The 55175-nt window shown below is 60.3% G+C and carries 59 protein-coding genes and 1 pseudogene (2 of these 60 only partly in view); 31 read left to right on the top strand and 29 right to left on the bottom strand.

The features are described from left to right. Together F8N80_RS01885 and F8N80_RS01880 are read left to right on the top strand one after the other, a co-directional pair. Positions 1-679, top strand: the 3' portion of a protein-coding gene (locus F8N80_RS01885) for an ABC transporter permease (protein WP_150745192.1). Its footprint begins 344 nt before the window's first position; only the last 679 of its 1023 coding nucleotides appear in the window; its start codon lies beyond the left edge, outside the window; it ends in the stop codon at positions 677-679. Positions 680-1005: 326 nt separating this feature from the next. Next, positions 1006-1410, top strand: a complete 405-nt coding sequence (locus F8N80_RS01880) for a TraR/DksA family transcriptional regulator (RefSeq protein ID WP_007907888.1) — start codon at positions 1006-1008, stop codon at positions 1408-1410. 203 nt (positions 1411-1613) lie between these two features. On the opposite strand, the gene F8N80_RS01875 is transcribed toward F8N80_RS01880, so the two are convergent. From F8N80_RS01875 to F8N80_RS01865, 3 genes are all read right to left on the bottom strand, one after another. Then, the gene (locus F8N80_RS01875) at positions 1614-1853 is read right to left on the bottom strand and encodes a DUF2789 domain-containing protein (protein ID WP_150745191.1); all 240 of its coding nucleotides are present in this window, start codon (positions 1851-1853) and stop codon (positions 1614-1616) included. Positions 1854-1983: 130 nt separating this feature from the next. After that, entirely contained in the window at positions 1984-2214 is a 231-nt protein-coding gene (locus tag F8N80_RS01870; RefSeq protein ID WP_150745190.1) for a hypothetical protein, read from the bottom strand. A gap of 158 nt (positions 2215-2372) precedes the next feature. Then, entirely contained in the window at positions 2373-2621 is a 249-nt protein-coding gene (locus F8N80_RS01865; RefSeq protein ID WP_150745189.1) for a hypothetical protein, read from the bottom strand. A gap of 411 nt (positions 2622-3032) precedes the next feature. On the opposite strand from F8N80_RS01865, the gene F8N80_RS01860 reads away from it, so the two are divergent. Both F8N80_RS01860 and F8N80_RS01855 read left to right on the top strand, forming a co-directional pair. Continuing rightward, positions 3033-3503, top strand: coding sequence for a hypothetical protein (locus tag F8N80_RS01860; protein ID WP_150745188.1), 471 nt, complete (start codon positions 3033-3035; stop codon positions 3501-3503). 114 nt (positions 3504-3617) lie between these two features. Continuing rightward, positions 3618-4634 (top strand): ABC transporter substrate-binding protein, encoded by a 1017-nt coding sequence (locus tag F8N80_RS01855; RefSeq protein WP_150783095.1) that lies wholly within the window; start codon positions 3618-3620, stop codon positions 4632-4634. A 62-nt stretch (positions 4635-4696) separates the two neighbouring features. Here F8N80_RS01855 and F8N80_RS01850 read toward each other — a convergent pair whose 3' ends face one another. Next, on the bottom strand, positions 4697-6829 hold the full coding sequence (locus F8N80_RS01850; protein WP_150783094.1) for a TonB-dependent receptor: 2133 nt from the start codon (positions 6827-6829) through the stop codon (positions 4697-4699). An 89-nt stretch (positions 6830-6918) separates the two neighbouring features. After that, positions 6919-7305 (bottom strand): DUF2946 domain-containing protein, encoded by a 387-nt coding sequence (locus F8N80_RS01845; RefSeq protein WP_150745185.1) that lies wholly within the window; start codon positions 7303-7305, stop codon positions 6919-6921. 93 nt (positions 7306-7398) lie between these two features. On the opposite strand from F8N80_RS01845, the gene F8N80_RS01840 reads away from it, so the two are divergent. Then, the gene (locus F8N80_RS01840; protein WP_150745184.1) at positions 7399-7836 is read left to right on the top strand and encodes a DUF3995 domain-containing protein; all 438 of its coding nucleotides are present in this window, start codon (positions 7399-7401) and stop codon (positions 7834-7836) included. Positions 7837-7973: 137 nt separating this feature from the next. Here the strand turns inward: F8N80_RS01840 and F8N80_RS01835 are convergent, their stop codons facing one another. From F8N80_RS01835 to F8N80_RS01805, 7 genes are all read right to left on the bottom strand, one after another. Next, entirely contained in the window at positions 7974-8342 is a 369-nt protein-coding gene (locus tag F8N80_RS01835; protein ID WP_150745183.1) for a Na+/H+ antiporter subunit G, read from the bottom strand. Next, positions 8339-8617 carry a K+/H+ antiporter subunit F gene (locus tag F8N80_RS01830; RefSeq protein ID WP_045060409.1) on the bottom strand — a complete coding sequence of 93 codons (279 nt, stop codon included), beginning with the start codon at positions 8615-8617 and terminating at the stop codon, positions 8339-8341. Before F8N80_RS01830 ends, F8N80_RS01835 begins: the two co-directional genes overlap by 4 nt. After that, positions 8614-9102: a Na+/H+ antiporter subunit E gene (locus F8N80_RS01825; protein WP_150783093.1), complete on the bottom strand. Its 489-nt coding sequence runs from the start codon at positions 9100-9102 to the stop codon at positions 8614-8616. The genes F8N80_RS01830 and F8N80_RS01825 overlap by 4 nt, the downstream gene beginning before the upstream one ends. After that, complete coding sequence (locus F8N80_RS01820) at positions 9099-10784, bottom strand: monovalent cation/H+ antiporter subunit D (protein ID WP_150783092.1); 1686 nt, start codon at positions 10782-10784, stop codon at positions 9099-9101. Before F8N80_RS01820 ends, F8N80_RS01825 begins: the two co-directional genes overlap by 4 nt. Beyond that, positions 10781-11125, bottom strand: a complete 345-nt coding sequence (locus tag F8N80_RS01815; RefSeq protein ID WP_007986256.1) for a Na+/H+ antiporter subunit C — start codon at positions 11123-11125, stop codon at positions 10781-10783. Before F8N80_RS01815 ends, F8N80_RS01820 begins: the two co-directional genes overlap by 4 nt. Further along, positions 11125-14043: a monovalent cation/H+ antiporter subunit A gene (locus F8N80_RS01810; protein ID WP_150745180.1), complete on the bottom strand. Its 2919-nt coding sequence runs from the start codon at positions 14041-14043 to the stop codon at positions 11125-11127. The genes F8N80_RS01815 and F8N80_RS01810 overlap by 1 nt, the downstream gene beginning before the upstream one ends. A 254-nt stretch (positions 14044-14297) precedes the next feature. Then, positions 14298-15323 (bottom strand): DMT family transporter, encoded by a 1026-nt coding sequence (locus F8N80_RS01805; protein ID WP_150783091.1) that lies wholly within the window; start codon positions 15321-15323, stop codon positions 14298-14300. Between F8N80_RS01805 and F8N80_RS01800 the strand changes: the two genes are divergently transcribed. The 3 genes and pseudogenes from F8N80_RS01800 (at position 15318) to F8N80_RS01790 (ending at position 17639) form a co-directional block, all read left to right on the top strand. Further along, a complete protein-coding gene (locus F8N80_RS01800) occupies positions 15318-15881 on the top strand; it encodes a helix-turn-helix domain-containing protein (protein ID WP_150783090.1) in 564 nt (187 codons plus the stop codon). The two genes, F8N80_RS01805 and F8N80_RS01800, sit on opposite strands and share 6 nt — an antisense overlap. Positions 15882-16035: 154 nt before the next feature. Continuing rightward, positions 16036-16191 (top strand): annotated as a pseudogene (locus F8N80_RS32075) (ABC transporter ATP-binding protein); the annotation flags it as partial. Positions 16192-16205: 14 nt separating this feature from the next. Next, positions 16206-17639 (top strand): FAD/NAD(P)-binding protein, encoded by a 1434-nt coding sequence (locus tag F8N80_RS01790; RefSeq protein WP_150783089.1) that lies wholly within the window; start codon positions 16206-16208, stop codon positions 17637-17639. 118 nt (positions 17640-17757) lie between these two features. Here the strand turns inward: F8N80_RS01790 and ppnN are convergent, their stop codons facing one another. Further along, positions 17758-19131 carry a nucleotide 5'-monophosphate nucleosidase PpnN gene (gene ppnN, locus F8N80_RS01785; RefSeq protein WP_150783088.1) on the bottom strand — a complete coding sequence of 458 codons (1374 nt, stop codon included), beginning with the start codon at positions 19129-19131 and terminating at the stop codon, positions 17758-17760. Between the two features lie 215 nt (positions 19132-19346). Here ppnN and F8N80_RS01780 point away from each other — a divergent pair, with 215 nt between their 5' ends. Next, positions 19347-19874 carry a DUF3087 domain-containing protein gene (locus F8N80_RS01780; RefSeq protein WP_150783087.1) on the top strand — a complete coding sequence of 176 codons (528 nt, stop codon included), beginning with the start codon at positions 19347-19349 and terminating at the stop codon, positions 19872-19874. A 150-nt stretch (positions 19875-20024) separates the two neighbouring features. Beyond that, complete coding sequence (locus tag F8N80_RS01775; RefSeq protein WP_150783086.1) at positions 20025-21602, top strand: sensor domain-containing diguanylate cyclase; 1578 nt, start codon at positions 20025-20027, stop codon at positions 21600-21602. Between the two features lie 6 nt (positions 21603-21608). On the opposite strand, the gene F8N80_RS01770 is transcribed toward F8N80_RS01775, so the two are convergent. Then, positions 21609-21980 (bottom strand): DUF2784 domain-containing protein, encoded by a 372-nt coding sequence (locus tag F8N80_RS01770; RefSeq protein WP_150744391.1) that lies wholly within the window; start codon positions 21978-21980, stop codon positions 21609-21611. Between the two features lie 158 nt (positions 21981-22138). Here F8N80_RS01770 and F8N80_RS01765 point away from each other — a divergent pair, with 158 nt between their 5' ends. The 4 genes from F8N80_RS01765 (at position 22139) to F8N80_RS01755 (ending at position 24374) form a co-directional block, all read left to right on the top strand. Next, a complete protein-coding gene (locus tag F8N80_RS01765) occupies positions 22139-22837 on the top strand; it encodes an AzlC family ABC transporter permease (RefSeq protein ID WP_150783085.1) in 699 nt (232 codons plus the stop codon). Beyond that, positions 22834-23148 (top strand): AzlD domain-containing protein, encoded by a 315-nt coding sequence (locus tag F8N80_RS01760; protein ID WP_150744389.1) that lies wholly within the window; start codon positions 22834-22836, stop codon positions 23146-23148. The genes F8N80_RS01765 and F8N80_RS01760 overlap by 4 nt, the downstream gene beginning before the upstream one ends. Positions 23149-23214: 66 nt before the next feature. Beyond that, positions 23215-23376 carry a hypothetical protein gene (locus tag F8N80_RS31090; RefSeq protein ID WP_178084708.1) on the top strand — a complete coding sequence of 54 codons (162 nt, stop codon included), beginning with the start codon at positions 23215-23217 and terminating at the stop codon, positions 23374-23376. Positions 23377-23474: 98 nt separating this feature from the next. Continuing rightward, positions 23475-24374, top strand: coding sequence for a polysaccharide deacetylase family protein (locus F8N80_RS01755; RefSeq protein ID WP_150744388.1), 900 nt, complete (start codon positions 23475-23477; stop codon positions 24372-24374). A gap of 44 nt (positions 24375-24418) precedes the next feature. On the opposite strand, the gene F8N80_RS01750 is transcribed toward F8N80_RS01755, so the two are convergent. After that, a complete protein-coding gene (locus F8N80_RS01750; protein ID WP_150744387.1) occupies positions 24419-25303 on the bottom strand; it encodes a LysR family transcriptional regulator in 885 nt (294 codons plus the stop codon). A 127-nt stretch (positions 25304-25430) separates the two neighbouring features. Here F8N80_RS01750 and F8N80_RS01745 point away from each other — a divergent pair, with 127 nt between their 5' ends. The 8 genes from F8N80_RS01745 to F8N80_RS01695 all read left to right on the top strand — a co-directional run bounded on the left by F8N80_RS01745 (position 25431) and on the right by F8N80_RS01695 (position 34062). Further along, positions 25431-26570 (top strand): muconate cycloisomerase family protein, encoded by a 1140-nt coding sequence (locus F8N80_RS01745; protein ID WP_191632840.1) that lies wholly within the window; start codon positions 25431-25433, stop codon positions 26568-26570. A gap of 10 nt (positions 26571-26580) precedes the next feature. Then, positions 26581-26871, top strand: coding sequence for a muconolactone Delta-isomerase (gene catC, locus F8N80_RS01740; RefSeq protein ID WP_150744386.1), 291 nt, complete (start codon positions 26581-26583; stop codon positions 26869-26871). Positions 26872-26922: 51 nt separating this feature from the next. After that, complete coding sequence (gene catA, locus F8N80_RS01735; protein ID WP_150744385.1) at positions 26923-27852, top strand: catechol 1,2-dioxygenase; 930 nt, start codon at positions 26923-26925, stop codon at positions 27850-27852. A 205-nt stretch (positions 27853-28057) separates the two neighbouring features. After that, entirely contained in the window at positions 28058-29017 is a 960-nt protein-coding gene (locus F8N80_RS01730) for an AraC family transcriptional regulator (protein ID WP_150744384.1), read from the top strand. Positions 29018-29297: 280 nt separating this feature from the next. Further along, on the top strand, positions 29298-30662 hold the full coding sequence (gene benA, locus F8N80_RS01725; protein WP_150783084.1) for a benzoate 1,2-dioxygenase large subunit: 1365 nt from the start codon (positions 29298-29300) through the stop codon (positions 30660-30662). Then, entirely contained in the window at positions 30659-31147 is a 489-nt protein-coding gene (benB, locus tag F8N80_RS01720; protein ID WP_150744382.1) for a benzoate 1,2-dioxygenase small subunit, read from the top strand. Before benA ends, benB begins: the two co-directional genes overlap by 4 nt. A gap of 10 nt (positions 31148-31157) precedes the next feature. After that, complete coding sequence (gene benC, locus F8N80_RS01715) at positions 31158-32171, top strand: benzoate 1,2-dioxygenase electron transfer component BenC (RefSeq protein ID WP_150744381.1); 1014 nt, start codon at positions 31158-31160, stop codon at positions 32169-32171. 1117 nt (positions 32172-33288) lie between these two features. After that, on the top strand, positions 33289-34062 hold the full coding sequence (locus F8N80_RS01695; protein ID WP_150744380.1) for a 1,6-dihydroxycyclohexa-2,4-diene-1-carboxylate dehydrogenase: 774 nt from the start codon (positions 33289-33291) through the stop codon (positions 34060-34062). A gap of 13 nt (positions 34063-34075) precedes the next feature. On the opposite strand, the gene F8N80_RS01690 is transcribed toward F8N80_RS01695, so the two are convergent. Further along, a complete protein-coding gene (locus tag F8N80_RS01690) occupies positions 34076-34438 on the bottom strand; it encodes an NUDIX hydrolase (RefSeq protein ID WP_150783083.1) in 363 nt (120 codons plus the stop codon). 229 nt (positions 34439-34667) lie between these two features. Between F8N80_RS01690 and F8N80_RS01685 the strand changes: the two genes are divergently transcribed. After that, positions 34668-34871, top strand: a complete 204-nt coding sequence (locus F8N80_RS01685) for a DUF2188 domain-containing protein (protein ID WP_150744378.1) — start codon at positions 34668-34670, stop codon at positions 34869-34871. Between the two features lie 5 nt (positions 34872-34876). Here the strand turns inward: F8N80_RS01685 and F8N80_RS01680 are convergent, their stop codons facing one another. Continuing rightward, positions 34877-35152, bottom strand: a complete 276-nt coding sequence (locus tag F8N80_RS01680; protein WP_150744377.1) for a hypothetical protein — start codon at positions 35150-35152, stop codon at positions 34877-34879. A gap of 91 nt (positions 35153-35243) precedes the next feature. On the opposite strand from F8N80_RS01680, the gene F8N80_RS01675 reads away from it, so the two are divergent. From F8N80_RS01675 to F8N80_RS01665, 3 genes are all read left to right on the top strand, one after another. After that, positions 35244-36470 carry an RtcB family protein gene (locus tag F8N80_RS01675; RefSeq protein ID WP_150783082.1) on the top strand — a complete coding sequence of 409 codons (1227 nt, stop codon included), beginning with the start codon at positions 35244-35246 and terminating at the stop codon, positions 36468-36470. A 100-nt stretch (positions 36471-36570) separates the two neighbouring features. Next, on the top strand, positions 36571-36789 hold the full coding sequence (locus F8N80_RS01670) for a hypothetical protein (protein WP_150744375.1): 219 nt from the start codon (positions 36571-36573) through the stop codon (positions 36787-36789). A 71-nt stretch (positions 36790-36860) separates the two neighbouring features. Then, a complete protein-coding gene (locus F8N80_RS01665) occupies positions 36861-37196 on the top strand; it encodes a hypothetical protein (RefSeq protein ID WP_150783081.1) in 336 nt (111 codons plus the stop codon). 3 nt (positions 37197-37199) lie between these two features. Here the strand turns inward: F8N80_RS01665 and F8N80_RS01660 are convergent, their stop codons facing one another. Then, a complete protein-coding gene (locus F8N80_RS01660; protein WP_150744373.1) occupies positions 37200-37769 on the bottom strand; it encodes an RrF2 family transcriptional regulator in 570 nt (189 codons plus the stop codon). A 253-nt stretch (positions 37770-38022) separates the two neighbouring features. On the opposite strand from F8N80_RS01660, the gene F8N80_RS01655 reads away from it, so the two are divergent. The 3 genes from F8N80_RS01655 (at position 38023) to F8N80_RS01645 (ending at position 41357) form a co-directional block, all read left to right on the top strand. Then, positions 38023-39225: an NAD(P)/FAD-dependent oxidoreductase gene (locus F8N80_RS01655; protein WP_150783080.1), complete on the top strand. Its 1203-nt coding sequence runs from the start codon at positions 38023-38025 to the stop codon at positions 39223-39225. Positions 39226-39432: 207 nt separating this feature from the next. Beyond that, positions 39433-39987, top strand: a complete 555-nt coding sequence (locus F8N80_RS01650; RefSeq protein ID WP_150744371.1) for a helix-turn-helix domain-containing protein — start codon at positions 39433-39435, stop codon at positions 39985-39987. Between the two features lie 23 nt (positions 39988-40010). Beyond that, positions 40011-41357 (top strand): glutamine synthetase family protein, encoded by a 1347-nt coding sequence (locus tag F8N80_RS01645; RefSeq protein ID WP_150783079.1) that lies wholly within the window; start codon positions 40011-40013, stop codon positions 41355-41357. A gap of 379 nt (positions 41358-41736) precedes the next feature. Here the strand turns inward: F8N80_RS01645 and F8N80_RS01640 are convergent, their stop codons facing one another. From F8N80_RS01640 to F8N80_RS01615, 6 genes are all read right to left on the bottom strand, one after another. Next, a complete protein-coding gene (locus F8N80_RS01640; protein ID WP_150783078.1) occupies positions 41737-42669 on the bottom strand; it encodes a bifunctional 5,10-methylenetetrahydrofolate dehydrogenase/5,10-methenyltetrahydrofolate cyclohydrolase in 933 nt (310 codons plus the stop codon). 201 nt (positions 42670-42870) lie between these two features. Next, positions 42871-44232: a purine-cytosine permease family protein gene (locus F8N80_RS01635; protein WP_150783077.1), complete on the bottom strand. Its 1362-nt coding sequence runs from the start codon at positions 44230-44232 to the stop codon at positions 42871-42873. 5 nt (positions 44233-44237) lie between these two features. Then, positions 44238-44915, bottom strand: coding sequence for an isochorismatase family cysteine hydrolase (locus F8N80_RS01630; protein WP_150783076.1), 678 nt, complete (start codon positions 44913-44915; stop codon positions 44238-44240). A 90-nt stretch (positions 44916-45005) separates the two neighbouring features. Further along, the gene (locus F8N80_RS01625) at positions 45006-45158 is read right to left on the bottom strand and encodes an unc-93 family MFS transporter (protein ID WP_150783075.1); all 153 of its coding nucleotides are present in this window, start codon (positions 45156-45158) and stop codon (positions 45006-45008) included. 63 nt (positions 45159-45221) lie between these two features. Beyond that, positions 45222-46265, bottom strand: coding sequence for an LLM class flavin-dependent oxidoreductase (locus F8N80_RS01620; protein WP_150783074.1), 1044 nt, complete (start codon positions 46263-46265; stop codon positions 45222-45224). Between the two features lie 229 nt (positions 46266-46494). After that, the gene (locus F8N80_RS01615) at positions 46495-46980 is read right to left on the bottom strand and encodes a flavin reductase family protein (RefSeq protein WP_064677208.1); all 486 of its coding nucleotides are present in this window, start codon (positions 46978-46980) and stop codon (positions 46495-46497) included. 325 nt (positions 46981-47305) lie between these two features. Between F8N80_RS01615 and F8N80_RS01610 the strand changes: the two genes are divergently transcribed. After that, on the top strand, positions 47306-48712 hold the full coding sequence (locus F8N80_RS01610) for a purine-cytosine permease family protein (RefSeq protein WP_150783073.1): 1407 nt from the start codon (positions 47306-47308) through the stop codon (positions 48710-48712). Between the two features lie 257 nt (positions 48713-48969). On the opposite strand, the gene srmL is transcribed toward F8N80_RS01610, so the two are convergent. After that, positions 48970-50118: a PheS-related mystery ligase SrmL gene (srmL, locus tag F8N80_RS01605; protein ID WP_150783072.1), complete on the bottom strand. Its 1149-nt coding sequence runs from the start codon at positions 50116-50118 to the stop codon at positions 48970-48972. Positions 50119-50846: 728 nt separating this feature from the next. On the opposite strand from srmL, the gene F8N80_RS01600 reads away from it, so the two are divergent. Further along, on the top strand, positions 50847-52010 hold the full coding sequence (locus tag F8N80_RS01600; RefSeq protein ID WP_224790621.1) for a hypothetical protein: 1164 nt from the start codon (positions 50847-50849) through the stop codon (positions 52008-52010). 166 nt (positions 52011-52176) lie between these two features. Here F8N80_RS01600 and F8N80_RS01595 read toward each other — a convergent pair whose 3' ends face one another. The 4 genes in view from F8N80_RS01595 to F8N80_RS01580 are tightly spaced (at most 17 nt apart) and all read right to left on the bottom strand, a layout consistent with a single transcriptional unit that may run on beyond the window. Further along, positions 52177-53331 carry an ABC transporter ATP-binding protein gene (locus tag F8N80_RS01595; RefSeq protein ID WP_150744364.1) on the bottom strand — a complete coding sequence of 385 codons (1155 nt, stop codon included), beginning with the start codon at positions 53329-53331 and terminating at the stop codon, positions 52177-52179. Between the two features lie 17 nt (positions 53332-53348). Next, entirely contained in the window at positions 53349-54158 is an 810-nt protein-coding gene (locus tag F8N80_RS01590; RefSeq protein WP_150783070.1) for an ABC transporter permease, read from the bottom strand. 6 nt (positions 54159-54164) lie between these two features. Continuing rightward, positions 54165-55109 (bottom strand): ABC transporter permease, encoded by a 945-nt coding sequence (locus F8N80_RS01585; RefSeq protein ID WP_191632846.1) that lies wholly within the window; start codon positions 55107-55109, stop codon positions 54165-54167. Next, on the bottom strand, positions 55106-55175 hold the 3' portion of the coding sequence (locus F8N80_RS01580; RefSeq protein ID WP_150744361.1) for an ABC transporter substrate-binding protein. The gene runs 956 nt beyond the window's last position; 70 of the gene's 1026 nt are visible here — the last part of the coding sequence; the start codon falls outside the window, past its right edge; it ends in the stop codon at positions 55106-55108. Before F8N80_RS01580 ends, F8N80_RS01585 begins: the two co-directional genes overlap by 4 nt.

The following is a 55175-nucleotide window of genomic DNA, read 5'->3' as shown; positions in this document are numbered from 1 at the left end:
CGACTTGCCGGTGTGGATTCCGGTGATAGCGGGGCTTGGAGTGGGGTTGCTGGCGGGGGCGATCAACGGCAGCATCATTGCCATCACCGGGATTCCACCGTTCATTGCCACCCTCGGCATGATGGTCTCGGCTCGCGGCCTGGCGCGTTACTACACCGAAGGCCAGCCGGTGAGCATGCTGTCGGACTCCTACACCGCCATCGGCCACGGCGCGATGCCGGTGGTGATTTTCCTGGTGGTCGCGGTGATCTTTCACATCGCCCTGCGCTACACCAAGTACGGCAAGTACACCTACGCCATCGGCGGCAACATGCAGGCGGCGCGCACCTCGGGGATCAACGTCAAGCGCCATCTGGTGATTGTCTACAGCATCGCCGGGTTGCTCGCAGGCCTGGCAGGGGTGGTGGCTTCGGCACGCGCCGCGACCGGGCAGGCCGGGATGGGCATGTCCTATGAGCTGGACGCGATTGCCGCGGCCGTGATCGGCGGCACCAGCCTGGCCGGAGGCGTGGGGCGCATCACCGGCACCGTGATCGGCGCCTTGATCCTCGGGGTGATGGCGAGCGGCTTTACCTTTGTCGGGGTGGATGCGTATATTCAAGACATCATCAAGGGATTGATCATTGTGGTGGCGGTGGTGATCGACCAATACCGCAACAAGCGTAAACTCAAGCGCTGAAACCGACGCAAGCCGCAACATGCGCCACGCCTGACCCGCGTGGCGCAGCCGTTTGTCTTCTCTATACAGCCGCTCGATGGAATTTCTTGCTATAAACGCACTCCGATAACCACCGCATAGCCTGCGATAGAACACTTTCGGGGCTTTGTCGGACGAATTCGCTGTCTTTTCAGTTGCTGAGGCCTCAAGTCGGCCTTAGACTGCCGCCCCTCGTAAATTGAGTGCCGGGTGGCGCTTGGAAAAACTGGCGCCTTTGCGATGACCGACCCGGTCCGCCGGAACGCTTCCTAATTTGCCTTAATGCACGTTTTTTTATAGAGATATCAATGACAAAGGACAAGTTGCTGGCCATGCCGGCGGATGACTACATGAATGCCGAGCAACATGCTTTTTTCTCCGAGCTGTTGCAGAACATGAAAGTCGAAACCCATGAGCGCATCGAGCAGAACCGCATCGCCATCGAGAGCCTGGACACCCCGGCCGATCCGGCTGACGCTGCTTCCGTCGAAGAAGAGCGCACCTGGCTGGTGAACGCGATCGATCGCGACCAGCGCATGCTGCCTCAGTTGGAACAGGCGCTGGAACGCATCAAGGAAGACAGCTTCGGCTGGTGCGACGACAGCGGCGAGGCCATTGGCCTCAAGCGCCTGCTGATCAGCCCGACCACCAAGTACTGCATCGAAGCTCAAGAGCGTCACGAACAGATCGACAAGCACCAGCGTCAGGCCTGATTCAGTAGCGCCCCCATCGCGGGCAAGCCCGCTCCCACAGGTTCAACACGAAGCCTGTGGGGGCGGGCTTGCCCGCGATGCTTTTTGTCGTCTGCGAAAACCCCTCGCGGAGCGTGTGATTGTTACGCGTTACGTAAAAAAGATGTACAGGCCTGTGACTGTTTGAATGCCGGAACACCCGACAGCCTGCATTGAATCAGCGGCTAGTGAACCTGGTGCATGCGCAGGTTGAGGTCGTCGACCACCCGCGCCCAATCCGCGTCTTCGCGCAATTGCTCTTTCAGGAAGCCAGCTTGCTGCGGCGTCCAGAACTCGGCATCGATGAGTTTTTTATCATCGGGCAGCGGGGAATGGCTGGCGATGAAATCGTCGATGGCGTTCTCGCTGGAATCCAGACCGAGCTGGTCGAACAAGCCTTTCAAGTCGTGTGTAGGTGATTCCATCTTCATCTCCTTGCGGGTCACGCGGATGCGAGATCTGAGGTGCGGCTTCATTGCATCTGAGGGAGCCGCGCTTCAGGAGTTCGATAGCGATGTTCGAAAGCAGGAGTGAGCATAGACTGCAAACCGCCGATCAGGCGTTCAGTGCCCCTTCATCGACGGCAACCTTCAAGGCTTTGGCGGCTTCCCGGGCTGCGACGGCGGCGACGTCGGAGGTCTTGAACCAGCGATCCTTCTCGACCTGGTGATACGTCACGGTGGTCAGCGGTGGTTTGGCGCGCATGACAATGACTGCCTGGAATTCGCCTCCCACCTCTCTGGCTTCGCCCCGGATAAAAAATTCACCGATATCAAATTCCGTCACGTAGCAGCCTTCCCTTGGAAATATTATGGTGCGTCGAACGCCGCCCGCCCTGGGGATGCGGTTCATTGGCCGGCCAGTATGGCAGTAGTTGCCTGCCGGCGGCTTGGTTAAGTCGCCGGCATGACGAAACGTCTACAGGGAAGAATGTCAGGGAGGTGTCAAATACGCGACTCGAGGGAGCGGGCGAGGGCACAGGCTTCGTTATGGTCGCCGCGGAAACCTCTTACATGGCCCGTGGAGATTTCCTTGATATGGAAGAAGGCATTGCCCGCCAGAACCACCTGGAACCGTGGTGCGACAAGGTCCGGCGGGGGAAAGTCATGGGGCTGGAACACCGGCGGGTGCCGGGGCGCCAGACCGCTGGTGCAGGATGTCTTAGGTTGAGCGAAGTGAGTCAGTGTGCACATGGGAAGTCCTTTTCGTTGTTTTGCCGACGCGTGTACTTCGTTTTGGCTAGTCTCGGTGAGCATCGCTGCTCTAGAATCACCACCACTGGTTGGCGATTGATGTTTATCTAAAGCAATTTTTTGCTGGCGATATGTCAGAAAAGTGCTTTTTTTTTAGCGTTTTTTCCTTAAAGTTGGTAATCCGTTTTTTCTGGCCGTCAGCAGGGCGTTTTCCTTCAACCTCTGACGAACGCCAGGCAAGACGACGCGAGTGACATTCTAGTAGTCTTTTCACGCCTCGCGGCGGATGGGCGCTCTGCCCGTCCTCAGGATTTCAACCGGGTCATTTGGCTAAACCCTCGGCATTGCCGCTTTTTTCCGCTGCGCGCTTTTTCCGCGTGCGGCATCATTTTCAGATGTGGGGATGTTTCCTTGGCAGTAAGTAATCTCGATATGCATGCGCTGTTCGTGTTGGGTGATTTGCGCGCAAAGCTGGTCAAACAGTTTCAGTCACGTTTCGTTTACATCACCGAACAGAATGCTGAAGGCATTTATATTGCCGAAATCGATACCGAGTCAGCGCTGGTGGTGGACGACAAGCCAGGACTCAAGCTCAAGGTCGGCGATCATTTCAGCGCCTCCGTCCTGCCCAGTCGCGAAGGTGGCAAGCTGGACATCAAGTTCCGCGAAATCAAGCTGACGGTTTACGGGCTGGGGGATTACGCGTTCGTGACCACCCCTGACGGCCATGCAATCCTGTTCAAGGAAGGTCATAGCGTGGTGATGGTGTTCGCTGCCCACCAACAGTTGCAGGAGGGCCTGACCAAAACCCTCAAGGCCGTTACCGCCAAGGCTGCCAAGTGGCGCAAGGGTGAACTGGTGACCTTCAAGGCCAGCGAGTAACGCCCCTCGAAAGCAGGAACCTCTACTACAGTCAGTTGACTGAGTATTCAGAGGCTTTGCGGTCTTGCGCCAGGCCATCCTGCCATTGCTGTGAACAGCACGAGGTGTAAAACCATGAACGGATTTCGACGGCTGCTGGCCGCTACCCTGGCCACGTTCGGTTTGTTGGCGTCACCCGTTCCGGTGTTCGCTGCCCAGGCGCCGATCCACTTTGCCGACCTGAACTGGGAAAGCGGCAGCCTGATCACCGACATCCTGCGGATCATCGTCGAGAAGGGCTACGGTTTGCCGACCGATACCTTGCCGGGGACGACCATCACCCTGGAAACCGCCCTGGCCAACAATGATATTCAGGTCATTGGCGAGGAATGGGCCGGTCGCAGTCCGGTGTGGGTCAAGGCCGAGGCCGAAGGCAAAGTGGTGAGCCTGGGCGACACGGTCAAGGGCGCGACCGAAGGCTGGTGGGTGCCGGAGTATGTGATCAAGGGCGACCCGGCCAAGGGCATCAAGCCGCTGGCGCCGGACCTGCGCAGTGTCAGCGACCTGCCCAGATACAAGGGCGTGTTCAGCGACCCGGAAACCCCGGGCAAGGGACGTTTTCTCAACAGCCCGATCGGCTGGACCTCGGAAGTGGTCAACAAGCAGAAGCTCAAGGCGTACGGCCTGGACGACAGCTATGTGAATTTCCGCAGCGGTTCAGGGGCGGCACTGGACGCGGAGATCAGTTCGTCGATACGCCGCGGCAAGCCGGTGCTGTTCTATTACTGGTCGCCGACACCCTTGCTTGGCCGCTTCAAGCTGATTCAGCTGCAAGAACCACCGTTCGATGCGCAAGCCTGGAAAACCCTGACCGACGCCGATCATCCGGATCCGAAACCGACCCGCTCGCTGGCTTCGAAGCTGTCCATCGGTGTGTCCACGCCATTCCAGAAACAGTATCCGCAGATTGCCGAGTTTTTCAGCAAGGTCGATTTTCCGATCGAGCCATTGAACAAGGCGCTGGCCGAGATGAGCGAAAAACACACGCCGCCACGGCAGGCGGCGGAGGCGTTCATGAAGGCGCACCCGGATGTGTGGCGGGCTTGGGTGCCCACGGATGTGGCGGATAAGGTGGCTGCAGAGTTGAAATGATGTGGTGAGGCTGATGCCGTCTTCGTCGGAACGCCGCCCGGAGCAAGCTTTTGCCTTTGCTTTCAGAATCGGGTCTGCACCGCCAACTCAAAGGTCCGCGGTGTCCCCAGGTAATACGCCGGCGACACATGGACAAACTCGGCATACACCTCGTTGGTCAGGTTGCGCACCCGGCCGGTGACGGTGGTGTGCCGGTCGACCTTATAGCTGAGGAAGGTGCCAAACAGCGTGTACGACGGCACAGTCAGGGTATTGGCGCTGTCGGCAAACACCGACGCCACGTACCGCGCATCGACGCCGCTTTGCCATTGCGGCGCGAAGTCATAGGTCAACCACAGATTGCCGACCCGGTCCGGCACATTGGTCGGTGTGTTGCCTGTGCGTGACACCACCACGCCCGCGGCGTTCTTCTCGGTGAATTCGTCGTATTGGGCGTCGACCCAGGTAAAGTTGCCCTCGGCCAGCAGCTTGTCGGTGATCCGCAACGAACTGGCCAACTCGATGCCCCTGGATGTCTGCTGCCCCACTGGAATGCTGAGGGTCGGGTCCAGCGGATCGGTGACCGCGAAGTCCTTGCGTTCGATCCTATACGCCGCCACTGTCGCCGACCCACGCCCGTCCAGGTAATCGAACTTGCTGCCGACTTCCCATTGCTTGCCGGTGGAGACGTCGAAATCCTGCGTGCCATTGGGCTGTTCGGCGGCGGTGCTGTATTGCACATAGACATTGGCGCTGGGAATGAACTGATAGGTCAGACCAACTCGACCAGTTACCGGCTCCCAGCTGCGTTTTACATGCCGGGGGTTGCTGGTGGTCACTTGCCGGTGATTGGTCACGTCCAGGTCGATGTCGTCGTAACGCAGTCCGGTCAGCAACGCCAGCTTGTCAGTCAGCGCAAGGCGGTTTTCGACGAACAAGGCCTTGGTCGTGACTTCGTTGCTCTTGTCGCTGACAAACCCCGGCCGGGTGCCCGGGATGTCATAGAAATGCCCCGGCTCAAAATGGTTCGGATCGACAGTGCTTGCACCTTTGACGTTCAGCGGCGAGTTGGTGGTCTGGTTGACCTTGTACTCGAAACCGCCGGACCAGGTGGTCTCCAGGCCGAACAGGTGGTTGTCGTGGCGCAATTGGAACTGGTTGCCGTTCTGCTCGCCCTGGTGCCGCACCTGATACGCAGTGGAGCGGTTCACCGCGCTGTTGTCGGCGTTGTACTGGTAGGTTTCCAGGTTGCGGTAGTCGCGCTGGCTGTCGAGGTGATAGAGGGTATTGCGCAGGCTGGTGCTGTCGTTGATCCGGTAGTCGATGATCGAGCGGACCCAGATCGTCCGTTGTTCATAGCGGCCATCCTCGACGTTGTAGTTGTTGAAGCGGTTGTGCCTGTCGATTTTCAGTTCGCCGGCCTTGGGATTGAGTACCGGTGTGCCCCAATAAGGACTGTCTTCGTGCTCGTCCTGATATTCCAGGGCCAGGGTGTGGGACAGGTTCGGTGTCAGGTCGCTGAGCAAGGAGAACGCCACGCTCCACGCATCGCGTTCCTGGCGGTCGATGTAACCGTTGCCGGCGTTGTGGCTGACGTCGACGCGGGCATAGTGCTGCACGTCCGAACGGGCATCGCTCAGGGCATGGTTGAGGCCGAACGCGGTCTCGGTGGTGTCATAAGTGCCGTAGCTGACCCGACCTTCGACGGCTTGCTCTTCACGGGTGGCCAGTTTGGTCACGTAATTCAGCGAGCCGCCCACGGAGCCGGCCCCATTGATCAATGACGACGGGCCGCCGACCAGTTCCACCCGGTCATAGATCCAGGCATCCACCGGCCGGGCAAGGCCGCCTGAGACGTTGATGCCATTGAACATCTGGGTGATCTGGCTGCTGGTGAACCCTCGATACGAGACGAATCCACCGAAGCCCGGCGGCGCACTGGCATTGACGCCGGGCAAGGTGTTGGCGGCGTCCTGGAAATTCTGCGCACCGTGACGCTCGATGTCGTTGCGGTTGGCGATCGCCACCGAAGCCGGGGTGTCACGCAGGCTCAGGCCCAGGCGCGAGGCCATGCCGCTGGATTGATCGAGGCTCAGGCCCGGCTCAGGGGTGGTTTCACCCTCAATAGTGACGGGCGCGAGGTCGAGCGTGTGTTGCGCCCAGGCATTGACGGACAGGCAGCCGAACAGGCTTGCCAGCAAAGGGATGGTTTTCATCGATGAATCCTGAATGCTTGGCTAAGAGTCAGCGCACAGGCGAACGCCACGCGTTGGCGCAGTGGGCTGATCGGAAAAGGCAAGGAAACTCAGGCGAAAGGCGGGGCGCGAGGGTTGGCCGAAGGCCAGGTGAAGCGGGCAGGGAGGTCGGCACTGGCGATGACGGCCAATGGCGGGCTGTGTTGCTCGGGGAGAATCGCCAGGGTCAGGCTGGAGTTGAGCGCCGGCCCCATGCCGCCCGTAGAGCACAGCGGACAGCCGAAGGCCTTGGACAGGGTCGGCAGTTTGTCTTCGGAAGGGTTCGACGATGCCGGGGCCTGGGTGGCCGGGTCGACCGTACAGAACTGGCCGCCGATGCCGTTGAGCTGCTCCCCGACCATTTGCCCGTGACCGATGCTGCAGGCGAACACATTGAACAGGACGCAGCAATAGAGCATCCAGGCAATGAGCGAGCGATCGGTGCGGGGGATTTTCATGGAGCGGCACTTTACCACCGTCGATCACCAACGCTTACAAAATCGTTCAGGGAAGTTCATCCTGCTGCGACATTTCACGCCGGACGTCTGAACATGAGCCTGATTATTGCGCAAGGGATGGCTGCCATCTTCCTGTTGATCAGCCTGATCCACCTGTACTGGGCGGCGGGGGGCAAGATCGGTAGCGAGGTCGCAGTACCGCGCGTGCCCGGCGAGAGCGGTGCAGCGTCCAGGCCGGCGTTCAAGCCTTCGGGCTTTGCCACGCTGCTGGTGGCGGTCGGCTTGCTGCTGATCGCGATGCTGGTGTGCCTGCGGGTCGGCCTGTATCTGCCCCTGGTGCATCACGGGTGGCTGCAATGGGTGATCAGCGCCATCGCGATACTGATGTTCGCCCGGGCGATCGGCGATTCGAATCTGGTGGGGTTCTTCAAGCAGGTCAAGGATTCGCGGTTTGCCCGGCTCGATACCTGGGCCTATTCGCCGTTGTGTGTGGTGTTGGGGGCGGGGTTGTTGGCGGTTGCCTGGATCTGAGTTGCCCCGACTGGCGCCTTCGCGAGCAAGCCCGCTCCCACACTTAATCTTCAGTGAACATGGATTTTGTGTACGACGAAGATCAAATGTGGGAGCGGGCTTGCCCGCGAAGAGGCGCTGTCTATCAACACAATTCTTTAAACCTGACTCCCGCTTTCCGTACGCCGACTACTCACCTCCGCCGGCACATCATCCCCCGCCATGCGCTTGCGGAACAACGCCGCCCGCGCCAGCAGCAAGGTGGTCACCGGCACCGTGATCGCCAGCAGAATCGGAATCAGCCAGGCATGCAGCACCGGCCCTGACTTGAGCGCGGAAAAATAAATGATCGAGGCCAATGCCGCGCACCACGCGCCGAGTGTCGAGGCCAGGGCCGGCGGGTGCATGCGCTGGAAATAATCCTTCATCCGCAGCAGCCCGACGGCACCGATCAGCGCAAACAGGCTGCCGAGCACCAGCAGGATCGCCACCGGAATCTCCACCCACAGCGACAGTTGCATAGTCATTCGATCACCTCGCCACGCAGCAGGAATTTGGCCAGGGCAAACGAGCCGACGAAGCCGAACAGGGCGATCAGCAACGCCGCCTCGAAGTAGGTGTCACTGGCATAACGAATGCCCAGGGTCAGCATCATCAGCATGGCGACGATGTATAGGTAATCCAGGGCCAGGACCCGGTCCTGGGCCGACGGGCCCTTGAACAGCCGGATCAGGGTCAGCACCATCGCCAGGGAAAAGATGAACAGGCTCAGCAGGATCGCGTTCGACAGCAACGGGCTCATTCGAAGATCTCCATCAAGGGGCGCTCGTAGGTCGCCTTGAAGTGCTGGATGAACAGCGCTTCGTCATTCAGGTCGAACACGTGCAGCAACAGGATGCTGCGATCCAGCGCCAGCTCCGACCAGACGGTGCCGGGGACCACGGTGCAGATCATCGCCAGCGCCGCCAGGCCGTTGGCATCGCGCAGGTCCAGTGGCACCTTGATGAAGCGTGAGCGCGGTGGGCGGCGCCCGGCGTTGAGCACGCCCCAGGCCACGACGAGGTTGGACACCAGCACATCGCGCCCGAGCAGCAGGAACAAGCGCAGGATGACGCCGGGACGACGAATGCGGATCGGCAGCGGACGCAGTTTGCGCATCATCAACGGCGCACAGAACCCCAGCACCGCGCCCAACAACAGATTGCCGGGACTCATCGACTGGTTCAGCACCAACCACAATAACCCCAGTGCCAGGGACAACCACGGCGCGGGAAACAGACGCTTCATGGTTGCACCTCGGCAAGCGCGGCTTTGGCTTCGGGACCTGGAATCGCGCGGGTACCGAGCACCGCCATCACGTATTGCTGCGGGTTGTTCAGGGCGTCAGCGGCGGCCTGGGTGTAGCGCAGCAGCGGCTCGGCCTTGAACGTGAGCGCGATGCTCAAACCCAGCAGCGCGATGATCGGCACGCATTCGAAACGACGCAGCAAAGGCGATGGCCGTTCTTCAGGGGTCCAGAAACGCTGGATCCCCAGGCGCGAGAAGGCAATCAACGATGCCAGTCCGGAAACGATCAGCAGCGCCAGCAATCCCCACGCCGCGTTCGACACCGGCACATCGCCGGAATGACCCAGGCCCAGCGGGTTGAGCAGGGCACTGAGCAAGCCGAGTTTGCCGATGAAGCCGGAGAGCGGCGGCATGCCGATGATCAGCAGCGAGCAGGCGATGAAACTCAAGCCCAGGAAGGCCATGGTCCAGGGAATCACCTGGCCGACCACGGCTTTCTGTTCGTCGTCGAGGTTGATGCCTTTGGGCGGCTGCAGGGATTCCAGCGGCCTCGGCAGCAGGTCGCCGTCATCGAACAGCGGCATTTCATTGGCTGAACGCGAACGCTCGATCAACTCGGCCAGCAGGAACAGTGCGCTCAAGGCCAGGGTCGAGCTGACCAGGTAGAACAGTGCCGCGCCGATCAGGTTGGGTTGGGCGAAACCGATGGCCGCCAGCAGGATCCCCGCCGACACCAGGATGCTCAGGCTGGCCAGGCGCTCCAGGCGTTGTGCGGCGAGGATCGCTACCGCCGCACAGACGATGGTCGCCATGCCGCCGTAGATCAGCCAGTCGCCGCCAAAATACGCCGACGCGCCGGCCTGGCCGGAGAACAATAGGGTCCACAGGCGCAGCAGGGTGTACACGCCGACCTTGGTCATGATCGCGAACATCGCCGCCACCGGGGCGCTGGCGGCGCAATAGGCCGGGACCAGCCAGAAGTTCAGCGGCCACATCCCGGCCTTGGCCAGGAACGCCACGGCGAGAATCGCCGCGCCGGCGTGCAGCAGGCCGCGATCGGCTTCAGGCACCAGGGGGATTTTCAGCGCCAGGTCGGCCATGTTCAGGGTGCCGGTGACGCCGTAGATCAGCGCCGCGCCAATCAGGAACAGCGACGAGGCCAGCAGGTTGATCGAGATGTAATGCAGCCCCGCCGACACCCGCGAACGGCCCGAACCGTGGAGCATCAGGCCGTAAGAGGCGGCCAGCAGCACTTCGAAGAACACGAACAGGTTGAACAGGTCCGCCGTCAGGAACGCGCCATACAGGCCCATCATCTGGATCTGGAACAGCGCGTGGAAACTCGAACCGGCGCCATCCCAGCGGGCCATGGCGAACAGCAGGGCGCTGACGCCGATGATCCCGGTCAGCACCAGCATCAGCGCCGACAGGCGATCGACCACCAGCACGATGCCGAACGGCGCTTGCCAGTTGCCCGGCAGGTACACGCCGATGGAGCCGGGCACGCCGGTGTCCTGGGTCCATTGCAGCAACAGCACGGCGATGCCCAGACCCACCAGGCTGGAAAGCAGGTTGATTTTGGCCTTCAGCGGCCGGTGTTTCTCGCCCAGCATCAGCATCACGGCGGCGGTCAGCAGCGGCAGCAGAATCGGTGCGGCGATCAGGTGCGGCATCAGGTTCATTCTTTAGGCTCCCGGCCATCCACATGGTCGGTGCCGGTCAGGCCTCGGGACGCAAGCAACACCACCAGGAACAGCGCGGTCATGGCGAAACTGATGACGATCGCCGTCAGCACCAGCGCTTGCGGCAGCGGGTCGGTGTAATGCAGCAAATCCTGGGGCACGCCGTCCTTGATGATCGGCTCCTTGCCGATGAACAGGCTGCCCATGCTGAAGATGAACAGGTTGACGCCGTAGGACAGCAGGCACAGGCCCATGACCACCTGGAACGTGCGCGGGCGCAGGATCAGCCAGACGCCGGACGCGGCCAGTACGCCGATGGCGATTGCGATGACTTCTTCCATCAGACGGCCCCTTGGGTGGCGACGGCTCTGGGCAGGGCCGCAGTCTTGTGACCCCGTACCGATTGGTGGGCGAGGGCGGTGAGGATCAACAGGGTCGAACCGACCACCACCGAGTACACGCCGACGTCGAAGAACAGGGCGCTGGCGATGTGAATATCACCCAGCACCGGCAGTTCGAAGTGCCAGGTGTGGGTGGTCAGGAACGGATAACCGACCGCCATCGCACCCAGGCCGGTGAGCGTGGCGAACAGCAGGCCGGTGCCCATCCAGCGCAGCGGACGCAGGCTCATCTGCGCCTCGACCCACTGGGTGCCGGCGACCATGTATTGCAGGATGAACGCCACCGACATCACCAGCCCCGCGACAAACCCGCCACCCGGCTGATTGTGGCCGCGCATGAACAGGTAGACCGACACCACGAAGGCAATCGGCAACAGCAGGCGCACCAGTACTGCCGGCACCATCATGAAGCCGAGCGCGGTGTCGCTGGCGTGACGCGGGTTGACCAGATCGGTGACCACGTCGGGCGCCAGCAGGCGCTGCTGGGCCGGCAATTGCAGGCTTTCCTTCGGCGGGCGGAAGCGTCGCAGCAGGGCGAACACGGTCAGCGCCACGGCCGCCAGCACCGTGATTTCGCCAAGGGTGTCGAAGCCACGGAAGTCCACCAGCATCACGTTGACCACGTTGCTGCCGCCGCCTTCGGGCAGGGCGCGACTGAGGTAGAACGAAGAAATGTCGTTCGGGGTCTGGCGCGTCAGCATGGCGTAGGACAGCAGCGCCATGCCGCCACCGACGGCGATCGACAGCAGCAAGTCGCGCAAACGGCGAATGCGTGCCTTGCGCAGCGTGCTCGGCAGCGGCGAGACCTCTTCGATCCGCCGCGGCAACCAGCGCAGGCCCAGCAGGATCAGCACGGTGGTCACCACTTCGACCACCAGTTGCGTCAGGGCCAGGTCTGGCGCCGAGAACCAGACGAAGGTAATGCACGTCATCAGGCCGCAGACGCTGACCATGGTCAGGGCGGCGAGCCGGTGATACTTGGCCTGCCAGGCCGCGCCGAGGGCGCAGGCAATCGCCAGCAGCCACAAGGTCACGAACACGATCGAACCCGCAATCTTCGGGCGGTCGCCCCAGCTCAAGCTGCTGTGCAACATCGGGATCAACCCGGCCAGTACGGCGGCGAGCACGACCAGGAACAGCTGGGTCTGCAGGCGTTTGGTGCTGATCCGCCGCTCCAGGCGCCGGGCCAGGCGCATCATGACCACCAGGCTGCGCTCGAACAGGCGCTTGCCATTGAACCGGCCGATCAGCGGCGGGTACTTGAAGCGCCCGCGCTTGAGCTGGTTGCGCAGCAGCAGGTAGAGCACGATGCCGCCGGACATGGCGACCAGGCTCATGATCATCGGCGCGTTCCAGCCGTGCCAGATCGCCAGGCTGTATTGCGGCAAGACGCCGCCCACGACGGGCTGCGCCGCGGCGGCCAGCAGCGGGCCGACCACCTGCGCCGGGAAAATCCCCACGATCAGGCAGGCGAACACCAGCAACTCCACCGGCGCGCGCATCCAGCGTGGCGGTTCATGCGGGGTGTGCGGCAGGTCGGTGGCGGTCGGGCCGAAGAACACATCGACCGTGAAGCGCAGGGAGTAGGCGACGCTGAACGTGCCGGCGATGGTTGCGACGATCGGCAGGGTCAACTCGATCCAGGCCGTCGCGTTGATGAACACGGTTTCGGCGAAGAACATCTCTTTGGAGAGGAAGCCGTTGAGCAGCGGCACCCCGGCCATCGAGGCACTGGCGACCATGGCCAGGGTGGCGGTGAACGGAATCAGCTTGATCAGGCCGCTGAGCTTGCGAATGTCGCGGGTGCCGCTTTCGTGGTCGATGATCCCCGCGGCCATGAACAGCGAGGCCTTGAACGTGGCATGGTTGAAAATATGGAACACCGCGGCGACAGCGGCCAGCGGACTGTTCAGCCCCAGCAGCAGGGTAATCAGGCCCAGGTGGCTGATGGTCGAATAGGCCAGCAGGCCCTTGAGGTCATTCTGGAACATCGCGCAGTACGCACCGAGCAACAGGGTGCAGGCGCCGGCGCCGCTGACGATGTAGAACCATTCTTCGCTGCCGGACAGCGACGGCCACAGCCGTGCGAGCAGAAATACCCCGGCCTTGACCATGGTCGCCGAGTGCAGATAGGCCGAGACCGGTGTCGGCGCCGCCATGGCGTGGGGCAGCCAGAAGTGGAAGGGGAATTGCGCGCTTTTGCTCAGGGCGCCGATCAGGATCAGGGGCAGCAGGATAGGGTAGAGGGCATGTGCGCGAATCAGCTCGCCGGCGGCCAGGACCTGGTCCAGGTCATAGCTGCCGACCACATGGCCCAGCAGCATGACCCCCGCCAGCAGGCACAAACCGCCGGCACCGGTGACCATCAGCGCCATGTAGGCGCCGCGCCGTGCATCGGCGCGGTGGTGCCAGTAGCCGATCAACAGGAACGAGAAGAGGCTGGTCAGCTCCCAGAAAAACACGATCTGGATCAGGTTGCCGGAGATTACCAGGCCGAGCATGGCGCCCATGAACGCCAGGAAAAACGCGAAGAAGCGTGGCACCGGATCGTCCGGCGACATGTAATAGCGGGCGTACAGTGAAACCAGGGTGCCGATGCCCAGCACCAGCATCGAGAACAGCCAGGCGAAACCGTCCATGCGCAGCACGAAGTTCAGGCCCAGGCTCGGTAGCCAGAAAAATTCTTCGCGAATCACACCGCCATTGGCGATTTGTGGAAATAGCAGGGCCACCTGAATGGTGCCGATCAGGGCAACCAGGCCAGCCAGCAAGGATTCGGCGTTACGCGCGTTGTGTGGCAACAGGGCTGCCAGACAGCTGCCGACAAAGGGCAGAAGCAGTAGAACTATCAGGGACATAGGCTTCTAATCTGCGGAAGTTTGTGAAGCATCATACGTGCCAGTCCCCGGATCACCAAACGCCAAGCTGTCGCAGAATCCTACAAGGTAGATGGAAAAAGCATGATTCACATTGTTTCGAAGGGCTGTGTTGAGCAGGTCTGGCCCCTTCGCGAGCAAGCCCGCTCCCACATTGGATCTGCTGCGTTCACAAACCCCTGTGGGAGCGGGCTTGCTCGCGAAGGCGATCTGCCAGACGCTTCAAGTCTTGAAGCTTAACCTTGAATTTCCTGTTCCATCTCTTCCTCAACCGCCACAACCTTCCCCCTGGTCTTCAACTCACTGACAATCACCGCCGCCACAATCAACCCCGCCCCCAGCAACGCAATCGCCGGCAACCGCTCCCCGGCGATCCGCCCGACAATCCCGGCCCACACTGGCTCACCGGCATAGATCAAGGTCGCCCGGGTCGGCGAAACGCTCTTCTGCGCCCAGTTCATCGCCACTTGAATCGCGGCACTGGCCGCGCCCAACCCAAGCGCACTGCACAACAGCAACCAGGAAAAGTCCGGAATCACTTCCCGGGTAGGCACCACCAGCAGGAACGACAATACCGACGTCACCGCCAGTTGCACCACCGTCACCCGGCGCACATCGACCCGGCCGGCGTAGGTACTGATCAAGATAATCTCCGCCGCAATCGCCACGGCGCTGATCAGCGTGGCGATTTCACCCGGACTGAAATTGAAAGAAGCTCCGGCAGGCCCGGACAGCAGCATCAACCCGGTAAACGCCAGCATGATCCCGATGCTCGGCATCAGCCCCGGACGCCGCCCCAGCACCAGCCATTGCAGCAAGGGCACGAAGGGCACGTACAGCGCAGTAATGAAAGCCGACTGACTGCTGGGAATGCTCTGCAGGCCCACGGTCTGCAAGCCGTAACCGAGCATGATCGCGACGCCGATAAAGGCCCCGGCCTTGAGTTCGAACAGGGTCAGTTCCCGCAGGTGCCGCCAGGAGAACAACGAGACTATGATCGCCGCCGCGGCAAAGCGCAGGCCGACAAAGAACATCGGCCCGCTGACGGTCATCGCATGCTGCACCAACAAAAAGGTGCCACCCCAGACCATGGTGATCAGCACCAGCACGCACTCGGCCTTGCTGAACCGTGAGAACCAGGGAGAAGTAGAGGAGGAGTTCACCGACGTCATGACCTTGCGCGCTACCTGAGGGCGACGCACAATGCGTCGAATGTTGCGCAGTATACTGCCCAACCCCACCGAGTGAGCAATATAGTGCACAAAGATTCCACGCAGCGGGCTTCCGTCCTGCAGCACGTCAGCCAGAACGTTCGACGCTTGCGCCATGCCGCCGACATGAGCCAGACCGCGCTGGCTGAAAAGTCCGGGGTCAGCAGGCGAATGCTGGTGGCCATCGAGGCCGGTGAGAAGAACGTCAGCCTGACCACGCTCGATCGGGTGGCTGAAGCACTGGACGTTGCCTTCAGCGACCTGATCCAGGCCCCGGACGCCCGCGACCCCAGTCGCATCAACGAAGTGGTCTGGGCCGGTACGATTCCCGGCAGCAAAGCCGTTTTACTGTCCAAAGCCATCGCCACCCGCGAAGTGGAACAATGGGAATGGTGCCTGCAACCGGGCGAAATTTACCCGTCGCAACCGGATGCCGATGGCTGGAGCGAGCAGATCTACGTGTTCGAAGGCTGTCTGACCCTGATGCTCGGCGACACGCCACACGAGATTGCCGCCGGGGAGTTCTATATGTTTGCCAGCAACCAGCCTTATGCCTATCGCAACGATGGGGCAGTGGCGGCGCGATTCGTGAGAAACGTGGTGATCTGACTCGTTGCCGATCCACACCGGATAGACACTTTGCCAACACAACACACATCCCCCTGTGGGAGCGGGCTTGCTCGCGAAGACGGTGTGTCATTCAGCATTTATGTCGACTGATGCAACGCCTTCGCGAGCAAGCCCGCTCCCACAGGTAATGGGCGTCGTACGTCCTACTTTGGTACTGCTTGATGACCCTTCCATGGGTTTGGCGCCTATTATCGTCCAGGAGATTTTCGAGATCGTTGCCCAGTCCGGCAGCACCAAGGCATTGTTGACTCGAGGCGACCTGCACGATTTCCATTCAGGCAAACACTAACCAGCGAGAACGGCATGAGCGAAATCCAAAGCGGACCGGTGACCGACGCCCTGCGCAATGCAGACATCCTGATCGTCGGCGGCGGTCTCAGCGGCACTATGCTGGCGGCGCAGCTGTTGCGCCTGCCCGGCAAACGATCGGTGCTGGTGATCGAACCCCGTGCCGAACTTGGCCGGGGCGAGGCGTATAGCGCGGTTGAGTTGGGTCATACCCTCAATGGCAACGCGGCGCGCATGAGCGTCGACCCGGACAACGCCGACGATCTGACGCAGTGGCTGACCGGGTTCATCGCGGCCGGTGGCTGGCCGGAGTCTGACGAGCAGCATGTGCCGGTCAGCGAATTGTTCCCGCCACGGGGCATTTTCGGATTGTACGTGCAGCAGCGATTGGCCGAGGCGCAAGCCGTTGGCGCGTCGGATGGTTCAACGGTCCAGCATGTGCGGGCTGAAGTGGTCGATCTGCAAACCCTGGATGATTCGGTGCGGCTGACCTTGAGTGACGGGCAACGCTTGCAGGGTACGTATGCGGTGCTGGCGACCGGTATGTTTGCCGCCGCACGTACACCGCAGACCGAATCCAGCGGGTTGAATGCTGCGGCACTCGACCCGTGGGATGTCGCCGCCATGCGCCAGCTCGATCCGCAGTCGACGGTGCTGATCATCGGCTCGGGCCTGACCATGGTCGATGCCGTGGTGTCGCTGGAACAGGCTGGGCATCGCGGGCCGATCGAGGTGTTTTCGCGCCATGGGCTGCTGCCGCATGTGCGTCGACAGCCGCCGGCCTGGGCGGATTTTCTTGCTGAGGACCCGAGCATTCGCACGGTGCGGCAACTGATGCGCGAATTGCGCCGGCATTGCCGGGACGCCATCGCCCAGGGCATCGATTGGCAGGCGCCGCTGGATACGGTGCGGGCGCATATCGGGCGGTTGTGGAATCAGGCGACGGACGTACAGCGTCGGCAGTTTGTGCGGCATGTGCGGCCGTGGTGGGAGAGTCATCATCACCGTTCACCGCCGTTGAGTGCCGAACTGGTGGAGCGGCTGCATGGGGAAGGGCGGTTGCGGATTCAGGCGGCGTCGTTCAAGGGGCTGGAGCCTTCTGCGGGCGGCGAGGTGAGCATTCGCATCCGCCGCCGGGGCGAAGCTGACACTGTGCTCGTCAGTGGGGCGGCGCTGATCAATTCCAGTGGCATTGAATATGACTGGCGGCGGGTGGCGCGGCCATTGCCACAGCAATTGCTGGCTCGCGGGCTGGTGCGGCCGGGGCCGTTGGCGTTGGGCATTGCGGCCGAGGTTGATGGTGCGGTGGTGGGTGTCGATGGGCATGCGGCATTTCGACTGTTTGCCATGGGGCCGCCGTTGCGTGGGATGTGGTGGGAGAGTACGGCGGTGACGGATGTGGCGAGTCAGGCCAAGGCTCTCGCCGCTCGACTGGCTAACGGCGGTTAGCGGACCATCGCCCATGAAGACGCCTTCGCCGGCAAGCCTGGCTCCTACAGGTTATGGCGTTCGGCGTCTCCCACCATCCTGCGGTATGCAGGTGATGACATAAACAACTTCAATATTGTTACGCAACCACCTGATAACACGGCACATATGCCGCGCCACCCGGTAATTTCATCCGGTGCTGGGCGACAAAGGCCTTGAGCAGCTGATCCAGCGGCTGCATCACCGCCGCATCACCGCGAATCTGGTACGGCCCGTGTTCTTCGATCAGGCGGATGCCCTTGTCCTTGACGTTGCCGGCGACGATGCCGGAGAACGCGCGGCGCAGGTTGGCGGCCAGTTCGTGGGCCGGCAGGTTGCGGCTCAGTTGCAGGTTGGCCATGTTTTCGTGGGTCGGATCGAACGGACGCTGGAAGCCTTCGTCGATCTTCAGCAGCCAGTTGAAATGGAACGCGTCGTTGCGTTCGCGGCGGAACTGCTTCACCGCCTTGAGGCCCTGGGTCATCTGCCGCGCCACTTCGGCCGGATCGTCGATGATGATCTCGTAATGTCGCTTGGCGCCTTCACCCAGCGTGGCGCCAACAAACGCATCAAGCTGTTCCAGGTACGGCGCCGCGTGTTTCGGCCCGGTGAGGATGACCGGGAAGGGCAGGCCCGCGTTGTGCGGGTGCATCAGGATGCCCAGCAGGTAAAGGAACTCTTCGGCGGTGCCGGCGCCGCCGGGGAAGATGATGATGCCGTGGCCGACGCGGACGAAGGCTTCCAGGCGCTTTTCGATGTCCGGCAGGATCACCAGTTCGTTGACGATCGGGTTCGGCGCTTCCGCGGCGATGATGCCGGGTTCGGTCAGGCCGAGGTAACGTCCGCCATGGATGCGCTGCTTGGCGTGGGCGATGGTCGCGCCTTTCATCGGGCCTTTCATCACGCCGGGGCCGCAGCCGGTGCAGATGTCCAGGCTGCGCAGGCCCAGTTCGTGGCCGACTTCCTTGGTGTATTTGTATTCTTCGGTGTTGATCGAGTGGCCGCCCCAGCACACCACGATCTTCGGCTCGATGCCGGGGCGCAGGGTGCGGGCGTTGCGCAGCAGGTGGAACACGTAGTCGCTGATGCCCTGTGAATTGCTCAGGTCGATGCGCTGGCTGTCGAGTTCGTTTTCGGTGTAGACGATGTCGCGCAGGGCACTGAACAGCATTTCCCGGGTGCTGGCGATCATTTCGCCGTCGACGAAGGCGTTGGCAGGCGCGTTTAGCAGTTCGAGGCGAACGCCACGGTCCTGTTGGTGAATGCGGATTTCGAAGTCCTTGTAGGCTTCGAGGATGGTCTTGGCGTTATCAACATGGGCGCCGGTATTGAGGATGGCCAGGGCGCACTGGCGGAAGAGGGTGTAGGTGCTGCCGGATCCGGCTTCACTCAGTTGCTGTACTTCACGTTGCGAGAGGGTTTCCAGGCTGCCTTTTGGGCTGACCGAGGCGTTGATTACATGTCGTTGGGTCATTCAATGATCCTTAAAACGATGTCATTCGCCCAGGAAGGGCAACGGGCATCCGAATAGTATGCATCCATGAAAGAAGATGGCACGAACTGCGCTGGATCGCCATTTTCCCGTTTGACGATAAAAGATGAAAAGAAGCCCCAGCATAGCTAAATCCCCCGCAGAGGCGATAATGCCCCCGCAGACTTTTTGCCCATGTCCGAAGGAAACCTGACGCAATGTTCGAAATCCAGCCGAAGAACGCCGAAACCTATCGACGGCAGACGCGCCGCAGCACGGTGATCATCGCCCTGATTTTCCTGGCGCTGGCGATGGTGTTGTCCACTGCGGCGGTGGCGCTGTTCGGCGAGCCCGGCGGGGACAACCTGCGCTTCAATGTCGGTGGCGTGTTTGTGGCGGTGCTGCTGATGGTCGCGTTGATGCGCAGCACCTTCTGGACCCGGGAATGGATGGCACCGGCCGTCTATGGCTGGCAGCTCAAGCGCAGCCTGATGAGCATCACCAACGTCATGCACCAGGTCACGGCAGCCGTGGAGGAGGGCGACCCGAGCGCGATGAAGCTCTTGCGCTTCTACCATCTCGGGCTGAGCCAGATGCATGAGCTGGATGGTAATTCCAGTGATCACAGCCAATTGACGCGTGAGATGGAACAACACAAGGCGCGGATGGAAGCCCTGGGCATTGACACCGAACAAACCCGGTTGAATCCGGCCTGGATCGAGGCGGTGAAGCAGACGTCGCGGTAGACTCCACGGTGTGGGCAGAGCACCATGGGATCCAGGGTTGCGGGCAGGTGAGGACCAGGCTGAACTGATCAGGCATAGTGAACGCAACAATCGGCAGAAAACAACGGCGACCGGGATGGGTCGCCGGTTCATCAGGAATCAGGGAGCGTCATGGGTCATCCGTCCGTTAAAGATCGAATCGAACAATCGCGCCACGGCATACCTCTGGTCGCCGAGCAGTCAGTGGCCCGCATCAAGGTTCGCTCTGTAGTGTTTCTGCTGCTCGCGGTGTGCCTGTCCATGACCGCCATTGTGATCTGGGAAGCCTGGAACTCGCGCCAGTACCATCTGCATGACAAGGAAGTGGCGATGTCCAACCTTGCGCAGACCCTGGCCTCGCAAGCACAGGCGTCAATCAAGCAGGCCGATACCCTATTGTTTACCCTGGTCGACCGCCTTGAAAACGACGGCATCACCCAGGGACAGGTGCCCAGGCTGGAGCGTTTGCTCACGGCCCAGCGCAGTGAGCTGAGCCAGCTTCACGGTTTGTTCGTTTATGACGAAGAAGGGCGCTGGATTGCCAATTCCAACGGCGCCGTCATGCCCGGTGCGAACAATGCCGACCGCGAGTATTTCACCTTCCATCGTGATCATCCCGATCGTGGACCGCACATTGGCCCGTCGATCAAGAGTCGTTCCACCAGTGAATGGATCATGACGGTGTCGCGACGGGTCAATCATCCAGATGGCAGCTTCGCCGGCGTGGCGCTGGCAACCCTCTATCTCAGTCATTACCTTGCGCTCTACGACAGTATCGACATGGGCAATAACGGCGTGATCAACCTGATCGCCGACGACGCCAGCATCGTCGTTCGCCGGCCGTTCAAGGAGGCTGAAGTCGGCACCAGCGTCGCCAAGGGGCCGCTGTTCACGCAATTGTTGCCCAAGGGCGACTCAGGCTTCGCCACGGTCACCTCTTATGTCGATGGAGTCGAGCGGGTGGTCGGATTTCGCAGGGTCGAAGGGTATCCGCTGATCATCTTTGCTGCGCTGGATAAAGAGGAAGTGTTGGCCGGCTGGCGTGAGCAGGTGCTGCTGAGTGCGGCCATCGTTTCGTTATTCCTCGGGTTTCTGGTGGTATTCGGTTATCGCCTCATTCGCCTCATGAAGCAGCAGAATCACGTCCAGAACGTACTGCTCGATGCCCAGGAAAAGCTGATCGAGGTCAACCGCAGCCTTGAGTTGCTGGCGCTGGAGGATGCACTGACCGGGTTGTCCAACCGGCGTCAATTCGATTTGTTCATTCTTGCCGAAATGGGCCGAGCCAGGCGTGGCCAGACCCACCTCGCACTGCTGATAATCGATGTCGATCACTTCAAGCGCTTCAATGACCTTTACGGTCATGTGGCCGGCGATGAGAGTTTGCGCAGCATCAGCACGATCATCAGTGACCACATCAAGCGTCCCGGTGACCTGGCAGCGCGTTATGGCGGTGAAGAGTTTACGGTGGTGTTGCCCGGCACCGACTATGTGGGAGCGTTTCTGGTGGCGGAAAAAATCCGTCGCGCGGTGCAGCAGGCCGGCATCACCCACAGCGAGGGCGTAGAGGGCACGGTCACCGTCAGCCTGGGGGTCTGCGCCTACGACCCGGCCTCTCAGGATCAGCCCAATGATCTGGTCAGCGCTGCGGACAAGGCGCTCTATGTCGCCAAGGCCAGCGGCCGGAACATGAGCGTGATTGCCAACTGAGTGACATCACACCCGACGCAACTTCCACACCCTGATCAGCCGAGCATAGACCAGCACGTTGATCGCCAGCACCACACTGCCCAGCCCCAGCTGAATCGCCGGCGTCAAGCCGGCCGGGTAAATGACCGGCAACAGGTAATGTTCGATGAAACCGCCACCATAGCCAATTTGCCCTGCCCCGTGGCGCATGAGGTTTTCCCATTCAGTCAGCGGGCAGGGCCAGTGGAAGACTTCCACCGAAACGCCCCACACGGCCGCGGGCAGATGCCACCAGATCAAATGGCGCCATTTGAGCACCAGCAGGCCGCCGAACAGCACGAACAGAATGAACAGCAGGTGAAACAGCACCAGCCCGTCGGCGGCGATTCGGTAAAGCATGTCGACACCCTGAAGTGTTATGCCAATGGCTCCATGGTACTCGGGTGGGTGACGGAGGCGAAAATCAGCGACGGTTGCGTGCAAGTGCGCAAGATTGTTCAAGCCATCAGGCGCGGGTGCTGGCACAGTCTGCAGACTTTCCCTGGTTGTAGAGCGTTATGTCCAACTCATTCATGCCGCGCAGCGCCTTTCTGCGCGGCGCCGTGGCGATCATGCCGTTGTCCCTGGCGACGGCGCCGTGGGGGCTGCTGGCCGGCTCCATGGCCATCGAAGCCAATCTCACGCCCCTGCAAGGCCAGGGCTTGTCGAGCATCGTGTTTGCCGGTGCGGCGCAACTGGTGGCCATCGGCATGCTCAAGGGCGGTGCCGGGATCTTTTCGATCCTGCTGACCACCTTGCTGCTGACTTCCCAGCATTTGCTTTACGGCATGAGTATGCGTTCGGTGATTTCCCCGTTGCCGGGTCGCTGGCGGGCGGGGTTGGGCTTTTTGCTCACTGACGAACTGTTCGCCCTGACCAGCCAGCACGACAAGCAACAGTTCGATCGCTGGTACGCCCTGGGTGTCGGCCTGACGTTCTACATCGCCTGGAACCTCTTCACCCTGGCGGGCATCGTGCTGGGCAGCAGCATTCCGGGCCTGGAGCATCTGGGGCTGGACTTCTCCATTGCGGCGACCTTTATCGCCCTGATCACGCCGGTGGTGCGCAATGTGCCGACCGTGGTGTGCGTGGCGGTTTCGTTGTTCTGTTCGGTGCTGTTCAGCTATTGGCAGTGGGGTTCGGCGCTGGTGCTGTCGGGGTTGGCGGGCATGACTGCCGGTTTTATCTGCAACAAATTCCAGGGAGCGCGCACATGATGGTCTGGGCAGTGATTATCGGCATGGGCGTGCTGGTGTTTCTCAACCGCTATGTCTTCCTGGAGCCGCGTCTGCCGGTGCGGTTGAGCAGCAATGCCCGGCAGTTCCTCGGTTTCGCCGTGCCGGGCATGTTGACCGCGATCTGCGGGCCGATCGTGTTCATGCCGGACAAACAGCTGAACCTGCAGTGGGACAATCCCTATCTGATCAGTTCACTGGTGGCGGTGGGCCTGGTGCTCTACACCCGTAACACGCTGCTGAGCATGGTGTTGAGCATGGGCTTTTTCTTTTTGCTGCGCGGGTGGCTCTGAGTCGGGTGCTCGAAACTGTTCTACGCTTAAGGTGGATGACCGATCCCTTCAGGAAGAGAGGTGAGCATGGCAACTGACCAAAAGCGTCCGGATCCGGATGATGAAGACATGGATGAACCGACCGAAGAAGAGCTCGAACGGCAAAAGCGTTCGTCGCCTACCTGGAAGCACCCTGATGACGGCAAAGAGCTTTCAGATCGTGACCAGGAATTCCCGCTGAAGCCCTGATCGATCTGCACATATCGCTGGAACCAAACCCTGTGTACCTTGATCCAACCTGCGCCCGCACGGACGTGTGGGCGCAACAGTCTGGCCCAAGGCAAAACATGAAACAGCTGGTCAAGGTTCTATCGGCGTTCGCCATCGCAGTCGGTTTGCTGGGGTGCATCGCTTCTCCCATCGAAATGACGCCGCAGACCGAGCAACGCCTGCGTGCGCAACCCCCGATCCGTTTTCTGCTGACCTTCGACGACGGTCCCAGTGCATCGAGTTGGTGGAATCCAACCGTGACCGTGCTCGACAGCCTGGCGCGCAATCCCCTGCAAGCGGACATCAAGGCGGTGTTCTTCGTGCAGACCCGCGCCTCACGGGCCGGCGGCAGCGAGTTGGGGCGCGAAATCATGCGTCGCGAACAGGCCGAAGGTCACATTCTGGGCTTGCACACCGCCACGCCCGGGCACAGCAATCATCGCTCGCTGGACGCGCAAGAACTGCAGCAGTCGCTCGGCAACGGCAGCGCCGACATCGCGGCGATCACCGGAGTACCACCGAGCCTGTTGCGCCCGCCATTCTGGAGCTACGACAAACGCACCTTTGCCGCTTATCAACGACACGGTCTGCATCTGCTGCTCACCGACCTGAGCGCCAACGACGGCAAGATCTGGGGTTTCAACGCCAGCCCCCGGCGACGGGCCAGCATGCTGCGGCAACTGTCCGAAGTCCGCGAGCGCATCGCCCGGGGCGAGCTGCCGACGGTGGACGGAGTGATTCCGGTGGTGGTGACCTTTCACGATCTCAATCGCTACACCGCCCGGCATACCCGGGAGTACCTGCAGATCCTCCTCGAGAGCGCCAGCGCGACCGGGGTGAAGGTGGCGCAAAAGCCGTTTTACGACGATACGGCAGCGCTGCAGCGCGCCGCCATTGCACGCACCGTTCGCGACAGTTCACAGGCGGTCAAGCTGCCGGGCATCTGGAACTGGCTCTGGAACGGCAATGACCATTGAAGCCAGCATCTACATAGGGCGCAGGCGCCTGTCGTATCGCGGCTTTATGCCGGTGGCAACAGCTCGTCAATCATCCGCAAGCAATGATTCAACCCCGGCGAGACGTCGCCAACACGCCGGCTGAGGATAATCGGCGAGGTGGCGTTGTCTTCCAGCAGCGGGGTGAAGCCAATGTCGTCGCGGTGCAGCAATTGCACCGAGGCCGGCACCAGCGTGACCCCGATGCCTGCGCCCACCAACCCGATGGCGGTTTGCAGTTCATTGGTCCATTGCGCCACATGGATGCTCACGCCATAGGATTCGAACAAGGCAATCACATGGTCGGCATAGCTCGGCCGCGGGTTGCCGGGGTACAGCACAAAGGGCTCCTTCGCCAGTGCGCGCAGGCTGATCGGCCCGGCCAGTAACGGGTGACCGGCGGGCAGGGCGGCGACCAGCCGGTCTTCGGTCAACACGGTCTGGATGATGGCCGGGTCGTCGATACGGATCCGCCCGAAGCCGATATCGATGCGTCCGGCCTTGAGCGCCTGCACCTGTTGCAGCGTGGTCATTTCCGAGAGCCCGAGCTCAAGTTCCAGCGGGTCGCCGCTGCGCAAGCGGCGAATCAGTTCCGGCAGCACGCCATAAAGGGTCGACGGCGCAAAGCCGATCCCCAACCAGGTCTTTTCGCCCAGGCCGATCCGTCGCGTGTTGTCGCACACCTTGCCCAGCTGATCGAGCAGGGCGCTGGAGTGCTCATGAAAAAAGCGCCCGGCGTCGGTCAGCTTCAACGGCCGCCCGCGTTCCAGCAACAGGACCCCCAGTTCGTCTTCCAGTTGCTGGATCTGTCGACTCAGCGGCGGTTGGGCGATGTGCAGCAGCTCGGCGGCACGGGTGAAGTTGAGGGTTTTGGCCAATACCTGAAAGTAACGCAGGTGACGCAGTTCCATGGTGACTCCCGATATGCAATGGTTGAATACCTTTAAGGTATCAAGCCAGACCAATTCTATATTGGCCGCCCGGAAAAAGCCGTACGAGAATCCAGATCAGAACTTCAAGAACCTGACGGGTATCGACATGCTTGCAACTGCCATTGAATCGATCGAGACGATCATCGTCGATCTGCCGACCATCCGCCCGCACAAGCTGGCGATGCACACCATGCAGAACCAGACGCTGGTGATCATTCGTGTGCGCTGCGCCGACGGCATGGAAGGTATCGGCGAATCCACCACCATCGGCGGCCTGGCTTACGGCAACGAAAGCCCTGAAAGCATCAAGACCAATATCGATAAACACTTCGCGCCGCTATTGCTGGGGCAGGACGCCAGCAATGTGAACGCCGCGATGTTGCGTCTGGAACGCAGCATTCGCGGCAACACGTTCGCCAAGTCCGGTATCGAAACCGCTTTGCTCGACGCCCAGGGCAAGCGCCTTGGCCTGCCGGTCAGCGAGTTGCTCGGCGGCCGCGTGCGTGATGCCCTGCCAGTGGCATGGACCCTGGCCAGTGGCGACACCGCCAAGGACATCGCCGAAGCGGAACAAATGCTCGACCTGCGCCGCCACCGGATCTTCAAGCTGAAAATCGGCGCCGGTGAAGTCAATCGCGACCTGGCCCACGTGATTGCGATCAAGAAAGCCCTGGGTGATCGCGCCAGCGTGCGGGTCGATGTCAATCAGGCCTGGGATGAAGCGGTGGCGTTGCGCGCCTGCCGGATCCTGGGAACCAATGGCATCGACCTGATCGAACAGCCGATCTCGCGCAACAACCGCGCAGGCATGGCACGCCTGAATGCCATGAGCCCGGCGCCGATCATGGCCGACGAATCCATCGAGTGCGTAGAAGACGCATTCAACCTGGCGCGCGAAGGCGCGGCCTCGGTGTTTGCCCTCAAGATCGCCAAGAACGGCGGTCCGCGCGCCGTATTGCGCACCGCCTCCATCGCCGAAGCGGCCGGTATCGCCCTGTACGGCGGCACCATGCTCGAAGGTGGCGTCGGCACCATGGCCTCGGCCCATGCCTTTGTCACCCTGAACAAACTGGCCTGGGACACCGAGCTGTTCGGTCCGCTGCTGCTGACCGAAGACATTCTCAGTGAGCCTCTGGTCTATCGCGATTTCGAACTGCATGTACCGAAAACGCCGGGCCTGGGCCTGAGCCTGGATGAAGAACGCCTGGCGTTTTTCCGCCGCGACAAGACCATTCACCAAGCCTGAGGAGAGCATCATGCTGTTCCACGTAAAAATGACCGTGAACCTGCCGGTCGACATGAATCCCGAAACCGCCGCCAGGCTCAAGGCTGACGAAAAAGCCCTGGCCCAGCGCCTGCAAGAGCAGGGCAAGTGGCGGCACCTGTGGCGCATCGCCGGGCTGTATGCCAATTACAGCGTGTTCGATGTCGACAGCGTCCAGGAACTGCACGACCTGTTGATGCAACTGCCGCTGTATCCGTACATGGCGATCGAGGTCACCGCGATGTGCCGGCATCCGTCGTCGATTCGCGAGGATGACCGCTGAACCCAGCCTGTTCAGTTCGCTACGCTTATAATTACAAGATGAGGAACCACCATGAACGTCAAGATTTCCCACACTGCCAGTGTCCAGAAGTTTCTCGAAGAGGCCAGCGGTCTGTTCAACGAAGCCGGCAACCCACGGGTCAAAGCCCTGGTCTACCGCATCCTGCGTGATTCGGTGAATATCATCGAAGACCTGGCCGTGACCCCGGAAGAGTTCTGGAAAGCCGTCAACTACCTCAACGTGCTGGGTGCGCGCCAGGAGGCAGGATTGCTGGTGGCCGGGATCGGTCTGGAACACTATCTCGACCTGTTGATGGACGCTGAAGACGAACAGGCCGGCAAGGCTGGCGGCACTCCGCGGACCATCGAAGGGCCGCTGTACGTGGCAGGGGCGCCGCTGTCGGAAGGCGAAGCACGTCTGGACGACGGCCTCGATCCGGGTGTGGTGCTGTTCATGCAGGGCCAGGTGCGCAACACCGCCGGCGAACCGCTGCCCGGTGCCGTGGTGGATGTCTGGCACGCCAACACCGGCGGCACCTATTCCTACTTCGATACCACGCAGTCGGAGTTCAACCTGCGTCGGCGCATCGTCACCGATGCCGAGGGTCGCTATCGTTTGCGCAGCATCGTGCCATCGGGCTACGGCTGCTCGCCGGACGGTCCGACCCAGCTGCTGCTCGATCAGTTGGGTCGTCATGGCCAGCGGCCGGCGCATGTACACTTCTTCATTTCCGCGCCGGATCATCGCCACCTGACCACTCAGATCAACCTCGATGGCGATAAATACCTGCACGACGATTTTGCCTATGCCACCCGTGATGAGCTGATCGCCAAAATCACCTTCAGCGACGATCAAGAGCGGGCAGCGGCCCATGGCGTGAGCGGTCGTTTTGCCGAAATCGACTTCGATTTCACCTTGCAGACCTGCGCACAACCCGATGAACAGCAGCGTAACGAGCGGGTTCGCGCGCTCGAGGACTGATATCCTCAAGCAATGGACCCGGGCCATGAAATAACCTGTGGGAGCGGGCTTGCTCGCGAAGAGGTCAGCATATTCAACATTAATGTCGACTGAACTGACGCTTTCGCGAGCAAGCCCGCTCCCACAGGTCGCTCCACTGACGCACCCTTGCAAGCACTGCCCCGCAAGCCACGATGCAACCGATAACAACAACGAGAGTGACCCGATGATGCAAGCGCAATTGTTGAGTCAGCGCAGCACCGTATTCGACCACGCCGATCCTTACGCGGTGTCGGGTTACGTCAACCAGCATGTCGGCAACCATTGCATCCTGATGCCCCGGGCCGGGCGACCGCTGGCCAGCCTCAATCACCGCAAATTTGCCAGCCTCGACCTCTGCCGCATCAGCTATGGCGCTAGCGTGCGGGTGACTTCGGGAGCGCTGGAAAGCATCTATCACCTGCAGGTCCTGCTGCAGGGCAACTGCCTGTGGCGCGGCCACGGCCAGGAACACTACTTCGCTCCCGGCGAATTGTTGCTGATCAATCCCGACGATCCGGTGGACCTGACCTATTCGGACGATTGCGAAAAATTCATCCTGAAAATCCCCACCCCGTTGCTGACGTCGGTGTGCGACGAACAGCGCTGGCACTATCCGGGGCAAGGCGTGCGGTTCCTCGAGAACCGATATCAGCTCGACGAACTGGAAGGGTTTGTCGGTCTGCTGGCGATGATTTGCCAGGAAGCCGAGGCCACCGAGCAGATTCCCAAGGTGCAGGAGCACTACGCGCAGATCATCGTCAGCAAGATGCTCAGCCTGATGAAGACCAATGTCAGCCGTATCAGTCTAGGCTCACAGACAGCCACGTTCGAGGTGATCGCCGATTACATCGATCGTCACCTCAAGCAGGACATCGACAGCGAAGAGCTGGCCCGCCAGGCGCGGATGAGCCTGCGTTCGCTGTATGGCCTGTTCGAACGCAACGCCGGCACCACGCCGAAAAACTACATCCGGCATAAACGCCTCGAGCGCATCAATGCCTGCCTGAGCGACCCGACCTGTAACGTGCGCAATGTCACGGAAGTGGCGATGGATTACGGCTTCCTGCACCTGGGGCGGTTCTCCGACAACTACCGCAAGCAGTTCGGCGAGTTGCCGTCCGATACCCTCAAACGCAGGCATTGACCTTTTATCATCGCGACACAGATCACCTGTAGGAGCAAGCTGGCGCCTACAGATAACCGCCACATGAACCTGCAGGAGCTGGCTTGTCGGATCGCCGCACCGCAGCGAAGGCGGTGTCTCTGATAAACCGCGTCGTGCCGATTCGCCAGCAAGCCGGCTCCTACCCTGTCCCCATTGACCTTTGCACAAAACGGATACAGGTCTGCACCCGGCGGATAGTCCGCACCCTCCCTCCGTCCTAGCATGGCCCTGCCTGACAATAACAATGGAGGCGGTGGCCATGACCCTGCGACCTGAATACCTGCATTCCCTGCTTGAAGACGATCCAGAGCAGGGCATCTATCGCTGCAAACGCGAGATGTTCACCGATCCACGGCTGTTCGACCTGGAGATGAAACATATCTTCGAAGGCAACTGGCTGTACCTCGCCCACGAAAGCCAGATCCCCAACAAAAACGATTTCTACACCACCACCATGGGGCGCCAGTCGATCTTCATCGCGCGCAACAAGGACGGTGTGCTCAATGCGTTCCTCAACGCCTGCAGCCATCGCGGCGCGACGCTGTGCCGGCACAAGTCCGGCAACAAGAGCTCCTACACCTGCCCGTTCCACGGCTGGACCTTCAACAACTCCGGCAAGCTGCTCAAGGTCAAGGATCCGGCCGAAGCGGGCTACCCGGCCAGCTTCAATTGCGAAGGCTCCCACGACCTGACCAAAGTGGCGCGTTTCGAATCCTATCGCGGCTTCCTGTTCGGCAGCCTCAACGCTGATGTGCTGCCGCTGGTCGAGCACCTGGGCGAGTCGGCGAAGATCATCGACATGATCGTCGACCAGTCCGCCGATGGCTCGGAAGTGCTGCGCGGTTCCTCCAGCTACATCTACGAAGGCAACTGGAAACTCGCTGCCGAAAACGGTGCTGACGGCTATCACGTCAGCTCCGTGCACTGGAACTATGCCGCGACCCAGAACCAGCGCAAGCAGCGCGAGGCCGGCGATGACAATCCGACCATGAGCGCCGGCAGCTGGGCCAAGCAGGGCGGGGGGTTCTACTCCTTCGACAAGGGCCACATGCTGCTCTGGACCCGTTGGGCCAACCCTGAGGACCGTCCGCTGTACGAGCGTCGTGACGAGCTGGCCCAGGACTTCGGCAAGGCTCGGGCCGACTGGATGATCGAGAACTCGCGCAACCTGTGCCTGTACCCGAACGTGTACCTGATGGACCAGTTCAGCTCGCAGATCCGCGTCGCCCGGCCGATCTCGGTCAACCGCACGGAAATCACTATTTACTGCATCGCCCCCAAAGGCGAAAGCGACCACGCCCGTTCGAGCCGGATTCGCCAGTACGAGGATTTCTTCAACGTCAGCGGCATGGCCACCCCGGACGACCTGGAAGAGTTTCGCTCCTGCCAGACCAGTTATGAGGGCAGCGTGACCGCCTGGAACGACATGTCCCGTGGTGCCGAGCACTGGGTCGAAGGCGCCGATGAGGCGGCCAGGGAAATCGATCTGCATCCGCTGCTCAGCGGCGTACGCACCGAAGACGAAGGCCTGTTCGTGCTGCAGCACAAGTATTGGCAGCAGACCATGCTCAAGGCCTTGGCCGCAGAGCAGTCCGACCTGATTGCAGTGGAGGCCGTGCAATGACTATCACCTATGAAGCCGTGCGCGACTTTCTTTATCGCGAAGCCCGCTACCTCGATGACCGGCAATGGGATGAGTGGCTGGAGTTGTATGCCCCGGACGCCACGTACTGGATGCCATCCTGGGACGATAACGACGAGCTGACCGAAGACCCGCAGCGGGAAATCTCGCTGATCTGGTACGGCAACCGCACCGGCCTGGAAGACCGCGTGTTCCGGATCAAGACCGAGCGGTCCAGCGCCACCATGCCGGACACTCGCACCTCCCACAACATCAGCAACATCGAGCTGCTCGAACAGGCCGACGGGTTGTGCAAGGTGCGCTTCAACTGGCACACCCTGAGCTTTCGCTACAAGACCGTCGACAGCTATTTCGGCAGCAGCTTCTACACCCTCGATGTGCGCGGGGAAAACCCGTTGATCAAGGCCAAGAAAGTGATCCTGAAGAACGACTACGTTCGCCAGGTCATCGATGTTTACCATTTGTGAGGCGGCCGTCATGACTCATTCCATCGCGTTCAATTTCGAAGACGGTGTCACTCGCTTTATCGACGCCAATGCCGGTGAAACCGTGGCCGATGCCGCGTACCGCCAGGGCATCAACATTCCGCTGGACTGCCGTGACGGCGCCTGCGGCACCTGCAAATGTTTCGCCGAAGCCGGTCGCTATGATCTGGGCGAGGAATACATCGAAGACGCCCTTAGCAGTGATGAGGCCGAACAAGGTTTTGTCCTGACCTGCCAGATGCGCGCCCTGAGCGATTGCGTGGTCCGTGTGCCGACCTCCTCGGAGGTCTGCCGCACCCGTCAGGCCAGCTACGACGCGACCATCAGCGCCGTGCGCCAGTTGTCCGACAGCACCATCGCGTTGTCGATCAAGGGTGAAGCCCTGAGCAAACTGGCGTTCCTGCCGGGGCAGTATGTGAACCTGGGGATTCCCGGCAGCGAACAGACCCGCGCTTACTCTTTCAGCTCGTTGCAGCGTGATGGCGAGGTCAGCTTCCTGATTCGCAACGTGCCTGGCGGCCTGATGAGCAGCTTCCTCACCGGCATTGCGAAGGCGGGCGACAGCATGAGCCTGGCCGGGCCGTTGGGCAGTTTCTATCTGCGCGACATCCGCCGTCCGTTGTTGCTGCTGGCTGGCGGCACTGGCCTGGCACCGTTTGCCGCGATGCTGGAGAAAATCGCCGAGCAGGGCAGTGAACATCCGCTGCATCTGATTTACGGCGTGACCAATGATTTCGACCTGGTGGAAATGGATCGACTCGAAGCCTTCGCCGCCCGCATCCCGAACTTCAGTTTCAGCGCCTGCGTGGCCAGCCCCGACAGCCAGCACCCGCTCAAGGGCTACGTGACCCAGCACATCGAGCCCAAGCATTTGAACGATGGCGACGTCGATGTCTACCTGTGCGGCCCGCCGCCGATGGTAGAGGCAGTCAGTCAATTCATCCGCGACCAAGGCATCGCCCCGGCGAACTTCTATTACGAGAAATTTGCCGCCAGCGCGGCATGAGTTGGGCTTAAGGGAGCGGGGTCGCACACGAATACCGAGCCCGGCAAAGAACCCATGTGGGAGCGGGCTTGCCCGCGAAGAGGCCAGTACATTCAACATCGATGTCGCCTGCCAGGCCGCTTTCGCGAGCAAGCCCGCTCCCACAGTTGATCGGGGTCGCACACGAATACCGAGCCCGGCAAAGAACCCATGTGGGAGCGGGCTTGCCCGCGAAGAGGCCAGTACATTCAACATTGATGTCGCCCGCCAGGCCGCTTTCGCGAGCAAGCCTGCTCCCACAGTTGATCGGGGTCGCACACGAATACCGAGCCCGGCAAAGAACCCATGTGGGAGCGGGCTTGCCCGCGAAGAGGCCAGTACATTCAACATCGATGTCGCCTGCCAGGCCGCTTTCGCGAGCAAGCCCGCTCCCACAGTTGATCGGGGTCGCACACGAATACCGAGCCCGGCAAAGAACCCATGTGGGAGCGGGCTTGCCCGCGAAGAGGCCAGTACATTCAACATTGATGTCGCCCGCCAGGCCGCTTTCGCGAGCAAGCCTGCTCCCACAGTTGATCGGGGTCGCACACGAATACCGAGCCCGGCAAAGAACCCATGTGGGAGCGGGCTTGCCCGCGAAGAGGCCAGTACATTCAACATCGATGTCGCCTGCCAGGCCGCTTTCGCGAGCAAGCCCGCTCCCACAGTTGATCGGGGTCGCACACGAATACCGAGCCCGGCAAAGAACCCATGTGGGAGCGGGCTTGCCCGCGAAGAGGCCAGTACATTCAACATTGATGTCGCCCGCCAGGCCGCTTTCGCGAGCAAGCCTGCTCCCACAGTTGATCGGGGTCGCACACGAATACCGAGCCCGGCAAAGAACCCATGTGGGAGCGGGCTTGCCCGCGAAGAGGCCAGTACATTCAACATCGATGTCGCCTGCCAGGCCGCTTTCGCGAGCAAGCCCGCTCCCACAGTTGATCGGGGTCGCACACGAATACCGAGCCCGGCAAAGAACCCATGTGGGAGCGGGCTTGCCCGCGAAGAGGCCAGTACATTCAACATCGATGTCGCCTGCCAGACCGCTTTCGCGAGCAAGCTCGCTCCCACAGGATGCATCCTTCGTCACGAGGTACACATGAACAGATTTCACGAAAAAGTCGCGCTGATTACCGGGGCCGCCCAAGGTATCGGTCGCCGGGTTGCAGAACGCATGGCGGCGGAAGGGGCGCTGTTGATTCTGGTCGACCGCTCCGAGTTGGTGTTCGAGGTGCAGAAGGAGTTGGGGCAGCACAGCCAGGTGCTGGCCCTGACGGCCGATCTTGAGCAATACGAAGAATGCAGCCGGGTGATGCAAGCCGCCGTCGAGCGTTTCGGGCGCCTGGATGTGTTGGTCAACAACGTCGGCGGTACGATCTGGGCCAAGCCTTTCGAACACTACGAAGCACAGCAGATCGAAGCCGAAGTGCGGCGCTCGCTGTTCCCGACCCTGTGGTGCTGCCATGCCGCACTGCCGTTCATGCTTGACCAGGGCAGTGGCGCGATCGTCAACGTGTCGTCCATTGCCACCCGCAGTATCAATCGCGTGCCATACGGTGCGGCGAAGGGCGGGGTGAATGCGCTGACCGCTTGCCTGGCGTTCGAAACCGCCGGTCGCGGTATTCGGGTCAATGCCACCGCTCCGGGTGGCACCGATGCACCGCCGCGGGCCATCCCGCGCAACGCCGCGGAACAAAGTGCTCAGGAGAAAGTGTGGTATCAGCAGATCGTCGACCAGACCCTCGACAGCAGTTTGATGAAACGCTACGGCACGCTGGATGAGCAGGCCGGCGCTATCTTGTTTCTGGCCAGCGACGACGCGGCCTATATCACCGGCATGACCCTGCCGGTCGGCGGTGGCGACCAGGGCTGACAGGCCCGGGCAGCTAAAAGCGACGCTGAAACGCTTGGACGATTCTGAGCGTGGCGTCGCTTGTGTTCAGGTTATGTATCGCCTCCAGCGGATACCAGATGCAATCGAAGATTTCGTTTTGCGGCCGCGCTTCATCCGGGTTCAGTACCGAGGCCTCGTAGACGTGGTGCCGCGTATTGCCCATTTCCAGTTCCATCAAGTACAGCAATCCGTCGACCCCTAGCCCGGTTTCTTCCCGAAGTTCGCGCATGGCCGCGTCGGCGATGGTTTCACCGCGCTCGACTTTGCCGCCCGGCAGCGTCCAGCGACCCCTTGACTTGCGCACCAGGAGAATATGCCGGTCCTGCTCGCAAATGACGGTTGCGCGTAATTTCATGTGTCAATTGACCACCCACTGTCATAAATCAGACATACCAATGCAATATTTCGGCCAGAACCGGCCAGAACCGGCCAGATCGATGCTCGAGAGGTTGGAGTGGCGTGACGCCGGGAAAGTGCAATCCATCTGCAACCACTGGCGCGACGTCTGGTCTGCATTTAAGTAAGGGGCAGGTGTAAGGTAATCAAGTCAAGGGTGGCTGATCACTGCCGAAAAGGAGGTAACCATGAGTGTCACCATGCTCAACAAGATGCACATGAACGGTTATGACGTACTCAGCGTAAACAACGGCCCGTGGCGAGTCTGCACCGAGGGTGACCGGCTCGGCGCTTTTGCCAGCAGGGAAGAGGCACTGGCGTTCGCGGCAGCTCTGCCCGGTTACAAGCCCCGGGCAAAAAAGCCCGCCAATAGCCAGGAGACGGATAAATAGTGCGCTTAAGCCCCGGTTCGCCGGGGCTTGTCACTTTCAGGCGCAGTGTGCTGTTTTCGACTGATAGCCTTGGCCTTCACCTCTTCGGCATAGCCCACCAATCGCTGTTCATCGCCCTGGAACAGGTCGCACAAGCGAAGGGCTGCCTGTGCATCCACATCATTGCCCGCCTGGCGCAACTGGTCCGCTATGCGCAAAAGCTCGACCGCCGACCATCTCAAGTCCGAGGCAACGCTTTGCAGATCACGTCGAAGTTCGTTTTCCGATTCGTTAAGCCACATAATGACCTCCTGATAAGCTCCGCTACGAAATATTAGTCCCATTTCGGCCGGGGAGCGTTATGTTCGTCCGATCCCGAATAGAACCGCAATCATGCAAGCATCTACCTGGCAACTGTTGGAAGTGCGGAACGGCAAGCCGATCAAGCTCTGGACCGAGGGCGTACCGGTCGAAAGCGAAGCCCGGCAGCAATTGATCAATACCGCGAAAATGCCGTTCATCTTCAAACACCTGGCGGTCATGCCCGATGTGCACCTGGGCAAAGGGTCCACCATTGGCAGCGTGATCCCCACCGTGGGTGCGATCATTCCGGCCGCCGTCGGGGTCGACATCGGTTGCGGCATGATTGCCGCGTGCACCACGCTGACCGCCGCCGACTTGCCGGACAACCTGCACGCGCTGCGCAGCGCCATCGAAAAGGCCGTACCCCACGGCCGTACAGTGAGCCGCGGTCGCCGCGACGAAGGCGCGTGGCAACAGGTTCCAAAGCCCGCCGATCAGGCCTGGGCAGCGCTGGACCCGCGGTTCAAGGCTATTACCGCCAAGTACCCGAAACTGGCCAGCACCAACAACCGGCACCATTTGGGAACGCTGGGCAGCGGCAATCATTTCATCGAGGTCTGCCTGGACGAGACCGACAGGGTCTGGCTCATGCTGCACAGCGGCTCGCGCGGCGTCGGTAACGCCATTGGTAATCTGTTCATCCAATTGGCCCAGGCGGACATGCGTCAACACCTGGCCAATCTGCCGGACCGCGACCTGGCTTACTTCGAAGAAGGCAGTCGGCATTTCGCGGACTACGTCGAAGCGGTGGGCTGGGCCCAGGATTTCGCCCGGCAAAATCGCGCGTTGATGATGCAGGCGGTGATCGGGGCAACGCGGCAAGTCATCCGCAAACCCTTTGAGGTCGCGCTGGAGGCCGTCAACTGTCATCACAACTATGTACAGAAAGAGCGGCATTTTGGGGCGGACGTATGGGTCACCCGCAAGGGCGCGGTGTCGGCGAAAAAAGGCGAACTGGGGATCATTCCTGGCTCCATGGGGGCGAAAAGCTTCATCGTTCGCGGCTTGGGCAATGAACAATCGTTCTGCTCCTGCAGCCACGGCGCCGGTCGCACCATGAGCCGCACCAGAGCGAAAAACACCTTCACCGTCGACGATCAGATCCGCGCCACTGCCCATGTTGAGTGCCGCAAGGATGCTTCAGTGATCGATGAAATTCCGATGGCCTACAAGGATATCGACAAGGTCATGCAGGCTCAGCGCGAGCTGGTGGAAGTGGTGCACACCCTGCGCCAGGTGGTCTGCGTAAAGGGGTAGGGATGGAAGGTGCTTCCTTCTGTCGGGAAAATAATGCGAATTTTCCAGCTTGCTGTCGTATTGAAGCAGCCACTTTTTCGCTGCGACGAGGTCCTTTCAAATGACGACTACCGATGATTTCAGATTTCACGCCCATGAGCTGATGGTCGATCTCGACGCGGCCACCACGGAAATGATGAAGCTCGTTTCTGCTCATCAGCTGAGCGGCCCGGAATGGGAGCGGGTCAGTCAATGGCAGCATGATGCCTACGAACGGTGGATGACCTATCTGAACACCAGGTCCTATCCGGAGTCGGGCGATACCAATGCCCCGCACTGAGTTCTGTTCAATGGATGGATGTCTGGTCGGCGACGCGCTACATTGCCCCCTTTTCAGGAAAGGGAAGCGTCATGCGAATGTTGATCGGGGGCTTGGGGGTGGCATTGCTGGCGGGCTGTTCGTTGCCCGCGTCAGTGGTGCCAGGTGAGCCGAATGTCAGCAAGTACAGCGAAAAAGCGCCAAAAGATTACGCCACGTGCGTCCTGCCGGCCTGGCAGCAAGTGGTGCCCAACTCGACTCAGGCGGGGATTTCCAATGGCTACCGGATCACGGCGCCGAGCATCATCACGGCCGACGAGATCCTCGATATCGTGAAATCGAAAGACGGCAGTCGCGTATCGCTTTATCAGGGACCGCCCTGGGCTAAATCAGGGGCGCTGCGCCAGGCCGTGCGAGACTGTTTGTAGGAGTCAGTCGAAGATTTCGTTTGCCTGGATGAGTGTGTCGTCGCTTGCCAGCGGGTTTGCGCCGCTTTTCTTTTCACGACGGTCGTTCATCCAGTTGTCCACTCGCACGCCGAATTCCGGCGGGGCTTTGCGCCCGACCTTGCGCGCCAGATCCAGGATGGTCTGCTGGGCGAGAGCTTCTTCCATGCGTTTCTGCGCCGTCATCATCACCGCATGGACCGCGCAGGGACCGGCCACCGCCCAATCGGGCGTGGCGCCTTCGAACAACGCGCAACGCCCGCGAATCTCGCGACAATCAAAGATGAGCTTCTGGCCGTCGATAGCGTTGACGATATCGAGCACGCTGATTTCGTCAGAAGGCCTGGCCAGCTTGAACCCGCCGCGCACACCCTCGGTGGCCACCACCAGTTTTGCCTTGGCCAGTCGGGTGAAGATTTTTGCCAGATAGTCCAGAGGTACGCCTTGCAGCTCGGCGAGGTCGCGCACGCTCGCCTCCCGGGTGTCCCCGTGGTTCCCCACCAGAAAAATCAGGCAATGAATGCCGTACTCGACGCCAGCGCTGTAAAGAGACATTGGTATCTCCGACTAATATTGTCGTAAATATTAACAGCTGGATCTGAGTCAGGCAACGCGTCTCCTATGCCCTAAATGGCAGAGAACGCCACGGTGTTATGGGTGTTTAAAAATCAAGCGCGTCGATAGCTGCCATCAAAAAAAAACCATTGCGCAAACAAACTAGGATCAATACAGTCGTAGTTGTTCGGTCGGCACTGGCAAGCGTGCGACCGCATGCGAACTCATCATTGGTCTTCCCCCGGAGTTGAAAATGAAACAGCACATTCTGGTAATCGGCGCAGGTTTCGGTGGCATGTGGACGGCGTTGAGCGCGACCCGCCTGTTCGATATCCATGCTCACAACGACGTTGAAGTCACCGTGCTGGCCCCGCAGGCCGAGCTGCGTGTTCGTCCGCGCTTCTATGAACCGAATGCGCACCAACTGGCCGCGCCGATCGGCGAACTGTTCGAGGCGGTCGGCGTCAAGTTCATCGAGGGCGCTGCAGACACCATCGATGTGCAGCAAAAGCGTGTGGGCTATATCGATGCTTCGGGCACCCGACAAGCGTGCAGCTACGACAAACTCGTTCTGGCCACCGGCAGCCGCCTGGCACAGTCCAGTACCCCCGGGGTGACCGAACATGCGTTCGACGTCGACCAGATCGAGCAGGCCATACGCCTGGAAAACCACCTCAAATCCCTGGCCAACCTGCCGCAAGACAAAGCCCGCAATACAGTGGTAGTCGCCGGCGGTGGCTTCACCGGGATTGAAACGGCGACTGAAATGCCGGCGCGTTTGCGGACGATCCTGGGTGACGAGGCCGATATCGAAGTGATCATCGTCGATCGCGGCGATAAAATCGGCGGGTCCATGGGCGCGCAAATCGCCAGGTCGATCGAGCAAGCCAGTCTTGAGACAGGGGTGAAATGGCACTTGAAAGCCTCGGTGGTCTCTATCGACGCCAACGGTGTCGACCTGAGTGACGGCCAGCGTATCGACGCCAGCACCGTGATCTGGACCACCGGCGTGCGCGCCAGCTCACTGACCGAGCAGATCCCCGCCGAACGCGATCATCTGGGCCGTCTGCACGTGGACAGCCATCTGCAAGTCATCGGCCAGGACGATATCTTTGCCACCGGCGATGTCGCCTACGCCGCCACTGACGACATCGGCAACTACGCATTGATGACCTGCCAGCACGCCATCGTGTTGGGGCGCCATGCCGGCAATAACGTCGCCGCGCAGATTTTGGGCGTGGACCCGACGCCATACCGCCAGCCCAAATACGTGACCTGTCTGGACCTGGGGGCCTGGGGCGCGGTATACACCGAAGGCTGGGATCGCCAGGTCAAGCTGGTCAAGCAGGAAGGCAAGGCACTCAAGACCCAGATCAACACCCAGTGGATCTACCCGCCAGCGGCCAATCGCGAAACGGCATGGGCCGCTGCGGATCCGCTGATCCCGATTGCTTGAAGAGATCTGTAGCGTTGTCTTGAAGGCGCTGCCTGCTGCAAAAAATCCCGCCGGTTTTTCCCGGACGGGATTTTTTTTGCCTGTTGAAATGTTGCAGCTGTGAAAATTAACCTGTATTTTTTCATGAAAATGTAAGTACAAAATTTCACGAGACGCGTATCGGCTGCGCGACAGCATTTGAAGCATCCCTTCACGGATACCCTCTCAATGGACATGCAAGAAGAAATCTCGGCGCTGGCGATCCTGATCCAGGACCTGCGCAAACACAAAAAATACACGCTCAAGGAGTTGGCGGACAAGATCGGTCGCTCCGTGGGCTTTCTCTCCCAAGTCGAGCGCGGACTGTCACGGCCGACAGTGGCGGACTTGACCGCCATCAGCGAAACCCTCGGCGTGCCGACCACTTATTTCTACAGTCTGCCCAAACCCATGGCCTTGCCCTGGGTGACCCGTCCGGACGAGCGCCGCACCTTGTATTACGCCGACGGCATTACCGACATCCTGGTTTCACCAAAAATGCGCGCCTCGTTCTCGATGCTGGAAAGCCAGCTGGAGCCCGGCGCCAGCAGCGGCGACCGGCACATGAATGACAGCTCGGAGCAGGGCGGTTATGTCCTGGAGGGCGAGCTGACGCTGTGGCTGGCTGACGACGCGCCGGTCACCTTGCATACCGGCGACAGTTTTCAGCTGGCCAGTCATGCCCACTGCCGCTACGGCAACCTCTCGGATCGACTCACCCGAGTGCTATGGGTCTACACCTGATGACACAACAAGGAATAACAACGATGGATGCTGTCTGCTCTGATCTGCTCGCCGAGGTTCGTACCTTCCGCCAGCGCTTCCCGGATGTGCGGTATGTGGACCTGATCTCCCTGGACATTCCCGGGCATTTCTACGGTAAGCGCTACCCGATCGAGATGCTGGAAAAGGTCGCGGCCGGCAGCGCCCTCAAACTGCCGCAGAACTGTGTGCTGCTGGGGACGCAAGGGGGGCTGTTCAAGATTGGCGACTACTGCTTCAACGACGGCGATCCCGATGCGCCCCGGCACCTGGTGCCCGGCACATTGAAACTCGTGGGCTGGGAAAAGCAGCCGCTGGGGCAGATGCTGATCACCTCGAGCGGCACGGAAAAACCGATCGTCTTCGAACCGCGGGAAGTGTTGGCGCAGGTGCTGGAAAGGCTCGGCCGCAAAGGGATTTTCCCGGTGGTCGCGTTCGAGCTGGAGTTCTATCTGTTCGATCGGCAATTACAGGGCGGCGTGCCACAATTCCCCCGCGATCCGCTGACCGGCGATGCCGATGACCAGCCGAATATGCACATCGAGCGGCTGTCGCGATTTTCAGCGGTGCTCGATGACATGGTCGAGACCGCGCGGGCGCAAGGCATCGATGCCACGGTGATCACTGCCGAGCTGGGCCCGGGCCAATTCGAAATCAACTTCGGTCACCTCGATGATGGCCTGCGCGCCGCTGACTGGGCCGCCCTGTTCTGCCGCAGCACCCGGGGCGTGGCGCTCAAGCATGACTATCGCGCCAGCTTCATGTCCAAACCCTACCTGCACCATCCGGGTAACGGCATGCATGTCCATGTCAGCCTCTACGACGAGGCGGGGAATAACCTGTTGGCCGCCGACGGGCAGCGAGCGCTGCGCCATGCGGTGGCAGGTTGTCTTGAGGTATTGCCCCATTGCATGCCGATCTTTGCCCCCAATCACAACGCCTTGCGTCGCTTGAGCGGCACGGTGAACGTCGCGACGCGGGCCAGTTGGGGTTTCGAAGACCGTGACGCCTGCCTGCGGGTTCCCGAATCCGACGCGGGGAATCTGCGGATCGAACATCGCCTGGCTGGCGCCGATGCCAACCCTTATCTGGTGCTGGCGGCGATTCTGGTGGGGATGGAACAGGGGCTGCAAGCCGGTCGGGAGCCGATCCCATCACTCAACGAAGACCGCGGCAGCGGTATCGATTTCCCGCTGGAGATGCTGGAAGCGGTGCAATCGATGCAAAGCCATACGCCATTGCGCGAGGGGTTGGGCGCTGAGTTCATGGAGGTCTTCTGCGAGAACAAGCGTCAGGATCATCTGGCGTTTATGCACGATATCAGTGCGCGGGAGTACCGCTGGTTTTTGTAGGACGCCTTAAAAATAGTGTGGATAGTTAATGGCTTATAGACATTAGTAACTGGATGGTGAATAAAAATATCTTGTTACAGGTCGAAATATTACGTAATATTCGCCCCGCGTTCACCACCACGGTTTATGCATTTTTAAGTCCCGGGCGTCCATCAGCTGCCCGGGATTTTTTTTTGCCCGGGATTTTTTGCCCGAAGACGTCCTGACAGCCAACCGATTCCTGCGGATGTACGCTCATCAACTGTAGGAGCTGGCTTGTCGAGTCGTCGCACCGCAGCGATGGACGTCAACGTTGACGTGTTTCTCCTGAATAAACGCGTCGCCCTCCAGACCATCGCTGCGGTGCGGCGATCCGACAAGCCAGCTCCTATGTATGGACTCAGCTCGACAACGGCACACTGACCGACAGCAACCCCCCAAGGCCTGCCGTACGCTGCAACTGGCAGGCGATCAGGGTGTTCTTCAGCAAATACGCAATGGTCATCGGCCCGACGCCCCCGGGAACCGGTGTGATCGCGCTGGCAACGGTGCGCGCACTGGCGTAATCGACATCGCCGACCAGGCGAGGGCCGGAGTCGCCGGCAATGCGATTGATCCCGACATCGATCACTACGGCCCCGGGCTTGAGCCAACTGGCATCGATCAACTGTGGCCGACCCACCGCTGCAACAACGATGTCCGCCATACGACACAGCGTCGGCGCATCGACACTGCGCGAGTGCACCACGCTGACCGAGCAGTCAGCCTGCAGCAGCAGGGTCGCCATCGGCTTGCCGACAATATTCGAACGGCCGATGACCACTGCGTGCAAGCCGCTCAACTCACCGCAGGTTTCACGCAGCAGACGCATACAGCCGCTGGGCGTGCAGGGCGTCAGGACTTCGATGCCTTGCACCAGGCCGCCGACGTTTTCCCGATGAAAACCGTCCACGTCCTTGATCGGGTGAATGGCATGAATCACCGCCTGCTCGTCGATATGCGCCGGCAAGGGCAACTGCACCAGAATGCCGTTCACCGAGGCGTCGGCGTTCAATTGTGCAATCAGTTCCAATACCTCGTGCTGACTGGCACTTTGCGCCAGACGGTACTCCAGGGAACGGATGCCGACCTCCCTGGCCCGCAGCAGTTTGTTGCGCACATAGACTTCGCTGGCCGGGTCTTCGCCGACGAGCAGTACGGCCAGGGCCGGGTAGATCTGCTGTCCGGCCAGGTCCAGGACCTCTTGCCGAACCTCGTCGAGAACCCGGGCGGAGATGGCTTTGCCGTCGATATCGCGGGCAAGGGCAGGGGGGGTGCTGATCAAAAGAGTCACCGTCGTCTTGATTGATAAAGGGGCGAAGTGTTCATCGAAGCGTCGTTGCGACGCCGATGATCCATCAGAGACCCGCAGGCAAGGGGGCTCAGGCTACCAGTTGCTGGCCATGCACCACCAGTACAGCCGCAATCGGTGTGACATAAGGCGGCCGGCCCGTGCATTTGCGACCGGCCGCCTGACTTTTTTTTCAGCCGTTGATCAAGACAGTTCGCCGACCCCGTGGGCGCGCTTGCCGAGTTTCATCAACCCGTAATAACTGAAGGCGGGCACCAGCAGCCCGACCAGCCAGGCCAGGTCCACGCCATCCAGCGCCGTAGCGACGGGACCGACATAAAACGTGGTGTTCATGAACGGAATTTCCAGGGCGATCGCCAGCAGGAAACTGCCGCAGGCGATCCAGTTGATGCGCCCGTAGATCCCGTTCAGGTCGAAGATGTCGGCAATCAGGTAACGACCTTTGCGCAGGCAGTAGTAGTCCACCAGATTGATCGCCGTCCAGGGGATCAGGAAGTAGCTCATGAAGAAAATGAAGTTGAGAAAGAAGTTGATGAAATCGTCCTGACTGATGGTGCACAAGGCCGTGGCCACCAGACTGATCACCAGCATGAACAGGCCGCGCACCCGCGGCGTCACCTTGAGCCGGGTAAAGGGTTCGATCACGGTGATGGTCGACATGAAGGCGCCATACAGGTTGAAGACATTGATCGACACCTGGCCATACAGGATGAAGACGAACAGCAGCAGCGCGCCACTGCCGAACAACCCGGCGACATGACTGCCGACGTTACTGGAGAAATCGGCGATGCCGACGCTGAGCATCGCCCCCAGAATCATCATCCATGCACCGCCGCTGACCGTGCCGGCATAGCTGTACCAGAACACCTTGGCGGTCGGCGTGCTGCTCGGCAGGTAGCGCGAGTAGTCGGCCACATAAGGCGCATAGGACAGTTGCCAGGTCACGGCAATGCTCACCGCCACCAGGAATTTCGATAGCGAGAAGCCCGTCGGCAGCCATTGCTCGGCGGGGATCGGCAGTTGCAACGCGAGCAGCGTGGCAGCGACGAACACCAACAGTGAAAGCAGCGACAATAGCTTCTGCAGGCGATGGATCAGGCGATAGCCAAAGAGCGCGACGACGAAGCACAGCGCACCGATCAGGTAGATATTACCGGTGGCCGGCAGCGGGCTGACGGACTCCATGGCCTGGGCGGCGAGCAAGGTATTGCTGACGAAGAATCCCAGGTAGATCAGCATGACGAACAGCAGCGGCAACACCGCCCCCAGCACACCGAATTGCGCCCGGCTCTGGATCATTTGCGGAATACCCAGTTTCGGTCCCTGGGCGGAATGGGAGGCCATGAAAATTGCGCCCACGAGCGAGCCGATAATAATCGCCAGCGCACTCCAGAACAGGTTCAGCCCCATGACCACCGGCAATACGCCGGAAGCGATGGTGGTGATGTTCATGTTGGCGCCGAACCAGATGAAGAACAGCGAGCCGGGTTGGCCGTGGCGTTCAGCCTCGGGGATGAAATCGATGCTGCGTTTTTCGACTTGCATGGCGATCACTCCTGAGTCTGGACGAGGCGGGTTTGCAAACGGGCGATGGTGCTTTCCAGTTCGTGGGGCTGGTAGGCGAATTCGTCCGGCTGCCCCGGGATCAGGCTCAAGTAGTCTTCACCTTCGAGGGCGCGCAGGCATTGCGCGCCGGTGAGGATTTCCAGGGCGTAGACCCAGTTGGTCATGATCAGCAGTGCCGAGTAGTGCCCGGCCAGCGTGGTCGTGGTGCAGGCGTCGCTGACCAGGCGAATGTGATATCCCAAGGCAAAGGCATCGAACACCGTGCTGAGTACACAGACATCGGTCAACACGCCGCAGACGATCAGGGTATCGACCCCGAGCGCCTTGAGCTGGCTATCCAGGTCAGTGCGATGGAAGGCGCTGTAGCGGCCCTTGTCGACGACGAGTTCATCGGGTCGCGGTGCCAGGCGTTCGATGATTTCCACTTGCCGGGTGCCGGCGCGATAGCTGCTCGGGCCGCCGTCGGCCGCTCGTGGTTCGCCGCGCGGCAAATCACTGCCGTCGGCCTGATTGATGTGGCGAGTATAGATGACAGGGACCCGCTGACGGCGGGCGGACTCGAGCAGGGCGGCCGTGTTGGCCAGCACCGGGTCGAAATTTTCCAGGACGAAGCCGTCCTCTTGCTGCATGTCGATGATCAACAGCGCGTTATTTTTGTTCATTGAGCAAACCTGATCATGGGCCGGAACACATTGCACCGGGCACGCCGCGCGATGGCGCGACGTGAGGTGCGTGGAGTCTTGTTCGGGGGCTCAGTGAACTATTTGCCAGAAGCCGTTTTGTTTGGCTGAAACGCTGGCGCTCAGGCGCTTGAGATGGATATGCGAAGCGGTCCATTCGCCGCGCAGGTAAGCCTGCTCGGCACCGGAGAAAAGTGTGAGTGATGGGAGACGACCATTGAGCATCGGAATCGACCCTGCACGTCAGTCAACCCCCAGGCTTCGCGTCCAGGGGGGCGGTGGGTGGACTCAGCGGAACGCCGGGACCACGTGTTTGATAAACAGCTCCAGGGATTTTTTCTTTTCCGCGTGGGGCAGGCTGTTATCGCACCAGAAGCTGAACTCGTCGACCCCCAGTTCCTGATAGTACTTGATGCGCGGGATGATTTCTTCCGGGGTGCCGATCATCGCGGTCTTGTGCAGGCTTTCCAGCTGGAACTCCGGGCGCTCGGCGAACTTCTCTTCCGGGCTCGGTTCCAGGAAGCCGTTGACCGGCGTTGTTTTGTTGCCGAACCAGGCGTCGAAGGTGCGGTAGAAACGCGAGATGGCCTTGGCCCCGACTTTCCAGCCCTCGGGATCGTCGATCGCGTGGACGTGGGTGTGACGCAGCACCATCAATTGTGGGCGCGGCACGTCCGGGTTGTTGTCCAGGGCGCTCTGGAACTTGTTCTTCAGGTCGAGGACTTCTTCGTCGCCCTTCATCAACGGCGTGACCATGACATTGCAGCCGTTGGCCACCGCGAAGTTGTGCGAATCCGGATCGCGGGCGGCGATCCACATCGGCGGGTTAGGCTTCTGGATCGGCTTGGGCACGCTGGTGGACGTCGGGAATTTCCAGATATCGCCGTCGTGGGCGTAATCGCCTTGCCACAGGGCGCGTACCACCGGAACCATTTCCCGCAGGGCCTGACCACCGGAGGACGCAGGCATGCCGCCGGCCATGCGGTCGAACTCCACCTGGTAGGCGCCGCGGGCCAGGCCGACTTCCATGCGGCCGTTACTGATCACGTCGAGCAGTGCGCACTCGCCGGCGACCCGCAACGGGTGCCAGAACGGCGCGATGATGGTGCCGGCGCCGAGGTGAATGGTGGTGGTCTTGGCGGCCAGGTAGGCCAACAGCGGCATCGGGCTCGGCGAGATGGTGTATTCCATGGCGTGGTGTTCGCCGATCCAGACGGTGCTGAAACCGCCGGCCTCGGCCATCAGGGTCAGTTCGGTCAAGTCTTCGAACAGCTGACGGTGGCTGACGCTTTCGTCCCAACGTTCCATGTGCACGAACAGGGAAAACTTCATGACGCTTACCTCGGATCTTTTGTTGTCGGCCTGTCGACTGCGGGCCTGTTGATTATTGGTATACCATAATACGAGATGCTCGCAAAATATTTCTGTTTGCGACGGCCCTGTGGGAGCGGGCTTGCTCGCGAAGGCGGTATGCCTGCGGACATTGATGCCGAATATGCCGGCCTCTTCGCGAGCAAGCCCGCTCCCACAAGGTATGCGCTTATTTCACGGACATCGCAGATCAGGCCAGAACGGGCAGGGCGCCCATCTTGCCGTGGCAGTACACCAGCGGGCCGGCGTTGTGCCGGGGCACTATCAGGTTCTTCACCGCGCCGACCATGATCGCGTGGTCGCCCCCTTCATATTCGCGCCACAGCTCGCACTCGATCACCGCCGTGGCGTTAGCCAGAATCGGGTTGCCCAGCTCGCTCAAGGTCCATTCGATGCCCTGCGCCTTGTCCTTGCCTTTGCGCGCGAAAGCGTAGGCTTCGCTCTGCTGGCCGCCGGACAGGACGTGGATGGCAAAGCGTTTGTTCTTGATCAATACGGGGTAGGAGTCGGAACTGTAGTTGGGGCAGAACAGCACCAGGGCCGGGTCCATGGACAGCGAGCTGAAGGCGCTGGCGGTCAGGCCGACGATCTGGCCGTCGTCATCGAGCGTGGTGATCACGGTCACACCGGACGGAAACGAACCCATCACTTGTTTGTAGATGGCGGCATCGATCATGGGACGGTCCTCTGGCGGTGTGGTACGGGTTTTTATGTGCTTGTAGGTCTGATGGTATACCGTAATACATAGTTTGCAAGGGCTTTTTCGATGAGCCGATAAACGTGAGGATTAGGGCGCGAAGTCAGTAAATACGGGCGTTTACGCCGAACAGCGCTTGCGGTCATCCATCAGAATTGCGCATCAGATGCCAGACAAAAGAGCGGATCAGCCTTGTACAAAGTTTGGAATACCATAATATGGTCGGCATCTGAGGGGTGGCCGTAGAGATCCCCCGGTTTGGCTTCGTACAACTATAAGATCAGACAAACTCGAGTTCATTCATATGTCCCAGACGTCCCGGCAAGACCCCCTGATCGAGAATCACACGGTCGATTACGTCCCACTCGCGGAACGCCATGGGAAGGCCCGCGATCTGTTCACCCTATGGTTCAGCACCAACATCGCACCGCTGCCCATTGTCACCGGCGCCATGGTGGTCCAGGTGTTCCACCTCGATCTGTTCTGGGGGCTGCTGGCGATTGCGCTGGGGCACATGATCGGCGGCCTGGTGATCGCCCTGGCGTCGGCCCAGGGCCCGCGCATGGGGATTCCGCAGATGGTGCAAAGCCGCGGCCAGTTCGGTCGTTATGGCGCGCTGCTGATCGTGTTCTTTGCGGCGCTGATCTATATCGGTTTTTTCATCTCCAACATTGTCCTCGCTGGCAAGTCGATCGTCGGCATCGCGCCGTCGGTGCCGGTACCGGCGAGCATCCTCATCGGCGCCTTGAGCGCCACGGCGATCGGGGTGATCGGCTACCGTTTCATCCATACCCTCAACCGCATCGGCACCTGGGTCATGGGCAGCGCCTTGCTCGCCGGGTTCCTCTACATCTTCGCCCATGATCTGCCGGCGGACTTTTTCAGTCGTGGTGGTTTCAACCTGTCCGGCTGGCTGGCGACGGTGTCGCTGGGCATCATCTGGCAGATCAGCTTCTCGCCTTATGTGTCGGACTACTCGCGTTACCTGCCGGCGGATATCGGCATTGCCAAACCGTTCTGGGCCACTTACCTGGGCGCGACCCTGGGCACCATTCTGTCGTTTACCTTCGGTGCGGTGGCGGTGCTGGCGACTCCGGAAGGCACCGAGGCGATGGCCGCGGTCAAGCAATCCACCGGCTGGTTGGGGCCGATTCTGATGGTGCTGTTCCTGCTCAACATCATCAGCCACAACGCCTTGAATCTGTATGGCGCGGTGCTGTCGATCATCACTTCGATCCAGACTTTTGCCAGCCAGTGGACGCCGAGCATCAAGGTGCGGGTGGTGTTGTCGAGTATTGTATTGGCGGGCTGCTGCGTGGTGGCATTGGGTGCTTCGGCGGACTTCATTTCGCAGTTCATCGGCTTGATTCTGGCGCTGCTGCTGGTGCTGGTGCCCTGGGCTTCGATCAACCTGATCGACTTCTACCTGATCAAGCGTGGCAGCTATGATATCGCCTCGATTTTTCGTGCCGATGGCGGGATTTACGGGCGCTTCAATCTGCATGCGATCGTGGCGTATTTCATCGGGATTATCGTGCAGTTGCCGTTTGCCAATACCTCGTTGTATGTCGGGCCCTATGCCAATTTGATTGAAGGGGCAGATTTGTCGTGGCTGGTGGGGTTGGTGGTGACTTGTCCGCTGTATTACTGCCTGGCGACGCGTGGGCAGGCTCAGCAGAGCAGGGCGGCGCGGTTGGGGTATACCGACTGATCAAAGGGTGTCTGAAATACCCGCCACACCCCGCGACCTGTAGGAGCTGGCTTGCCGGCGAAGGCGTCCGTTCAGTGATGATTATGTTGGCTGATGTACCGCTTTCGCTGGCAAGCCAGCTCTTATAGAACAAAATGTATCTCATTGATTTTTAAGATAAATTATTTGCCGATTTATCGACATGTTCTCTGCGCGAAAGCGCAGCCTCTTCGCAGGCTGGGCGGCCTCCTACAGGGTTGCGTTTGCCTTGAAGTTTTTCAAACCTTGGTAGAATCCATTCTGTAACCCGCCCCCGGCGCCCCTTCATGCAATGCCGACTGAATGTTTGCATACAAGGCGTTCGCCTCGGCGGTTGTGATGGACCGCGAACTATCACGAAGTACAACGCGCAGAAGCACATTTTCCTGACCACGCAGCAGTCCGAGGCGTTCAATGGCCTGCTGGGGTACTTCCGAGAATTCCCAGCGTCCCTTGACCTGCAACTCCTCGATCCAGTCAGCGCAATCGCCAGCCGCTTGTAACATCCTTTCGGTCAACACTTCCTCGCTAAGCCCGGGCGTGACCGCCAACGAAATATAACGGGTAATCGAAGGCAAGCGTGATACGGCGCTCCAGGGTTCGAGGTGATGCATCTGCGCCTGAACCCGTAGGTTCTGATCGCGCAGCAAGCGAATATCCGGGATGCCTTTGCGCAGCATGGTCAGGCGATCCAGTCCCATCCCGAGAGCCAGCCCTCCATGTTGCAATGGATCTATGTTCAGGCGCTGCAGCAAAGACGTCGCAATACGACCGCACTCCAGGACCTCGACCTGAGTCCGGTCATTCAACACATTCACTTCGATGTCGCCCTCGGTGTAGTGATGCGTACTGTTGCTGTAGAACCAAGACTTGTCAGGCACGGCTGAGTTGAGAATATCGTCGACCAGGCTTAACAAGTGGTCATGCGTCGACAACTCAGGATCGCCGAGTACCCAGATATCCATTTGATGCGGTTCTGCACAATGCCAACGATCCCGGCTATCGCGGCGAAAAGTGATGCCAGGCGCAGCCAGCAATATCATCTCACCCGACTGCCGTACTTCAGCCGCACGCTGCAGCGCCGCCGGAATTTGACTGGTGGTTTGCGTTCGCAACAGAGAGTGCTCGTCGACCCAGCGGGTGTGTTCACTGCCGAGGGTGATTTCCTTTGGGTCATAACCGAGCAGACCGTAGTTTTCTTCAGCGGTGACGATGCGCGGTCCTGTCTGGATGTTTGCCTGGGGCCAGCCTTTTTCAGCAAGCCCCAGGAGAATTTCATTCAGCAATAGTCGGATGGCATGATCGGGAGCGCTTTGCTCGGTAAGGTCTTGCAGTGACAGGGCTTGATGGGTGGATGTGTCTGTCAGATATTTCTTTGGTGTTTGCACCCGCTAATCCTCTATTGACCGTTGGTTATTATTTTAAAGGCAGCAACGAACGTAGCGACAACGGGTCAATGGACACAACTCATATTTGGGAGGGTTTGGATTTTCGGAACGGTCTTACAGATATTTCTTATATCAATAATCTGTGCTTTATGTTGGCGCTACTAACGAGCTGCCACCGGCTACGATCTATTGATTTTGACTCAGCTTTGTTTCATCCCCAAACATTCAATGGATCGATTAACCATCGCCTTGGCGATCGCCAAAAAAAACCGGCCTTGGAGGCTGTTTCATGAGGCTGTCCGGCGGCCTCTATGCTTAGAAAAACCATGGCATGTGCGGTAAATATGTATCGCTCAAACTGGCTTGTCTACTGTTGAAATAGCACTCGTGCGGTAGACGAAAGCAGCGCCGCCAGCCCTTTTTTTGGGAGACTACCTTCAATACAGGAAATTTTTATGGCACCCAGAATTATCGTTCCCAAACCTGCTGGACCCCAGCCCCCAACCCGAGGCTCGGCTGATCCAGCCCCAGCTCGTGTGCGACCGGAAAGTACATCCACTTACGACGGGCCTGCGGCTAAGGTGCCTCGTCCTTCACCGACGGACACTTCAGCACTTGCAGAAGTGGACGGTACGTCTTTCCGGCAACCCACCTCGCCGCCCCCCGCAATCATCGTTTCCGATATGTCGGGTGCAGGCGAAGCTCGCACTGACTCCGATTGGATGCGATTGAAGAACTATCGGTTCTCGCCTCCGGCCAAACTCCCGCCGGCCGATGACCAAGGCATCAGGACATACAAAGAGCGTCAATTCGTTGATCTTGCCATAGGCGGAGTAGTGCAGGTTCGGCGTGACTCCGTGACCGGCGTGTATCGGGCCATCTTGGCGTCCGAGCTGGGGGCTTCAGGTCCGGCTCTTTTTTTCGACCGCGGGACGATGACCTGGCTGCTCGCAGCGCCTTTGCCTTCCTCTGGAGTCAGTCATGTCATCGACATTGATGTGGATGAGATCATTCACAATGTCAGAAATGGCCAAGATAGCGACGGACTAATTGATGAGGGACAGAACGACAGGTTTGAGCGCAATTTATCGCCGGGCTCCACCATTGTTGCGCGTGGGTTAAGACAGTTTTCACCGGAACAAGCAGCCCTCATGCATTCGGAGTTAAAGGCGGTAGAGCGAATTTTTTTTGATGCGAATAACGCTGTCGGTTTGAATTACAGGGAAGCTGAAGGCGTTTTCGAGAGTTACTTTGGAGGCAGCCATGAAGTGGCTATAGACCGGTTTTCTGATTCTTTATTGCGGGGGCAGGCCCTGTCCAAAGAATATCAGGGGCTTTGGGGGGTAGATAAGTTTATGGGGGTCGACTCTGGGGGGAGTTGTAAGGCCTGGATATATACTCTTGATTTTCATGGTAGGATTTTTATAAGTCTTAAGCATATGCGGGACGGTACTTTAGATATAATGCTAGGTCATGAAATGTTGCACGCAAACAGGATAAACAGATTCACGAGTGTCGGGCCTGGTGCCGTGGATTTTTTCTATCTGGACGTTAGCATGCAACACACCTTAGGTCGCCCGATACCTGCTTACGACATTCCGGAACGCGGTTTGTCTCACATTATTATGCAGGGTGGGCTAACGGCAGAGTATCTGAGTGCCTTTACGAGCAACCATCACAGGTTTATTCACGGTGTCAGTGAGTATTTGGGGATACCGGCCGATTTTGATCTTCAAACTGCCGTTAATTTGTTTAACGCAAATCCAGGGCTGAGAGCGCAGATGGCCTCGAGAAACGCTGACAGCATTATCTGGGCAGCGAAAAGCATGCAGCAGTTGCATCAGTCCAGCATTGCTGAATATCAGTGGTTGGATAGCTTGATCGATGATTGAATCAAGGGATGCAAACAGTTCGGTCGCTACGCTTGAAGCCAAATAATCGAAAGCGGGCAGGGCCGCTTTCATGCAGCAGGCAAAAAAAAAGCCGCCGCAACCCGACGTTGCGGCGACCCGAGGGTGACACGTAACTGCTGGCCCACTGGCATGGGCCAACGCTGAATCAATGAGCCCCGGCAGCCTTGTTCAAATCACTTTCAGCCCACTCGGTATACACACAAGCATCCGCAGTAGCCCAACGCACACGCACCGGATCACCCGCCTTCAGCGGCATGCCAGCAGCCGACAGCGCCTTGACCGTCATCGAAGTTCCCCCCGACGTCACCACGCTGCACGTCTGGCTCTCACCCAGGAACAACACCTCCACAACCTTGGCCGAGACCTCGTTCCAGCCCGCTGCCAACGGCTCCTGAGCGGCTTGCTCGACACTCAATGCCAGGGCCTTTTCCGGACGCACCATCAGCAGCACATCCTGATCGGTTTGCAGCCCGGCGGTCAGGCGAATCGACAGCGACTGGCCTTCAAACGTAGCCACCGCATTACCCTGGGCCTTGAGCTTGAGAAAGTTCGAGTTACCCAGGAACGAAGCCACAAACGCATTCGGCGGATTCTGGTACAGGTCGAAGCCGCTGCCCAAACCGACGATCTTGCCATGGCTGAAAATCGCAATGCGCTGGGACAGGCGCATGGCTTCTTCCTGGTCGTGGGTCACATAGACGATGGTGATGCCGAGGCGCCGATGCAGCTGGCGCAGTTCGTCCTGCAAGTCTTCACGCAGCTTTTTGTCGAGGGCACCGAGGGGTTCGTCCATCAGCAGAATGCGTGGCTCATAGACCAGCGCCCGGGCAATGGCAACGCGCTGTTGCTGGCCGCCGGAGAGTTGCGAAGGGCGGCGATGGGCAAATTGTTCCAGCTGCACCAGCTTGAGCATGGCATCGACCCGGCGTTCGCGCTCGGCAGTGGCCAGTTTGCGGATCGCCAACGGGAACGCAATGTTGTCGCGTACCGACAGGTGCGGGAACAGCGAGTAACGCTGGAACACCATGCCGATGTCGCGCTTGTGCGGTGGCACGTTGACCAGCGACTGGCCGTTGACCAGGATCTCGCCGCTGCTCGGGGTTTCGAAGCCGGCGAGCATCGACAGGGTGGTGCTTTTGCCGGAGCCGCTGGAGCCGAGGAAGGTGAGGAATTCACCGTCCTTGATGTCCAGCGAGATGTCGTCCACGGCGGCAAAGTCGCCGTAGTATTTGTTCAGGTTACGCAGGCTGACCAGGGGCTTGTCATTTTGCTGCGGGGAATCTTTGATCACTGCACTCATGTCGTACTCCTGGGCGCTCAGGCGCTGATTGGGTTGCGCCGGCGAACGGCGGCGGCGATGACCATGACCAATACCGAGAGGCCGATCAGCAGCGTCGACGCGACGGCGATCACAGGCGTCAGGTCCTGGCGCAGGGTGGTCCACATTTTCACGGGAAGGGTTTGCAGGGTCGGGCTGGCCATCATCACGCTCAGCACCACTTCATCCCAGGACACGAGGAAGGCGAACAGGGCGCCGGCGACCATGCCCGGACGAATCGCCGGAAAGGTCACCTTGAACACCGCTTGCAGGCGCGAGGCACCGCAGATCACCGCGGCATCCTCGATCGACTGATCGAACAGCTTCAGCGAGTTGATGATCGAGATGATGGTGAACGGCAGCGCGACGATCACGTGGCTGACCACGAAGGCGAACATGGTCCCGGTGTAGCCGAGCTTGAGAAACAGCGCGTAGACCGCCACGGCGATGATCACCAGCGGCACAATCATCGGCAGGGTGAACAGGCCGTAGAGCATTTCCCGACCCGGGAAGCGCCCGCGCACCAGGGCAAAAGCAGTGGGCAGGCCCAGCGCCACGGCGAAAAAGGTGGTCAGTACCGCGACCTTGAGGCTGGCCACGGCCGCGTTCATCCAGTCGGCATTGGAGAAGAACTGGCCGTACCATTTCAGCGTCCAGCCCGGTGGCGGGAACACCAGCCACTGGGAGGAGCCGAAGGACAGCAACACGATGAACACGATCGGCAGCAGCAGGAACAGCGCGATCAGGCCGGTGGTGAAGTACAGGCCGAAGCGCATGCGCCGGCTCATGGCATTGGGGGTCAGGAGCATGACGGCTTACCTCGCGTTGCTGGCGCCGACCGGGGATTCCGGCTGGAGCTTCAGGTAGAAGTAGAACAGCACCAGCGTAATCACGATCAGCAACGCGGCGCCGGCGCTGGCCAGGCCCCAGTTGAGGAACGACTGCACCTGCTGAATGATGAACTCGGGCAGCATCATGTTCTGCGCACCGCCCAGCAGTGCCGGGGTGACGTAGTAACCGAGGGACATCACGAACACCATCAGGCCACCGGAGAACAGCCCCGGCCGGCACAGCGGCAGGAACACCCGGAAGAAGTTGGTCCAGGGGCTGGCGCCGCAGATCGAACCCGCCTGCAGGATCATCGGGTCGATGGCCTGCATGGTCGCCTGCAGCGGCAGGACGATGAACGGGATCATGATGTAGCTCATGCCGATCACCACGCCGGTGAGGTTATGCACCATCTCCAGTGGCTGATCGATGATGCCCATCGCCATCAGCGCCTTGTTGATGACCCCGGACGCTTGCAGCAGCACCAGCCAGGAATAGGTGCGGGCGAGGAGGCTGGTCCACATCGACAGCAGCACGATGTTGAGGATCCAGCGCCCCCAGCCTTTTGGCACCAGGGTGATGGCCCAGGCCAACGGGAACCCCAGCAACAGGCTGAACAACGTCACCAGGCCGGCCACCGAGAAGGTGTTGAGCAAGACCCGGGCATAGGCCGAGTTGGCGAACAGCTGCTCGTAGTTGCCCAGCCCCGGTACCGGTTCCAGCACGCCACGCAGCAACAGGCCGATCAACGGCGCGAGAAAGAACAGGCCGAGGAACAGCAGGGCGGGGATCAGGTTGCTCGAACCGCGCCAGCGCTGTGCCAGGGAAGGGGATTGGTTCATCACAGCCGCCTTGCCGGAAGCCGGGCCGGCAGCGCCCACGGCGCCCCCGGTCTGGGTGGGTTGACGGGACGTGGTTGCCGTCATCTTCATTTGACCAGCCATTCGTTCCACCGTGTCGCGATGGCCGGACCGTTCTTGGCCCAGTACGCGAAGTCA

It is taken from the genome of Pseudomonas fluorescens (assembly GCF_902497995.1).
GTDB classification, from domain to species: domain Bacteria; phylum Pseudomonadota; class Gammaproteobacteria; order Pseudomonadales; family Pseudomonadaceae; genus Aquipseudomonas; species Aquipseudomonas fluorescens_BK.
The sequence above is the reverse complement of the archived record's forward strand: the minus strand, read 5'-3'. Positions and strand labels throughout refer to the sequence as shown.

Bases quoted from the DNA above. Each gene is read 5' to 3' on its own strand.
- F8N80_RS01880 (WP_007907888.1), top strand. From the start codon at position 1,006: ATGACAAAGGACAAGTTGCTGGCCATGCCGGCGGATGACTACATGAAT.
- F8N80_RS01875 (WP_150745191.1), bottom strand. From the start codon at position 1,853: ATGGAATCACCTACACACGACTTGAAAGGCTTGTTCGACCAGCTCGGT.
- F8N80_RS01865 (WP_150745189.1), bottom strand. From the start codon at position 2,621: ATGTGCACACTGACTCACTTCGCTCAACCTAAGACATCCTGCACCAGC.
- F8N80_RS01855 (WP_150783095.1), top strand. From the start codon at position 3,618: ATGAACGGATTTCGACGGCTGCTGGCCGCTACCCTGGCCACGTTCGGT.
- F8N80_RS01850 (WP_150783094.1), bottom strand. From the start codon at position 6,829: ATGAAAACCATCCCTTTGCTGGCAAGCCTGTTCGGCTGCCTGTCCGTC.
- F8N80_RS01845 (WP_150745185.1), bottom strand. From the start codon at position 7,305: ATGAAAATCCCCCGCACCGATCGCTCGCTCATTGCCTGGATGCTCTAT.
- F8N80_RS01840 (WP_150745184.1), top strand. From the start codon at position 7,399: ATGAGCCTGATTATTGCGCAAGGGATGGCTGCCATCTTCCTGTTGATC.
- F8N80_RS01835 (WP_150745183.1), bottom strand. From the start codon at position 8,342: ATGACTATGCAACTGTCGCTGTGGGTGGAGATTCCGGTGGCGATCCTG.
- F8N80_RS01830 (WP_045060409.1), bottom strand. From the start codon at position 8,617: ATGAGCCCGTTGCTGTCGAACGCGATCCTGCTGAGCCTGTTCATCTTT.
- F8N80_RS01825 (WP_150783093.1), bottom strand. From the start codon at position 9,102: ATGAAGCGTCTGTTTCCCGCGCCGTGGTTGTCCCTGGCACTGGGGTTA.
- F8N80_RS01820 (WP_150783092.1), bottom strand. From the start codon at position 10,784: ATGAACCTGATGCCGCACCTGATCGCCGCACCGATTCTGCTGCCGCTG.
- F8N80_RS01815 (WP_007986256.1), bottom strand. From the start codon at position 11,125: ATGGAAGAAGTCATCGCAATCGCCATCGGCGTACTGGCCGCGTCCGGC.
- F8N80_RS01810 (WP_150745180.1), bottom strand. From the start codon at position 14,043: ATGTCCCTGATAGTTCTACTGCTTCTGCCCTTTGTCGGCAGCTGTCTG.
- F8N80_RS01790 (WP_150783089.1), top strand. From the start codon at position 16,206: ATGAGCGAAATCCAAAGCGGACCGGTGACCGACGCCCTGCGCAATGCA.
- ppnN (WP_150783088.1), bottom strand. From the start codon at position 19,131: ATGACCCAACGACATGTAATCAACGCCTCGGTCAGCCCAAAAGGCAGC.
- F8N80_RS01780 (WP_150783087.1), top strand. From the start codon at position 19,347: ATGTTCGAAATCCAGCCGAAGAACGCCGAAACCTATCGACGGCAGACG.
- F8N80_RS01775 (WP_150783086.1), top strand. From the start codon at position 20,025: ATGGGTCATCCGTCCGTTAAAGATCGAATCGAACAATCGCGCCACGGC.
- F8N80_RS01770 (WP_150744391.1), bottom strand. From the start codon at position 21,980: ATGCTTTACCGAATCGCCGCCGACGGGCTGGTGCTGTTTCACCTGCTG.
- F8N80_RS01765 (WP_150783085.1), top strand. From the start codon at position 22,139: ATGTCCAACTCATTCATGCCGCGCAGCGCCTTTCTGCGCGGCGCCGTG.
- F8N80_RS01760 (WP_150744389.1), top strand. From the start codon at position 22,834: ATGATGGTCTGGGCAGTGATTATCGGCATGGGCGTGCTGGTGTTTCTC.
- F8N80_RS31090 (WP_178084708.1), top strand. From the start codon at position 23,215: ATGGCAACTGACCAAAAGCGTCCGGATCCGGATGATGAAGACATGGAT.
- F8N80_RS01755 (WP_150744388.1), top strand. From the start codon at position 23,475: ATGAAACAGCTGGTCAAGGTTCTATCGGCGTTCGCCATCGCAGTCGGT.
- F8N80_RS01750 (WP_150744387.1), bottom strand. From the start codon at position 25,303: ATGGAACTGCGTCACCTGCGTTACTTTCAGGTATTGGCCAAAACCCTC.
- F8N80_RS01745 (WP_191632840.1), top strand. From the start codon at position 25,431: ATGCTTGCAACTGCCATTGAATCGATCGAGACGATCATCGTCGATCTG.
- catC (WP_150744386.1), top strand. From the start codon at position 26,581: ATGCTGTTCCACGTAAAAATGACCGTGAACCTGCCGGTCGACATGAAT.
- catA (WP_150744385.1), top strand. From the start codon at position 26,923: ATGAACGTCAAGATTTCCCACACTGCCAGTGTCCAGAAGTTTCTCGAA.
- F8N80_RS01730 (WP_150744384.1), top strand. From the start codon at position 28,058: ATGATGCAAGCGCAATTGTTGAGTCAGCGCAGCACCGTATTCGACCAC.
- benA (WP_150783084.1), top strand. From the start codon at position 29,298: ATGACCCTGCGACCTGAATACCTGCATTCCCTGCTTGAAGACGATCCA.
- benB (WP_150744382.1), top strand. From the start codon at position 30,659: ATGACTATCACCTATGAAGCCGTGCGCGACTTTCTTTATCGCGAAGCC.
- benC (WP_150744381.1), top strand. From the start codon at position 31,158: ATGACTCATTCCATCGCGTTCAATTTCGAAGACGGTGTCACTCGCTTT.
- F8N80_RS01695 (WP_150744380.1), top strand. From the start codon at position 33,289: ATGAACAGATTTCACGAAAAAGTCGCGCTGATTACCGGGGCCGCCCAA.
- F8N80_RS01690 (WP_150783083.1), bottom strand. From the start codon at position 34,438: ATGAAATTACGCGCAACCGTCATTTGCGAGCAGGACCGGCATATTCTC.
- F8N80_RS01685 (WP_150744378.1), top strand. From the start codon at position 34,668: ATGAGTGTCACCATGCTCAACAAGATGCACATGAACGGTTATGACGTA.
- F8N80_RS01680 (WP_150744377.1), bottom strand. From the start codon at position 35,152: ATGTGGCTTAACGAATCGGAAAACGAACTTCGACGTGATCTGCAAAGC.
- F8N80_RS01675 (WP_150783082.1), top strand. From the start codon at position 35,244: ATGCAAGCATCTACCTGGCAACTGTTGGAAGTGCGGAACGGCAAGCCG.
- F8N80_RS01670 (WP_150744375.1), top strand. From the start codon at position 36,571: ATGACGACTACCGATGATTTCAGATTTCACGCCCATGAGCTGATGGTC.
- F8N80_RS01665 (WP_150783081.1), top strand. From the start codon at position 36,861: ATGCGAATGTTGATCGGGGGCTTGGGGGTGGCATTGCTGGCGGGCTGT.
- F8N80_RS01660 (WP_150744373.1), bottom strand. From the start codon at position 37,769: ATGTCTCTTTACAGCGCTGGCGTCGAGTACGGCATTCATTGCCTGATT.
- F8N80_RS01655 (WP_150783080.1), top strand. From the start codon at position 38,023: ATGAAACAGCACATTCTGGTAATCGGCGCAGGTTTCGGTGGCATGTGG.
- F8N80_RS01650 (WP_150744371.1), top strand. From the start codon at position 39,433: ATGGACATGCAAGAAGAAATCTCGGCGCTGGCGATCCTGATCCAGGAC.
- F8N80_RS01645 (WP_150783079.1), top strand. From the start codon at position 40,011: ATGGATGCTGTCTGCTCTGATCTGCTCGCCGAGGTTCGTACCTTCCGC.
- F8N80_RS01635 (WP_150783077.1), bottom strand. From the start codon at position 44,232: ATGCAAGTCGAAAAACGCAGCATCGATTTCATCCCCGAGGCTGAACGC.
- F8N80_RS01630 (WP_150783076.1), bottom strand. From the start codon at position 44,915: ATGAACAAAAATAACGCGCTGTTGATCATCGACATGCAGCAAGAGGAC.
- F8N80_RS01625 (WP_150783075.1), bottom strand. From the start codon at position 45,158: ATGCTCAATGGTCGTCTCCCATCACTCACACTTTTCTCCGGTGCCGAG.
- F8N80_RS01620 (WP_150783074.1), bottom strand. From the start codon at position 46,265: ATGAAGTTTTCCCTGTTCGTGCACATGGAACGTTGGGACGAAAGCGTC.
- F8N80_RS01615 (WP_064677208.1), bottom strand. From the start codon at position 46,980: ATGATCGATGCCGCCATCTACAAACAAGTGATGGGTTCGTTTCCGTCC.
- F8N80_RS01610 (WP_150783073.1), top strand. From the start codon at position 47,306: ATGTCCCAGACGTCCCGGCAAGACCCCCTGATCGAGAATCACACGGTC.
- F8N80_RS01595 (WP_150744364.1), bottom strand. From the start codon at position 53,331: ATGAGTGCAGTGATCAAAGATTCCCCGCAGCAAAATGACAAGCCCCTG.
- F8N80_RS01590 (WP_150783070.1), bottom strand. From the start codon at position 54,158: ATGCTCCTGACCCCCAATGCCATGAGCCGGCGCATGCGCTTCGGCCTG.
- F8N80_RS01585 (WP_191632846.1), bottom strand. From the start codon at position 55,109: ATGAAGATGACGGCAACCACGTCCCGTCAACCCACCCAGACCGGGGGC.